Source organism: Salmonella sp. FC25216 (genome assembly GCF_057751355.1).
Map to the genome: position 1 here is coordinate 1 of NZ_JBDGON010000018.1, position 55,795 is coordinate 55,795.

General features: G+C 48.9%; 55 protein-coding genes and 1 pseudogene. 30 read left to right on the forward strand and 26 right to left on the reverse strand.

What is annotated here, in order from left to right; genetic code table 11:
* Positions 1–127: 127 nt before the first annotated feature.
* The 5 genes from AC3G3F_RS22850 to AC3G3F_RS22870 form a co-directional block, all read right to left on the reverse strand.
* Positions 128–682 carry a hypothetical protein gene (locus tag AC3G3F_RS22850; protein ID WP_053510141.1) on the reverse strand — a complete coding sequence of 185 codons (555 nt, stop codon included), beginning with the start codon at positions 680–682 and terminating at the stop codon, positions 128–130.
* Positions 683–722: 40 nt separating this feature from the next.
* Entirely contained in the window at positions 723–1,151 is a 429-nt protein-coding gene (locus AC3G3F_RS22855; RefSeq protein ID WP_023247519.1) for a hypothetical protein, read from the reverse strand.
* Positions 1,136–1,498, reverse strand: a complete 363-nt coding sequence (locus tag AC3G3F_RS22860) for a hypothetical protein (protein WP_053510143.1) — start codon at positions 1,496–1,498, stop codon at positions 1,136–1,138. Before AC3G3F_RS22860 ends, AC3G3F_RS22855 begins: the two co-directional genes overlap by 16 nt.
* Positions 1,499–1,786: 288 nt before the next feature.
* A complete protein-coding gene (locus tag AC3G3F_RS22865; RefSeq protein ID WP_079817592.1) occupies positions 1,787–2,866 on the reverse strand; it encodes an S-adenosylmethionine:tRNA ribosyltransferase-isomerase in 1,080 nt (359 codons plus the stop codon).
* Positions 2,867–3,061: 195 nt separating this feature from the next.
* The gene (locus AC3G3F_RS22870) at positions 3,062–3,550 is read right to left on the reverse strand and encodes a MarR family winged helix-turn-helix transcriptional regulator (RefSeq protein WP_053510146.1); all 489 of its coding nucleotides are present in this window, start codon (positions 3,548–3,550) and stop codon (positions 3,062–3,064) included.
* 44 nt (positions 3,551–3,594) lie between these two features.
* Here AC3G3F_RS22870 and AC3G3F_RS22875 point away from each other — a divergent pair, with 44 nt between their 5' ends.
* The 5 genes from AC3G3F_RS22875 (at position 3,595) to AC3G3F_RS22895 (ending at position 10,422) form a co-directional block, all read left to right on the forward strand.
* Positions 3,595–5,112 (forward strand): FAD-dependent oxidoreductase, encoded by a 1,518-nt coding sequence (locus AC3G3F_RS22875; RefSeq protein ID WP_488395823.1) that lies wholly within the window; start codon positions 3,595–3,597, stop codon positions 5,110–5,112.
* Entirely contained in the window at positions 5,093–6,334 is a 1,242-nt protein-coding gene (locus tag AC3G3F_RS22880) for an MFS transporter (protein WP_488395825.1), read from the forward strand. The genes AC3G3F_RS22875 and AC3G3F_RS22880 overlap by 20 nt, the downstream gene beginning before the upstream one ends.
* A 69-nt stretch (positions 6,335–6,403) precedes the next feature.
* Complete coding sequence (locus tag AC3G3F_RS22885; RefSeq protein WP_488395827.1) at positions 6,404–7,960, forward strand: PhoPQ-activated pathogenicity-related family protein; 1,557 nt, start codon at positions 6,404–6,406, stop codon at positions 7,958–7,960.
* A gap of 175 nt (positions 7,961–8,135) precedes the next feature.
* Positions 8,136–9,425, forward strand: coding sequence for an MFS transporter (locus AC3G3F_RS22890; RefSeq protein WP_023247512.1), 1,290 nt, complete (start codon positions 8,136–8,138; stop codon positions 9,423–9,425).
* The gene (locus AC3G3F_RS22895) at positions 9,397–10,422 is read left to right on the forward strand and encodes a zinc-binding alcohol dehydrogenase family protein (protein ID WP_053510154.1); all 1,026 of its coding nucleotides are present in this window, start codon (positions 9,397–9,399) and stop codon (positions 10,420–10,422) included. Before AC3G3F_RS22890 ends, AC3G3F_RS22895 begins: the two co-directional genes overlap by 29 nt.
* A gap of 59 nt (positions 10,423–10,481) precedes the next feature.
* Here the strand turns inward: AC3G3F_RS22895 and AC3G3F_RS22900 are convergent, their stop codons facing one another.
* The gene (locus tag AC3G3F_RS22900) at positions 10,482–11,153 is read right to left on the reverse strand and encodes a FadR/GntR family transcriptional regulator (protein WP_488395829.1); all 672 of its coding nucleotides are present in this window, start codon (positions 11,151–11,153) and stop codon (positions 10,482–10,484) included.
* Between the two features lie 165 nt (positions 11,154–11,318).
* Positions 11,319–12,410, reverse strand: coding sequence for a choloylglycine hydrolase family protein (locus tag AC3G3F_RS22905; RefSeq protein ID WP_063390433.1), 1,092 nt, complete (start codon positions 12,408–12,410; stop codon positions 11,319–11,321).
* A 427-nt stretch (positions 12,411–12,837) separates the two neighbouring features.
* On the opposite strand from AC3G3F_RS22905, the gene AC3G3F_RS22910 reads away from it, so the two are divergent.
* Genes AC3G3F_RS22910 through hypA form a run of 9 tightly spaced genes read left to right on the forward strand, consistent with a single transcriptional unit; the run spans position 12,838 to position 20,068 of the window.
* Complete coding sequence (locus AC3G3F_RS22910) at positions 12,838–13,941, forward strand: hydrogenase small subunit (protein WP_001194448.1); 1,104 nt, start codon at positions 12,838–12,840, stop codon at positions 13,939–13,941.
* A 2-nt stretch (positions 13,942–13,943) separates the two neighbouring features.
* Complete coding sequence (locus AC3G3F_RS22915; RefSeq protein ID WP_053530075.1) at positions 13,944–15,746, forward strand: nickel-dependent hydrogenase large subunit; 1,803 nt, start codon at positions 13,944–13,946, stop codon at positions 15,744–15,746.
* On the forward strand, positions 15,697–16,440 hold the full coding sequence (gene cybH / locus AC3G3F_RS22920) for a Ni/Fe-hydrogenase, b-type cytochrome subunit (protein ID WP_000924456.1): 744 nt from the start codon (positions 15,697–15,699) through the stop codon (positions 16,438–16,440). The genes AC3G3F_RS22915 and cybH overlap by 50 nt, the downstream gene beginning before the upstream one ends.
* A 5-nt stretch (positions 16,441–16,445) precedes the next feature.
* Positions 16,446–17,054 carry a HyaD/HybD family hydrogenase maturation endopeptidase gene (locus AC3G3F_RS22925; RefSeq protein ID WP_053530074.1) on the forward strand — a complete coding sequence of 203 codons (609 nt, stop codon included), beginning with the start codon at positions 16,446–16,448 and terminating at the stop codon, positions 17,052–17,054.
* On the forward strand, positions 17,054–17,353 hold the full coding sequence (gene hypC, locus AC3G3F_RS22930; protein ID WP_023247507.1) for a HypC/HybG/HupF family hydrogenase formation chaperone: 300 nt from the start codon (positions 17,054–17,056) through the stop codon (positions 17,351–17,353). Before AC3G3F_RS22925 ends, hypC begins: the two co-directional genes overlap by 1 nt.
* Positions 17,350–17,760: a thioredoxin domain-containing protein gene (locus tag AC3G3F_RS22935; protein ID WP_023247506.1), complete on the forward strand. Its 411-nt coding sequence runs from the start codon at positions 17,350–17,352 to the stop codon at positions 17,758–17,760. Before hypC ends, AC3G3F_RS22935 begins: the two co-directional genes overlap by 4 nt.
* 17 nt (positions 17,761–17,777) lie before the next feature.
* On the forward strand, positions 17,778–18,839 hold the full coding sequence (locus tag AC3G3F_RS22940) for a hydrogenase expression/formation C-terminal domain-containing protein (protein WP_053510164.1): 1,062 nt from the start codon (positions 17,778–17,780) through the stop codon (positions 18,837–18,839).
* Positions 18,827–19,714 (forward strand): ATP/GTP-binding protein, encoded by an 888-nt coding sequence (locus tag AC3G3F_RS22945; RefSeq protein ID WP_053530073.1) that lies wholly within the window; start codon positions 18,827–18,829, stop codon positions 19,712–19,714. The genes AC3G3F_RS22940 and AC3G3F_RS22945 overlap by 13 nt, the downstream gene beginning before the upstream one ends.
* Before the next feature lie 12 nt (positions 19,715–19,726).
* A complete protein-coding gene (gene hypA / locus AC3G3F_RS22950; RefSeq protein ID WP_000544772.1) occupies positions 19,727–20,068 on the forward strand; it encodes a hydrogenase maturation nickel metallochaperone HypA in 342 nt (113 codons plus the stop codon).
* A 129-nt stretch (positions 20,069–20,197) separates the two neighbouring features.
* Here the strand turns inward: hypA and ompC are convergent, their stop codons facing one another.
* Positions 20,198–21,316: a porin OmpC gene (gene ompC, locus AC3G3F_RS22955; protein ID WP_023247502.1), complete on the reverse strand. Its 1,119-nt coding sequence runs from the start codon at positions 21,314–21,316 to the stop codon at positions 20,198–20,200.
* Positions 21,317–22,036: 720 nt separating this feature from the next.
* Here ompC and AC3G3F_RS22960 point away from each other — a divergent pair.
* Complete coding sequence (locus tag AC3G3F_RS22960; protein WP_023247501.1) at positions 22,037–22,564, forward strand: YybH family protein; 528 nt, start codon at positions 22,037–22,039, stop codon at positions 22,562–22,564.
* A 55-nt stretch (positions 22,565–22,619) separates the two neighbouring features.
* Here the strand turns inward: AC3G3F_RS22960 and AC3G3F_RS22965 are convergent, their stop codons facing one another.
* From AC3G3F_RS22965 to sad, 5 genes are all read right to left on the reverse strand, one after another.
* Positions 22,620–23,534: a bestrophin family protein gene (locus AC3G3F_RS22965; protein WP_023247500.1), complete on the reverse strand. Its 915-nt coding sequence runs from the start codon at positions 23,532–23,534 to the stop codon at positions 22,620–22,622.
* A 251-nt stretch (positions 23,535–23,785) separates the two neighbouring features.
* Positions 23,786–25,237 carry a tagaturonate reductase gene (locus AC3G3F_RS22970; protein WP_070801212.1) on the reverse strand — a complete coding sequence of 484 codons (1,452 nt, stop codon included), beginning with the start codon at positions 25,235–25,237 and terminating at the stop codon, positions 23,786–23,788.
* Positions 25,238–25,516: 279 nt separating this feature from the next.
* Entirely contained in the window at positions 25,517–25,876 is a 360-nt protein-coding gene (locus tag AC3G3F_RS22975; protein ID WP_063390429.1) for a DUF4186 domain-containing protein, read from the reverse strand.
* On the reverse strand, positions 25,876–26,802 hold the full coding sequence (gene glsB, locus AC3G3F_RS22980) for a glutaminase B (protein WP_023247497.1): 927 nt from the start codon (positions 26,800–26,802) through the stop codon (positions 25,876–25,878). Before glsB ends, AC3G3F_RS22975 begins: the two co-directional genes overlap by 1 nt.
* A 72-nt stretch (positions 26,803–26,874) precedes the next feature.
* Positions 26,875–28,263: a succinate-semialdehyde dehydrogenase gene (sad, locus tag AC3G3F_RS22985; protein WP_053530072.1), complete on the reverse strand. Its 1,389-nt coding sequence runs from the start codon at positions 28,261–28,263 to the stop codon at positions 26,875–26,877.
* Between the two features lie 102 nt (positions 28,264–28,365).
* On the opposite strand from sad, the gene ptrR reads away from it, so the two are divergent.
* Both ptrR and AC3G3F_RS22995 read left to right on the forward strand, forming a co-directional pair.
* Positions 28,366–29,238: a putrescine utilization regulator PtrR gene (ptrR, locus tag AC3G3F_RS22990; protein ID WP_023247495.1), complete on the forward strand. Its 873-nt coding sequence runs from the start codon at positions 28,366–28,368 to the stop codon at positions 29,236–29,238.
* Positions 29,239–29,353: 115 nt separating this feature from the next.
* A complete protein-coding gene (locus AC3G3F_RS22995) occupies positions 29,354–30,544 on the forward strand; it encodes a sugar transporter (RefSeq protein WP_023247494.1) in 1,191 nt (396 codons plus the stop codon).
* Between the two features lie 46 nt (positions 30,545–30,590).
* Here AC3G3F_RS22995 and AC3G3F_RS23000 read toward each other — a convergent pair whose 3' ends face one another.
* Complete coding sequence (locus AC3G3F_RS23000; RefSeq protein ID WP_023247493.1) at positions 30,591–31,256, reverse strand: MarC family NAAT transporter; 666 nt, start codon at positions 31,254–31,256, stop codon at positions 30,591–30,593.
* A 258-nt stretch (positions 31,257–31,514) separates the two neighbouring features.
* Between AC3G3F_RS23000 and marR the strand changes: the two genes are divergently transcribed.
* Genes marR through marB form a run of 3 tightly spaced genes read left to right on the forward strand, consistent with a single transcriptional unit; the run spans position 31,515 to position 32,596 of the window.
* Positions 31,515–31,949, forward strand: a complete 435-nt coding sequence (gene marR / locus AC3G3F_RS23005; RefSeq protein ID WP_023247492.1) for a multiple antibiotic resistance transcriptional regulator MarR — start codon at positions 31,515–31,517, stop codon at positions 31,947–31,949.
* Between the two features lie 19 nt (positions 31,950–31,968).
* Positions 31,969–32,352: an MDR efflux pump AcrAB transcriptional activator MarA gene (gene marA, locus AC3G3F_RS23010; RefSeq protein WP_000091193.1), complete on the forward strand. Its 384-nt coding sequence runs from the start codon at positions 31,969–31,971 to the stop codon at positions 32,350–32,352.
* Between the two features lie 28 nt (positions 32,353–32,380).
* The gene (gene marB / locus AC3G3F_RS23015; RefSeq protein WP_023247491.1) at positions 32,381–32,596 is read left to right on the forward strand and encodes a multiple antibiotic resistance protein MarB; all 216 of its coding nucleotides are present in this window, start codon (positions 32,381–32,383) and stop codon (positions 32,594–32,596) included.
* A gap of 96 nt (positions 32,597–32,692) precedes the next feature.
* Here the strand turns inward: marB and AC3G3F_RS23020 are convergent, their stop codons facing one another.
* The gene (locus AC3G3F_RS23020) at positions 32,693–33,304 is read right to left on the reverse strand and encodes a LuxR family transcriptional regulator (RefSeq protein WP_488395833.1); all 612 of its coding nucleotides are present in this window, start codon (positions 33,302–33,304) and stop codon (positions 32,693–32,695) included.
* A 327-nt stretch (positions 33,305–33,631) separates the two neighbouring features.
* Between AC3G3F_RS23020 and AC3G3F_RS23025 the strand changes: the two genes are divergently transcribed.
* Positions 33,632–37,732: an autotransporter outer membrane beta-barrel domain-containing protein gene (locus tag AC3G3F_RS23025; protein WP_488395835.1), complete on the forward strand. Its 4,101-nt coding sequence runs from the start codon at positions 33,632–33,634 to the stop codon at positions 37,730–37,732.
* Between the two features lie 67 nt (positions 37,733–37,799).
* Here AC3G3F_RS23025 and eamA read toward each other — a convergent pair whose 3' ends face one another.
* Positions 37,800–38,702, reverse strand: coding sequence for an O-acetylserine/cysteine exporter (eamA, locus tag AC3G3F_RS23030; protein ID WP_079817580.1), 903 nt, complete (start codon positions 38,700–38,702; stop codon positions 37,800–37,802).
* 226 nt (positions 38,703–38,928) lie between these two features.
* On the opposite strand from eamA, the gene ydeE reads away from it, so the two are divergent.
* From ydeE to AC3G3F_RS23045, 3 genes are all read left to right on the forward strand, one after another.
* Positions 38,929–40,116 carry an efflux MFS transporter YdeE gene (gene ydeE / locus AC3G3F_RS23035; protein ID WP_023248380.1) on the forward strand — a complete coding sequence of 396 codons (1,188 nt, stop codon included), beginning with the start codon at positions 38,929–38,931 and terminating at the stop codon, positions 40,114–40,116.
* A 248-nt stretch (positions 40,117–40,364) separates the two neighbouring features.
* Positions 40,365–40,460: a protein MgtS gene (gene mgtS / locus AC3G3F_RS23040; RefSeq protein ID WP_000901531.1), complete on the forward strand. Its 96-nt coding sequence runs from the start codon at positions 40,365–40,367 to the stop codon at positions 40,458–40,460.
* Entirely contained in the window at positions 40,460–40,585 is a 126-nt protein-coding gene (locus AC3G3F_RS23045; RefSeq protein WP_418895914.1) for a hypothetical protein, read from the forward strand. Before mgtS ends, AC3G3F_RS23045 begins: the two co-directional genes overlap by 1 nt.
* 224 nt (positions 40,586–40,809) lie before the next feature.
* On the opposite strand, the gene AC3G3F_RS23050 is transcribed toward AC3G3F_RS23045, so the two are convergent.
* On the reverse strand, positions 40,810–41,202 hold the full coding sequence (locus AC3G3F_RS23050; RefSeq protein WP_023248381.1) for a YdeI family stress tolerance OB fold protein: 393 nt from the start codon (positions 41,200–41,202) through the stop codon (positions 40,810–40,812).
* Positions 41,203–41,628: 426 nt separating this feature from the next.
* Between AC3G3F_RS23050 and AC3G3F_RS23055 the strand changes: the two genes are divergently transcribed.
* Complete coding sequence (locus tag AC3G3F_RS23055) at positions 41,629–42,156, forward strand: 2-oxo-tetronate isomerase (RefSeq protein ID WP_053510174.1); 528 nt, start codon at positions 41,629–41,631, stop codon at positions 42,154–42,156.
* 123 nt (positions 42,157–42,279) lie between these two features.
* Here AC3G3F_RS23055 and AC3G3F_RS23060 read toward each other — a convergent pair whose 3' ends face one another.
* Positions 42,280–42,462, reverse strand: a complete 183-nt coding sequence (locus AC3G3F_RS23060; RefSeq protein ID WP_000807641.1) for a con-10 family general stress protein — start codon at positions 42,460–42,462, stop codon at positions 42,280–42,282.
* A gap of 343 nt (positions 42,463–42,805) precedes the next feature.
* The gene (gene dcp, locus AC3G3F_RS23065; protein ID WP_023248383.1) at positions 42,806–44,848 is read right to left on the reverse strand and encodes a peptidyl-dipeptidase Dcp; all 2,043 of its coding nucleotides are present in this window, start codon (positions 44,846–44,848) and stop codon (positions 42,806–42,808) included.
* A 137-nt stretch (positions 44,849–44,985) separates the two neighbouring features.
* On the opposite strand from dcp, the gene ydfG reads away from it, so the two are divergent.
* The 3 genes from ydfG (at position 44,986) to ydfZ (ending at position 46,934) form a co-directional block, all read left to right on the forward strand.
* Entirely contained in the window at positions 44,986–45,732 is a 747-nt protein-coding gene (ydfG, locus tag AC3G3F_RS23070) for a bifunctional NADP-dependent 3-hydroxy acid dehydrogenase/3-hydroxypropionate dehydrogenase YdfG (protein ID WP_023248384.1), read from the forward strand.
* Positions 45,733–45,862: 130 nt separating this feature from the next.
* Positions 45,863–46,549, forward strand: coding sequence for a GntR family transcriptional regulator (locus AC3G3F_RS23075; RefSeq protein ID WP_488395838.1), 687 nt, complete (start codon positions 45,863–45,865; stop codon positions 46,547–46,549).
* 181 nt (positions 46,550–46,730) lie between these two features.
* A complete protein-coding gene (gene ydfZ / locus AC3G3F_RS23080) occupies positions 46,731–46,934 on the forward strand; it encodes a putative selenium delivery protein YdfZ (RefSeq protein ID WP_000989267.1) in 204 nt (67 codons plus the stop codon).
* A 66-nt stretch (positions 46,935–47,000) separates the two neighbouring features.
* Here ydfZ and AC3G3F_RS23085 read toward each other — a convergent pair whose 3' ends face one another.
* The 5 genes from AC3G3F_RS23085 to AC3G3F_RS23105 form a co-directional block, all read right to left on the reverse strand.
* Entirely contained in the window at positions 47,001–48,467 is a 1,467-nt protein-coding gene (locus tag AC3G3F_RS23085) for a mannitol dehydrogenase family protein (protein WP_488395840.1), read from the reverse strand.
* 169 nt (positions 48,468–48,636) lie between these two features.
* Positions 48,637–50,178 (reverse strand): MFS transporter, encoded by a 1,542-nt coding sequence (locus tag AC3G3F_RS23090; protein WP_023248387.1) that lies wholly within the window; start codon positions 50,176–50,178, stop codon positions 48,637–48,639.
* Between the two features lie 26 nt (positions 50,179–50,204).
* Positions 50,205–51,608, reverse strand: coding sequence for a glucuronate isomerase (gene uxaC, locus AC3G3F_RS23095; protein ID WP_023248388.1), 1,404 nt, complete (start codon positions 51,606–51,608; stop codon positions 50,205–50,207).
* 47 nt (positions 51,609–51,655) lie between these two features.
* The gene (gene rspA, locus AC3G3F_RS23100; RefSeq protein WP_023248389.1) at positions 51,656–52,870 is read right to left on the reverse strand and encodes a starvation-sensing protein RspA; all 1,215 of its coding nucleotides are present in this window, start codon (positions 52,868–52,870) and stop codon (positions 51,656–51,658) included.
* A 121-nt stretch (positions 52,871–52,991) separates the two neighbouring features.
* Positions 52,992–53,318, reverse strand: a complete 327-nt coding sequence (locus tag AC3G3F_RS23105; protein WP_000921382.1) for a YnfA family protein — start codon at positions 53,316–53,318, stop codon at positions 52,992–52,994.
* Between the two features lie 155 nt (positions 53,319–53,473).
* Between AC3G3F_RS23105 and AC3G3F_RS23110 the strand changes: the two genes are divergently transcribed.
* On the forward strand, positions 53,474–53,815 hold the full coding sequence (locus tag AC3G3F_RS23110; RefSeq protein ID WP_023248390.1) for a DUF1283 family protein: 342 nt from the start codon (positions 53,474–53,476) through the stop codon (positions 53,813–53,815).
* A gap of 35 nt (positions 53,816–53,850) precedes the next feature.
* On the forward strand, positions 53,851–54,411 hold the full coding sequence (gene speG, locus AC3G3F_RS23115) for a spermidine N1-acetyltransferase (protein ID WP_023248391.1): 561 nt from the start codon (positions 53,851–53,853) through the stop codon (positions 54,409–54,411).
* Positions 54,412–54,451: 40 nt separating this feature from the next.
* Here the strand turns inward: speG and AC3G3F_RS23120 are convergent.
* A pseudogene (locus AC3G3F_RS23120) lies at positions 54,452–54,697 on the reverse strand (YnfC family lipoprotein); the annotation flags it as partial.
* Positions 54,698–54,768: 71 nt separating this feature from the next.
* On the reverse strand, positions 54,769–55,795 hold a 1,027-nt coding region (locus AC3G3F_RS23125), incomplete at its 5' end, for an RHS repeat-associated core domain-containing protein (RefSeq protein WP_488395842.1).

Genomic DNA, 55,795 nt, shown 5'->3' on the forward strand with positions numbered 1-55,795 from the left:
CCGCTAATTTTGAAGCGAACAGCATTAGACGTCGTTCTTCATCATCTCGCCAGAACCTACCGAAGTATGGTGCTGGTTTATTAGCACTGGTTTTGTGGGGATCTCTCAGCCTGTAAGTGGTTAAATATCAATCAACGGAACACCCTTGCTTATCCTCAACCACTTTAGAAAATTGGTTATTTTTCAAAATATAATAGGTCGTCTGACACGGATTAGTTATCGGGATACCATTTTCATCGTGCTCTATTTTTTGAGGGATCGCCTGGCCGGTTAATATCATCAAATAGCTACTTTTCCGAGTATCTATCCTGAAATCTTCACCAACAGGAGTACCGTTATCAGCAACTTGCTGATAAACATTGGTTCCAGCAACAGCAGGAAGCTGCACAACAACCGTCCCTGATAGCTTATCTATAACCCAGCCACACACGCCACCTTGATGATCGAGACATTCATTTCCAGTGCTCTTATCATCAGTATATATACGATAATGCCCAGCGAAATTTACTGGTTTTTTTAATTCACTGTTTGTTATTTTCTTCCAGTAACTGGAGTATTTCTCCTGCTCACTAGAAAGATCTAACCTGGTGGTAAATGGGCCTTTGTTTATATCAGCCGGATAATCTTTAAATTCAGGCATACCTTTAACATGCAACTCCGCTGCATGAACAAAGGGGATCATCAGACAGGCTATTCCACTAAGTAAATAGGGAAAAATTCTGTTAGTTAGCGCCACTTTTCGACGCCCTCAATATATTAATCATTTGATTAGGTGTCAGATGTGCATGATTAAGACCATCACCAGAGTAATAAGAACCTCCTTCTACCTGTGCAATCCGCCCTTTACTAATAGTATTCCCCTTGCGAACTCCAGCAGATGCAAACTCTTTAGCCCAGTCATATATTGCATCTTCAACACTACCATTGCCTTCCAAATAGGCAATAATCGCAGGCCGTTTAACCTTAATTATGTACTCCTCAAAAATCTGATCCTGGGCTGCCTCATCATACAAGGAATTAACGTCAAGCTTGAGCCATTTCACCGCATCTATTAACGTTCCCGGTATGATCTGAAAACGACCAGTGGCAAACATAATATTCGTATGCATTTGATTTTGCATGACTTGCTTAATGGTCATAGATAGTAGCATAAATCCCCCCAGTACCACGGCACGCTGAGGTAATCCCGGTTAATCCGGTAGGCCACCACCTCACCGTCCGCCATGCTGCGCACGGCCTGCTCCCCCGGAAACGGTACCGGGAAATCCACCGCCTCATTCATCGCCTGACCGCTGAGCGCACACCACGGCGTGGTGGTGTCACTGATGTGAATGCCGCCGTGCCACATGCCATTGCGGCCGATAAGCCAGTGCCCGGCGGCCTCGCCCTCCAGATGCGCCAGCATCTCCTCCAGGTTACTGAACTCCCCGCCCCGGTTATTTTTCGGCACCGGCCAGCGAATGACCGGGAGCTGCGGGCCGTTTTCCGGATTCGACATAGAAAATCCTTTTAGTTTGTCTGGTTAAGTATCGGTCCATCATACACCGCAGGCATTTTACCGCCGTTTCCGGAGGGACAAACAAAAGTAAGATTTTGTAAGACGGGGCAATTTAACTCACTGGACTGGCTGCTTTTCCCCTGAGAATAGTCTGTCGTGTGGTACTGAATTCACGGGCCACGGCACCCAGCGCCAGGCAGTGAACACTGCCAGTTGTTTCACCATTTTCCCGTCAGAACCGATCGCATTATGTGTACCGGTTTTAACTATGATGAACATCGATTTTATTCATCCCTGCCCTTCATCCTGTATGATTAACATGCAATCACCAAACATATCGAACTGGCATGACTGGATCTCTTCTGACGCATAGGCCTTCATTAGTAAATCAACTCCAGCAAACTGGCCGGTTAACACCATATGCGTCGTTTTTGGCTGATGTAAGTTCGTTAGCAGACAGTCAACCACTTTCAGTTGGTAGCCTGGATGTATATAAAGCGCTGTCCAACCAGAACTTGCTTTGAGGCAATTGTGCTCCCTCGAATACGCGGATTCCAGACATCGTGTAACGGTAGTTCCTACGGCAAAAATACGTCCGCCATTTTTCTTCGCAGTATTAATGGCATCTGCTGTTGCTTGCGGAACATCGTAGTATTCTTCGTTGATAGTGACATCTTCTACGCATTTTGTTTGTATTTTCCTGTTGGTCAAGATTTCTGTTGATGCAACATGTAAAGTGATGAAGGCTATTAATCCACCTTTATCTTTGATTTTTTGGATAAGGTCCCATGTAAAATGAATGCCAGCAGAAGGTATTTCCAAAGAACCATATTTTTTAGAAAAAACGGAGCGGTAAGCATCTGGATATTTATAAAAAAAGCTGGAGTCCACATACTCATCAAGGCGCTCACCATGACTGACTAAATAGTAAATTAAGGCATCATGATTTTCTACGACGGCCTGGTACTGATTCTCTTCGCTAAACTCCTGCTCTATCACAATAGAAACATTAGTATTATCAACCAAGTAGAGAACATCTCCGCCGTCAAATTTTTCTTTTAAAAGCCCGGAAATAATTACTCTATTCTCTGGTAAGAAACCTTCTAAAATAATTTTAACCAATATATTACATTTTGTTTTGCATATAAACATATGGTTTATTATAGTGCTGTCGTTAAAACAAACCACATCACCTTCTTTGATGTAATCTGTTATTTTGCTAAAGTCTACCTTATGAAATTCATCTTTACTTCGGTTGAGGACAAGCATCTTACACTTTTCCCTGTATGCATCATTGGATATCCAATGAGGTCTGAGTGGAATAGTCATCGTATCGACAATGCGAAAATTATATTTTTCGGTAAGCATATGTTCAACCTTTGAAAAAAACATTAATAGTGCTATTGCGCTGTATATCCATATCCTGCAGTATACGTTAGCCTTTCAGGGAGTGAACATTAACGCTATAAATGTTGTCCTTATATTTACTTTTCTGGCTATTTAATTAATGCGTGGTACTGATATTTACCAGGACGATCAGGCTTGACCGCCCTCTTCTTCTGCTTATTCCTGCGTTGAGACATCATTATCCATTGCATTGGCAAACTTCTGCATTAACCGAACAAAGATATCAAGTTCATCCTGAGACCAGTCTTTAAAAACAGCATTGCCCATTTGCTCTCGCGCCGCATCTATACGCTCTGTCATCGCCTTGCCTGTCGGGGAAATAACGGCCTCGCGTATACGGCGATCGATGACATTATGCTGCCGTATTACCAACCCCAACTTTTCCAGTTTGGCAACCTGTCGGCTTACCGTCGTATAATCACGACCGGCACATTCGGCTAACTCAACCACGCCAATAGGCCCTAATCGTTCGATACTGATAAGGATCGAAAATAGCGCACGATCAAGTTGAATCCCCGCGTCTGCAATTAACTTCTCATCATTACGAGGCCGATTAAGAGCGCTCACAATGCGAATCAACGCACCGTGCAGCGTCTTCATCTGCTCGGAAATATGTGTATCTTGCACATTTTTATTTTCTGACATAGCATGTCTCCTCTTATGTGCATAATACACATATTGGAGAGACGATGACAAGATATACCACGACCGATGTACTGATCTGCGGCGCTGGCGCTACCGGGCTTACTTTAGCCATCGAACTGGCGCGCCACGGTATCTCATTTCGCCTGATTGAGAAAAGAACGACGCCTTTTACCGGCTCCCGCGGTAAAGGTATTCAACCGCGAACGCAAGAAATCTTCGAGGATCTTGGGATACTCAATAAAGTGGTCGCCGCTGGCGGGCGCTATCCCCGATTACGAACCTACCGTCACGACGGAAGCTACGTGGATTCAGATATTGCGCATAATACAAAACCGACCCACGCCGAGCCCTACCATCTGCCATTGATGGTTCCACAGAACGTAACAGAAACGATTATGCGGGAGCAATTAAAGACATTGGGGCATCGGGTGGAATTCGGCTGCGAGTTATTGCATTTTACGCAAACCCCACGAACTGTCACCGCATATGTTGCCGGGCCGACTGGCGAAGAGGTCATCATCGCGCATTATTTGGTAGGCGCAGATGGCGGCGGAAGCTTTGTCAGAAAGAAATTAGGCGTCAGCTTCCCCGGTCGTACGTTGGGAATCCATGCGCTTGTGGCTGACGCTTCGCTTTCCGGTCTAAACCGGGATGTATGGCACCACTTTAATGATGGCGATATGGCGCGGATGATAACGATTTGCCCTCTCGCCGGCACGCAGCTCTTTCAAATCCAGGCGCCGTTGACCCCGGATGACTCGCAGGATTTCTCAGCCGACGCGCTCACGGCTTTTATCACTGAACGAATCAGGCGGACAGATGTTCGCATCCTTTCAATTCCCTGGGTATCGAAGTACCAGATGAATGCGCGTATAGCGGAACATTACCGCGTAGGTAAAGTATTTTTGGCCGGTGATGCCGCTCATGTGCATCCGCCAACGGGTGGGCAAGGGTTAAATACCAGTATCCAGGATGCCTATAACCTGGGATGGAAAATGGCAGCCTCGCTGCGGGGCGCAGGAGAAGAACTTCTCGATAGCTATGAACAGGAACGTCGCCCGGTAGCCGAATCGCTGCTCCACCTTTCTACCCGATTGCTTGAATCTCAAAAACAGGGCAGCATCAAACGAGAACGCGATGTCCAACAACTTGATATCCATTATACCAACTCCCCCTTAGCCCACACGTTACTCGGACGTCAGCATGGGTTACAAGCGGGAGAAAGAGCTCCGGATGCTCCTCTTTTGGGAGCAGGCGGCCAATCATTACGGTTATTTCAGTTACTACAAGGTCCGGACTGGAATCTGTTGGCCTACGAAACCCGCGGAAAGGTAGTCGACGCGCGGCAAGGTCTGCGTATTCATCATATTGGCGAGCAGGACGAGCTCATCGATACCATGGGGCACTTGCGGGAGTCCTATCATCTGGCGCCGGGTGAATGCGTGCTGATCCGACCCGATGGCTATGTCGGTGCATTCTTTCACAGCAACCAGATCAACGATATTGAAAATTACCTCTCTCGTTTTGCCATAGGGATTAAAGATGAATACCACTATCTGTGAGAACACTGACAGTGAAACTATCAAGCCGCTTAACAAGCGGCGGATTTTTCCAGTTTTCCTGATTGTCGGCCTTTACGCCGCCAGTACAGCGGCTGTGATGTCGGTACTGCCTTTTTATATCCGCGAGATGGGCGGTTCGCCGCTTATCATTGGAATCATCATGGCCACTGAAGCTTTTAGCCAATTTTGTGCGGCTCCCCTGATTGGCCACCTTTCCGATCGCGTTGGCCGCAAGCCAATACTGATTGTCACGCTGGCTATTGCGGCGATGAGTTTACTATTACTTGCCAGCGCGCAATGCATCCTGTTTATCCTGCTCGCCCGTACGCTTTTTGGCATTAGCGCCGGGAATTTGTCAGCCGCCGCAGCCTATATTGCCGATCATACGCACGTCAGAAATCGGCGTCAGGCAATCGGCATCCTCGCAGGCTGCATTGGCTTAGGCGGTATTGTCGGCGCGGGAGTTTCAGGATGGCTATCGGCTATCAGTCTGAGCGCGCCAATCTACGCCGCCTTTATACTCGTCCTTGCGTCTGCCCTGGTCGCGTTTTGGGGGCTAAAAGACCATTCCACGACATCACTTACCACAGATAAAATAGCGGCGTGCTCTGCCCGCGTTATTTTAAAGATGCCTGTCCTTCGCGTATTAATCATCGTAATGCTTTGTCATTTCTTCGCCTATGGCATGTACTCTTCACAATTACCTGTTTTTCTTTCTGATACCTTCATCTGGAATGGGGTTCCCTTTGGGCCAAAAGCGTTAAGCTACCTTTTAATGGCAGACGGAGTCATTAATATTTTCGTTCAGCTATTTCTGTTAGGTTGGGTGAGTCAATATTTTTCGGAGCGAAAGCTAATTATTCTAATCTTCACCCTTCTTTGTGCTGGATTTCTCACTGCGGGTATCGCCACGACCGTGCCAGTGCTTATTTTTGCTATCGTTTGCATTAGCATCGCCGATGCGCTGGCCAAACCCACTTATCTTGCCGCCTTGTCCGTCCATGTCTCGCCTGCCCGACAAGGTGTCGTCATCGGAACGGCGCAGGCATTAATCGCAATTGCTGATTTTATATCCCCCGTACTGGGTGGATTTATCCTGGGATATGCCCTGTATAGTGTCTGGATCGGTACGACTATCGCTATCGCCATTATTGGTCTGGCGACAGCAATGACTTATCTTTCAAAAAGTTCACCGCTAATAGTGAAACCAGAAACAGAATAAGGTGACAACGTCACAAATAGCGTCACTCTCTTCTGCAATTATTTATCAAAAGCATTGTACTTATATTGAATGTTTAAGAGGTATTTATGGAAATTACGCTGGTTGACATTTGCCTTTGTAAAGCGCGGGGAAAGCATGAAAAAAAGATATCTCGTTGTTATAGTAGTGCTTTTTATTTCTACAAATGTTTTTACACTACTTCATAACAACATATTATTTTGCCGAAATAGCCCGGAGTGTGATTTGTCTCATGTGCTCCCCGACTACCGTGATCAGATTTCAGGTACACCACTGAAATATACCTTAATTAGTACAGTTCAATTAGCACAAGTGGTGCTCAGACACTATGAGTTATTATCGCAGCACTGGTCGCCAGATGACATGGTAACCCCTGCGCAATGGCGACATAACGTTGATATTTATATCCCTGAAACGGCAAAAGAACGCCATGCCCTGGTGGTTGTAAACAATGGAATTAATTACGAAAAAGGCGTGCAAATCCCTAGCAAAGCCGTTGATTTTACTCAGGAAACACTGGCAAACATTGCCCGTGATACAAATACTATTGTAATATCAGTTAGTGATATACCTAATCAATATTTAACCTTTCAGGGTGACAAAAAACCTCTGAAAGAGGATGAGAGTGTTTCCCGGAGTTGGGCATTATTTATGGAAGCGCCGGAGCAACGTAAGTTAATGCCTTTAAATATTCCTATGGTCGCAGCCCTGTCGCAAGCGATAAGATTAACAAAAAAGGAATTAACGCAATGGAATATACATTCTTTTATCATTACTGGCATTTCAAAACGTGGATGGACCGTCTGGTTGTCAGCTATTGCCGATCCTGATGTTGAAGCAATTGTTCCCTTCGCTATTGATCTACTTGATATTGATGCTTCGCTTGAACATATTTATCAATCATACGGCGGGAACTGGCCAATTACATTCTATCCCTACTATCAGCAAGGCATAGATGAAAAAATAAAATCTCCCCCATTTAGCCAGTTAAGACAAATAATAGATCCTTTAAGATATCTCAACACTATTTATCAGCCCCGCCTTGCAATACCGAAATATATTATTAATGCAAGCGGCGATGATTTTTTCGTACCAGACAACACTCGCTTTTATTATAGTAAACTCCCTGGAGTAAAATCATTACGTATAGTGCCCAATATGAGCCACTATTCAATTAAACAGATTACTGAAGAAAGCCTCGTTCCATTTATTAACAGATTTCAAAGTAAAAAAACATTACCACAGTTGATCGGCCTTATTCATCATCATCTTCTTACGATCTATTTCTCAGAAGAGCCGATAAAAATCGTTCGCTGGACAGCCAATAATTCAAATGCACGTGATTTTCGTTATGCCTGTGGTATCCGCTACCAGCCATTTACGATAGATATTCCTATCAATAATAGAATCACTATTACGCTAAATGAGCCTGAAACTGGTTGGGAAGCTACCTATATCGAAGCAACCTTTGATGATGGTTATGTCGCAACGACCCAGGTTTATATTACGCCCGATGATAAATATCCACAGACAGCGCCGCCATCAGCCAACGCCGCATGTCAAACGTTGCCGGGGCGTGGATTAGGGGAAAACGATCGCCTCGATTAAATCTTCAAATAATTAATTGATTTTAAAGAATTTAATCCCCACGCTTACGATGGATAGAAATCCTATGTGATAAATTTTCGTTACATTGATCACGTTCTAATCACAAGAGAGGTGATTTGAAAATAACCTTAAAATATTGTGGTCAGGCCGCTAGACCACAATAAGAGGATAAATCATGAAAAGAAAAACAATGGGATGGCTTATCGTTTTTCTTCTTTTTATAGTTTACATGCTTAACTATATGGATCGTTCAGCATTGTCGATAACCGCCCCCTTGATTGAAAAGGAGTTAGGATTTAACGCCGCGGAGATGGGGATGATCTTCAGCGCATTTTTTATCGGATACGCCCTGTTTAATTTTATTGGTGGCTGGGCCAGCGACAAAATTGGGCCAAAAACGGTTTTCCTTATCGCAGCGTTACTATGGTCTGTTTTTTGTGGGTTAACCGGTCTGGTCACCGGATTGTGGACAATGCTTATCGTGCGCGTTCTTTTCGGTATGGCTGAAGGACCGGTCAGCGCTGCCGGAAATAAAATCATCAATAACTGGATTTCCCGAAAGGAGTCTGCCACGGCGATCGGAATTTTTAGCGCTGGTTCCCCGCTCGGCGGCGCGGTGTCCGGGCCGATAGTGGGACTGCTGGCGTTATCATTAGGCTGGCGTCCCGCATTTGGCATTATTTTCTTATTTGGCCTGGTATGGGTACTACTGTGGTACTTTATCGTTAGCGACAAGCCAACAATGAGTAAACGCCTGGCGCCGGAAGAACGCATTGATTTTGAAAATCATGAGGACATTATTTTATCTGATGATGGTCGGGCTACGCCTTCGCTCGGCTATTACATGAAACAACCAATGGTATGGGCGACAACGCTGGCTTTTTTCAGCTATAACTATATTCTTTTTTTCTTCCTGACCTGGTTCCCAAGTTATTTGAACCATTCATTACATCTGGATATTAAAGAAATTAGTATTGCCACGGTAATTCCCTGGGTTATCGGCGCCATTGGTATGGTGCTCGGCGGCGTCTGTTCTGATGTAATTTATCGGATTACCGGTAATGCTCTGCTCTCACGTCGACTTATTCTGGGCGTATGTCTGGCAGGTGCGGCGGTATGTGTTGCGGTTTCCGGTACCGTTAGCACTATTGGTAGCGCAATTACGCTCATGTCAGTTTCACTCTTCCTGCTCTATTTAACTGGCCCAATTTATTGGGCAGTTATTCAGGATGTTGTTCATAAAGATAAGGTAGGGAGCGTCGGCGGAGCCATGCATGGTCTGGCTAATATATCCGGCATTATCGGTCCGCTTGTCACAGGTTTTATCGTTCAATTTAGCGGTAAATATGACTATGCGTTCTATCTGGCTGGTGCTATCGCTATCGTTTCAAGCCTGTTGGTCTTCGTATTTGTAAAAAGTAAAGGATTCAAAGCCAATGAAAGTCAAAGCTGTGTTCATCAATAAGCCCGGTGAAGTTGAAACCCTCTGGGTGGATTATCCACATAAGAAAGAGAATGAAGTATTAATTAAAGTTGATGCTGCAGGAATTTGCGGATCGGATATTGGGGCTTTTCGTGGAACGAACCCACTTGTTACTTACCCAAGAATTATCGGGCATGAAGTGACCGGAATTGTTCTTCAGGAAGGCGCAGGAATGCCGGACAATATTAAAAAAGGCGACCGCGTGATTGTTGACCCTTATATTTATTGTGGTCACTGCTACCCTTGCTCTGTTGGCAGAACTAACTGTTGTGAAAATTTAAAAGTCATTGGCGTGCATATCGATGGCGCAATGCAGGAGGTGGTTACTCATCCCGCACATTTAATTCATAAAATACCAGATAATGTGCCTTCTGAAATGGCGCCGCTGGCAGAACCGCTCACTATCGCTCTGCATGCGCTGCATCGGGCAAACGTTAAGGCCGGGGAATATGTTGCTATCATCGGCGCGGGAGCAATTGGTCTTATGGCGGCATTAAGCGCGCGTCATTACAAGGCAACGCCTATTCTGATCGATATTGTGGAAGAACGGTTACGCTATGCGCAAAAGCTTGGCGTTCCCTATGTGCTGAACGCCACTGACGGTCAGGTTATCGACGCTATTAAAGACATCACACACGGCACCATGGCGCAGGTCGTTATAGAAGCCTCCGGCGCAAATAGCGCTATTCGAAATACGCTTGATTTAGCATCGTTTGCTGGTCGCATTTCTTTCACTGGATGGCCAAAGCAGGAAACGTCGCTGCCGACGAACCTGATCACCTATAAAGAACTGGATTTACGCGGTTCCCGCACCAGTGCCGGTGAATTTGACGAGGCATTACGCATGCTATCCGCGCTGGAGATTAATCCGCAAGATGTTGTCAGTAAAGTCGTCAATCTTGATGAGATCCCTGATGCAGTTAAAGAACTTGATCGGTATCCGGAGCGCTACTTAAAGATTAATGCTGTTTTCCATTAATTTTACAGCGAGTTCTACCGCATGGTATGGTCGCCATGCGGTACTATTCACCGACAAATTTAGCCGCCAACAATCTCTCTCACATAGCGTAAATGTTCCAGAGATTCCTGATAGGCGCTGTCAACATCAGACTGGCGCATCGCTTCCACTATCGCTTTATGTTGTTTGTTGAGATTAAGTAAAACATTTCTGTCTCCAGACCGCTCATCAAGCCCGGCATAAGGGATATTAATCCGCTGTTCCCATAACATACGGGACATATCGAACAAGACCCGGTTACGGCTGGCTTCAGAGATCGCCAGATGAAACTCTTTATCCAGCGAGTAAAAGCCGTGGACGTTATTATCGTTAATGGCTTGCTCCATACGATGATAAATCATCTCTATTTGGCTGATGACGTCATCGTTATCGTTTTGCGCTGCTAAGCGCGCGCAATGGCTATCAACCAACTCGCGAGTAGAGAGGATCTCTTCGATGGTATAGTCGCTGGCAGGGTGTTTTTTATCTGAAACGATAACTCCATTCCCGGACTGGATCACGATCCATCCGGAGATCTCCAGTACAATCAGGGCTTCTCGCAAGGAAGCGCGGCTAACGCCAAGCTGTTTTGCCAGTTCGCGTTCTGGCGGTAAAAAACTTCCCGGTGGAAAAATATTATCATTGATCAGCTTAATGATGAGGTTGGCTATCTTCTGATAGAGCCTCTCCTGCCTGACCTCAGGTATAACCATGCGCCCTCCAATCCATATCCAGGGGATTTTGAATGGATTTAGCATACCACCCCGGCGCTGATGATCGTGATAATTAATTACCTCGCACGGCAAAGAGAAGCAACCATCGGTAGTCTCGTATTCCCTTCGCTGAGACTACCGAGGAACCTTACCAGGACGAACGATTTATCCTTTAACGTTGATTTTCTCGAACACGGGCGCAGTCGCATTCTTAAACTGAGAAAGAGACCAGGTTTTATAGTTGATATCATTGTATCCGCGCACCATCATATCGCCGTGCGTTAAGTCAGATAGCGTCGTCCAGACCGTATATTCTGAGACCGGTTTGCGGGTGGCGTTGCCTTCCCCTTCACTCCCCATATAATCAACCGTAATATTTTTCGGACGATCGAAACGGCTCATAATATGCGCAAGGGTATTCATTGCATCGTGGGCGGATGTCGCCTGCGGCGCATATGTGGTGTAATAAACGCCGCGTATAAAGCGGGAAACCGAAGTATCGGATGACGGCAAGTCTGCAATAGCGATCCCGCTGTCAGGTTGCATAACTTTTATCCCGCCCAATGTGCCTGAAGAGCGGTCCACATTGGTTAACTGCGTATAATTATTCAGATTTGTCAGATGCCAGGGAAATGCAGGACCATTTGTCATTACGCGAGTGGGATTGTCATAGACATGAAATTCGCCATTTTCCACTTCAACGACAATGCTTCCCCCTTTCTTGTCATAAAACGCATAATGAAATGGCGATTTCAGATCGCCAAACCGATGCAGTTCCGGTGACCAGAATTTGCCCTCTTTTATCGCCTGTTTTACCTCGCCGACGGTAGCAAAACGGGCCAGCGCCCATTCTCCCAGTGAGGTGACAGGAATTGCCTGTTTATATTCACTCGTGGGCAATGGCGGCAATTGCGCATCCATGATCATGTTTTCACTAAATGACAATCCCGCGCTGTTCATGCCTTCAAGTATGTCCCTGCTATCACCATCAGTGATGGTGGACGTAATGGCCAGTATTGGATACTTCGCCTGATAACTTACTCCCTGGCTGCCATCCGGCGTTTTTTTAACAAACTGCGTTCCCGCTGGATAATATGTTAACCATGATGGTAAATCCTGCATATATTCCAGCGTGCGTCCATGAAAAATATCGCCTTGTTTATCCTGAATGGCAAGGGTTGTGCAGGCCTGTGAAGCCAGGGCGTATGAAAACAGCGCCGGAGCGATAAATAACATTGCTTTACTTTTTTTCATCATGCTCTCCTTGTTTGTAAAATAGATTGGATGAATATATTAAATTAAACCTATCAATGGTTATTCGGTACGTAATTTATTGTGATCTTATTTTACAAAAAATAAATTTAACTGACGGATTGAGGAAGAGTTAAACACAGCGAACTGGCTCGAAAACGGGTTATCCATGCGACTATATTTAAATATTTCCATCGCGTTATAAATAAAAAACGAGGTTTTTTATTGACATTAAGATATACCATCACAACGTTATATCTACTCTACATCGGCAATAACATTAAATTAATTTATGTTTTTGAGGCATGGTAGTAGCACACATGTAATCAGTTGTTACGAATTAGAAACATAATTGCTACTAAATCAAGTTGAGAAAGACAAGATATGCAACATATTATGCCCACACTAACTATAGTGGTTTGGGATAAACGTTATGCAAACACAAGATACATTCTATCAAGTTATGCGTAGACACGGCGTGACAAGGCGTAGCTTCCTCAAGTTTTGCAGCCTTACCGCAACGTCTTTAGGCCTGAGTAGTTCGATGATTCCTCAGATAGCTTACGCCCTGGAGAATAAACCCCGTACGCCAGTGATATGGCTGCATGGTCTTGAATGTACCTGTTGTACCGAGTCTTTCATTCGCTCTGCGCACCCACTGGCAAAAGATGCCATTCTGTCGCTCATTTCCCTGGATTATGACGACACCATTATGGCCGCCGCGGGGCAACAGGCCGAGCAGGCGTTGGCGGATGTGATGCGTGAATACAAAGGAAATTATATCGTTGCCGTGGAAGGTAACGCGCCGCTGAATGAAGATGGGATGTTTTGCATACTGGCGGGCGAGCCGTTCCTGGAAAAGTTAAAACGCGTCAGCGCGGATGCTAAAGCTATTATCGCCTGGGGGTCCTGCGCGTCATGGGGCTGCGTGCAGGCAGCCCGTCCCAACCCAACTAAAGCTACGCCGGTTCACAAATTAATTACCGATAAACCCATTATTAAAGTGCCTGGCTGCCCGCCTATACCTGAAGTGATGTCCGCCGTTATCACCTATATGCTGGCATTTGATCGTATCCCTCCCCTTGATCGTCTTGGACGACCCAAAATGTTTTATGGTCAGCGGATTCATGACAAATGCTATCGACGCGCGCATTTCGATGCCGGTCAGTTTGTGGAAGCGTGGGATGACGAAGGCGCCAGAAAAGGGTATTGCCTGTACAAGATGGGCTGTAAAGGCCCAACTACCTATAACGCCTGTTCAACCGTTCGCTGGAATGATGGCGTTTCTTTTCCTATCCAGTCGGGTCATGGATGCCTCGGATGTTCGGAAGATGGATTCTGGGATTATGGATCGTTTTACAGCCGGGCAACGGGCATTCCGCAAACCGGTATTGAGGCTACCGCCGATAAAATCGGTCTGGGTGTTGCCGGCGTCGCGGGCGCTGCCGCCATCGCTCACGCCACGGTCAGCGCCATAAAACACGCCCGTAATAAAAACAACACGTCATCAGAAAACGCTCCGGAAGAGAAAAAATAATTATGTCATATCCTTATCAGACTCAAGGTTTTACGCTGGACAATAGCGGACGACGAATTGTGGTCGATCCGGTTACTCGCATCGAAGGACATATGCGCTGCGAAGTGAATATCGACAGTAATAATATCATTACTAATGCCGTGTCGACCGGCACCATGTGGCGCGGCCTTGAGGTTATCCTGAAAGGCCGCGATCCGCGAGACGCCTGGGCATTCGTTGAACGCATTTGCGGCGTCTGCACCGGTACACACGCTCTGACCTCAATCCGTGCCGTAGAAAATGCGCTGGGAATCGCGATTCCAGACAACGCAAACTGTATCCGTAATATGATGCAGGCTACGCTACACGTTCACGATCACCTGGTGCATTTTTATCATCTGCACGCGCTGGACTGGGTCGATGTGGTTGCCGCCCTGAAAGCCGACCCGCATCAGACCTCCGCCATCGCGCAAAGCCTTTCCGCATGGCCGCTGTCCTCGCCGGGATATTTCCGCGATTTACAAAATCGTCTGAAACGGTTTATCGAGTCCGGTCAACTTGGCCCTTTCCGTAACGGCTACTGGGGACATCCGGCTATGAAACTTCCGCCGGAAGCCAATTTGCTGGCGGTCGCCCACTATCTTGAAGCGCTCGATTTTCAAAAAGAGATCGTAAAAATTCACACCGTTTTCGGTGGTAAAAACCCGCATCCTAACTGGCTGGTGGGCGGCGTTCCTTGCGCCATTAACCTTGATGAAACGGGCGCGGTCGGCGCAGTGAATATGGAACGTCTGAATCTTGTCAGTTCCATCATCAAAAAAGCTCGCCAGTTCTGCGAACAGGTCTATCTTCCGGACGTCTTGCTGATTGCCAGTTATTACAAAGACTGGGCAAAAATCGGCGGCGGGTTATCGAGCATGAATCTGCTGGCTTATGGCGAGTTTCCGGATAACCCTAACGATTATTCCGCCAGTAATCTCCTGCTTCCGCGTGGGGCTATCATTAATGGTCGTTTCGACGAAATTCATCCTGTCGATTTAACCGCCCCCGATGAAATTCAGGAGTTTGTCACTCACTCCTGGTATACCTATGGTAACGGCAATAATGATAAGGGCCTACATCCGTGGGATGGTCTGACCGAACCGCAACTGGTCATGGGCGAACACTATAAAGGCACAAAAACCTTTATCGAACAAGTGGATGAGTCCGCTAAATATTCATGGATAAAATCGCCGCGCTGGAAGGGACATGCTATGGAGGTAGGTCCGCTGGCGCGTTATCTGATTGGATATCATCAAAATAAACCGGAATTTAAAGAACCCGTAGATCAACTGCTTAGTGTATTAAAGCTGCCTAAAGAGGCGCTCTTTTCTACATTAGGGCGTACTGCCGCGCGTGCGCTGGAATCCGTATGGGCAGGCAATACACTGCAATATTTCTTCGATCGCCTGATGCGTAACCTCAAGTCCGGCGATACGGCGACGGCAAACGTCACGCTCTGGGAACCCGATACCTGGCCTACATCTGCAAAAGGCGTTGGTTTCAGCGAGGCTCCGCGCGGCGCGCTGGGCCACTGGATAAAAATTGAAAATCAGAAAATCGACAGCTATCAGTGTGTGGTACCGACGACCTGGAATGCCGGACCACGTGACGATAAAGGTCAAATTGGCGCGTACGAAGCGGCGTTAATGGGAACTAAACTCGCCGTTCCCGATCAACCATTGGAGATTTTACGTACTCTGCACAGCTTCGATCCCTGCCTGGCCTGCTCCACCCATGTTATTGATAATCATGGAGGGGAGCTGGTCAGGGTTCAGGTACGATGACGACGATTCGGAGGTCTCAATGCATCTCAAAGAAATAACCAGCCAGGGGTACTATATCTATGAAGCGCCGGTACGTTTATGGCACTGGATCACGGCGTTATCCATTGTCGTTCTGGCTGTTACAGGATATTTCATTGGCCGCCCCCTGCCATCGATTCAAGGTGAAGCGACCTTTATGTTTTGGATGGGCTGGATACGACTGATCCATTTTACCACGGCGTATATTTTTACTGTCGCTCTGCTGTTTCGTATTTACTGGGCATGTGTCGGCAATGAGTACGCCAGAGAGATGTTTCTGGTTCCGTTCTGGCGCCGTGCCTGGCGCAAAGGCGTTATCAGCGAAATCCGCTGGTATTTTTTCCTCGAAAAAGAGGCCCATCGTTACTATGGACATAATCCGGTGGCGGGACTGGCGGTAATGTTCTATTTCTGGATGTCCGTACTGATGGTGTGTAGCGGCTTTGCGCTCTATGGCGAAGGGCTTGGAACGGACAGTTGGGCGTATCAATGGTTTGGCTGGATGATTCGCTTGACTGGCAACGATAGCCTCGCGCTGCATTTCTGGCACCGGCTGGGCATGTGGTTCATTATTGCATTCGTCATTGCGCATGTTTATACCGCTATCCGCGAAGACATTATGAGCCGACAAAGCGTGATTTCCGTCATGATAAGCGGCTGGCGCTGGTTCAGGTGATAACAATGGCAGAAGTAACAATCTTAGGGCTTGGCAACCTGCTTTGGGCAGATGAAGGGTTCGGCGTCAGAGCGGCGGAAAAGCTGTTTGAACAGTATGCCGATAACGAGAAAGTTGACGTTGTTGATGGCGGTACGCAGGGGCTGGCGCTGCTTCCCTGGCTACAACAGACCGAAAAACTGTTAATCATGGATGCTATCGATTTTGGTATGGCGCCAGGTTCGCTGGCGATGTTTCGTGATGAACAGGTTCCCGCCTATCTGACGGCGAAAAAACTCAGTTTACATCAGACCAGTTTTTCTGAAGTGCTGGCATTGCTGCAATTAACCGGCTGCCCATTAGCGGAGATTGTTCTGATCGGCGTGCAGCCGGAATGTCTGGATGACTATGGCGGAAGTCTCACGCCGCAGGTAAAGGCGCAACTGATGCCCGCGGTCTATCTCGCACAGCAAGTGCTGGCGCAATGGGGTATCACCGCCTCTTCAGCGGCCTTGACCACTGAAAGACTCAATCATTATAGCCTGTGTATGGAACGCTACGAAGATGAACGGCCAGATGCGCAAAGCGCTTGCCGGGTCGGTGATATTCGGGTGCTACAAAGAGAGAAATCATAATGTGTATTGGCGCTCCTGTGCAGGTTATTTCACCAGGTCAGTGGTTCGCCAAATGCCGCGACCGACACGGCGATCTTATCGACGTTGATATTCGGCTTGTAGCTCCCCCATTAGCTGGCGCATGGCTGCTGACATTTGGCGGCGCAGCACGACGGGAAATGGACGAAGCGGAAGCCATTGAGGTACTGGCAGCGCTGGACTCGCTGGAACAGGCCATGCGCACGCAAAGCGATCCGCTGGCCGGTTTTGCCGATTTATTATCTCGCACGCCTGAATTACCGGAGCATTTGAAAAAATGACTATCTCACCCCAAAAACCTGTTTGTCCTCTGGCGAACAAAGGCTTTCTGATTACCGATGCGCAAACGCTCCCGTCGTTGATTAATGCGCATCCGACTCTTCTGGTTTTGCTGCAAAGCGACCCAAACAAACACCCGGAAGTCGCCGACAGTTGGGTTATTATCCCGGAGATCCTCAAGCAATTTCCGGCGACGTCTTATACCGCGGCATTTGCGGATAGCGAACAGAGTGAACTGATCGCCCGGGAGTATCGCATTCTGAAATATCCGGCACTGCTTTTCTTTCGCCAGCACCGTTTTGTCGGCAGTCTGGCGGGATTATATAGCTGGCAAGAATACTCTCAGCGGGTGGCCGCATTGCTGACCACACCGGGCTATCGTCAGGATATTCCCGTTATCACGCAATAGAATGAAAGGTAACACACGTGAATCATTCCAGAACTATTCCAGTCGTTAATATTGCCGGACCAGGCTCGCAGCCAGAAGAGGAAGACTTTAACTTTCTTCCTATCCCCGCCGGCATTAATCTCCCGCTGACGCCGGTTTTACCGGAACAGGCGCTGCCCGCTGAGCTTCATGTAGCCAGACACGTCCTGACTACGCTTATTGGCGATATGGATACCCCAGTGGCAAGACTCTCATTTCCCCTGATCTATAAGCTGAATGCTTCTGAGCAACAGAATAGCGGTTTGTTGGATCAATTGCTCGGCGAAGGTGAAATATCCGCCCGGGTGCTGTTACCAGATGGAAAAGAACAGCGTATTCAGGAGACGGTTTTTACGGGCGTCTGGCGTATACGTGAATTTAACGCTGACCAGCAACGGGTTGCCGATGAAATTATCATTGGCCCGATCCCTGAGAGCATCTGGCGGACGCATCCGCAACCGCCGATTACGCCAGAATTGCCGCCGCAACCGACGGGATTGATGAATGGCGCCTTTATCGCGCATGAAATAGCCGAACGCGTAAAACAGCCGGTAAAAGAACCGCATATCATTAACTTAACGCTATTACCAGTAAACGATGCCGATCGCGAGTATCTGGATCATTTTTTAGGCGAAGGCTGTAGCGCTATTTTTTCACGCGGATATGGTAAATGCCGGATTGTAAGCACACATTTTCCCGGCGTATGGCGGGTCAATTATTTCAATGATATGAATACGTTACTGCAAGATATGATTGAGATAGCGGATATTCCTGATATCGCCGTCGCAGGTATAGACGATATTGAAGATGCCTGCGCGGGGCTGAAAAATACGCTGGAATGGTTGAAAGAATACCCTGTTACAGAAAATGAGCCAGTGGTGCGCATGGAGTGCAAAGTATGTTGGTGGGTTTACGATCCTGAACTGGGCGATGATGTCTGGCAAATCCCACCTGGCGTGCCCTTCAACCAATTACCTGATTACTGGTGCTGTCCGGTTTGCGAAACCAGTAAATCCGGGTTTATGGTGATCGATGAAGGTAATAATTCGTGCAAAGATTGACCGTCTATTCTCACCCGCTACGGATTATCTGGCAGGAGCCGCCGATCGGTCGTTTGTTACAGGGCGCAACGCCGGTATACGCGAAAACGCTTATTTCACGTTTGTTTACGTTGTGCGCTCAGGCGCACAGCGCGGCGGCGGCTTTACTGCTGTTTCCTGAAGAGGAGCCAGATATGCAGGCCGCACAACAAGAGCTGGCGCGAGAAACGCTCCGGCGCGCGTTGACCGACTGGCTCCCCCTATTTAGCCACCGACAGGCAACCGTTGAAGAATGGGCGTTGTTACGTCGCGGAGACTTATCCCCGCTGGCAAGCACAATCTTTTTCGACGATGATCCTCATATCTGGCTTGCCGCTGGCGTACAGGGCTGGGAAGCATGGTTTTTGCAAGAGCGTTCTGAAGCCGCCCGCTGGCTGGCGGCATTACAGAATATTATTACACCTACACTACCGATGGCGTCGTCCCCGGACCATACGTTAATAACCCATGCTCCCCTGGATGTCTCGCCTCTGGCTATCGAATATCCGCTGCTGTCAGCCTGTTGCCTTAGCGGAAAACCGATTGCGCTGCGTCTGCTGGCCCGCTGCATTACGCTCGCCCGAAGTTTGAGCGCCCTTCCCACCCTGCGCTGGAATCGTTTTGATGATGGCGAGTGGAAAATAGCGGTAGTGGAAACCGCGCGAGGATGGTTAGTTCATCAGGCCAGACTGACGACGTCAGGCAATATTCTTGATTACCGTATTATTTCGCCTACCACTCGTCACGCCCAATCTGACGGAGTCATTGCTCGCGAACTGTCTGCTATTCCTGTCTCATTGTGGTCGCGACAATTACAGGTTATTGATCCTTGTGTCGCCGTAAATATTGTTGAATAAAGGACCTGGCCCATGCATGAATTAGCCCTGGCGCAAAATATTATCGAATTGCTGGAGGAACAGGCAGTAAATCACCAGTTCAGCAAGGTAAAGCAAGTCTGGCTGGAGATTGGCGTCATGGCCTGTGTTGAAGTGCCGGCGCTGCATTTTGGCCTGGATGTCGCTGCTCGTCATACTCTTGCTGACAATGCGCGTTTCCACATTACTATCGCACCGGCGCAAGGTTGGTGTCTGTCCTGTAATCAACCCTTCACCTCGCAAACATCTACACTCTGTTGTCCCTTTTGTCATTCAGGTAAGGTGCAGATAGATGACAGTAGCAGAATGCGTATTCGGGAAATCGAAGTCGAATAGTCAATAAAAAAGGACGCCAGAAGCGTCCTGAAATAATAAAAGAATAAATTAACAATAATAAAGGTTAAGCAGTGACACAGTTTCGGGGAAAGGAGGGTATCCCTAAACTGTCTTAATCAACAAGTTTTATCAGAACTCGTAGACTAAGCCGAGCGCCACGGTGTTGTCTGTATTAGGATTCGATGGGTTGCCATCTTTTAGCAGATTGATTTTATAGTCAACATACGCGGACATATTTTTATTAAAGTAGTAATAGGAACCCACATCAATATATTTCACAAGGTCGAACGATCCGAGACCATTAACATCGTTGGCTCTGGATTGCAGGAACGCCAGTGATGGGCGTAAGCCATTATCAAATTGATATTGCCCTACCATTTCCCAGTTATCTGTTTTATGTGCAAAACCGCCCAATGTATCGCCCATATAGGTCATATCATAAGTACGGGTATAGTTTGCCGCCAGATAAATATTATTGGCATCATACTTCACACCACCAGTCCAGGCTTCAGCGCGGTCGCCATTATCGTATTTATCTTGCGTAATCTGATCAAGCGTGCGTTTGGAACTGGTATAGGCTGCCCCCAGGCTCACCCCCATGCCCAGATCATATGTCGCTGATGCCCCGAAACCATCGCCATTCTGGTACGCGATACTTTTTCTGGCATTATTGCTTAAAGGATCGCCTTCTTTCGACAGGCCGTCATTTTTACCCTGATACTGCAACGCAATATTCAGACCATCAACCAGACCAAAGAAATCATTATTGCGATAAGTCAGAACGCCATTCGCGCGTCCGGTCATAAAATTATCGGAAGCTTCATACGAATCATTACCAAATTCAGGCAGTACGTCAGTCCATGAACCAATGTCGTATAACACGCCATAGTTACGACCATAATCAACAGACCCCATATCGGCAAATGCCAAACCAGCAAAACCGAGACGCGTCCAGCTTTGTGGAGAACCGCTGGAGTCACCATCTTCCGGACGGTTGGCGTTGACCTGATACTCCCACTGTCCAAAACCGGTTAGCTGATCGGTAATTTGGGTCTCACCTTTAATACCCATACGGATATAAGATTGATCGCCATCCGTACTATGATTACTGGAAAAATAATGCAGGCCGTCGACCTTGCCATACAAATCCAGTTTGTTGCCATCCTTGTTATAGATTTCTGCTGCGTTGGCGGCTCCAGCCATCATTACGGCTGCGGCTACCGCAGATAACACCACTACTTTTTTCATTTTATATGCCTTATTTGTCTTATTTTTGGACTTTCCGCAAAACCTGCTCGCGGAACTGTCCAGGACAATATCACTAACAATTACCGTGCGTTAAGTTTCAAAGTGTAATATTAGCTTGCTATGTATTAGTGATAATAAAATGCAAGTTAAGCATCACTACATTAATCGGTGCACTATTTTCTGCTGTAATAACAATGGGTTTGCCAGTAGAGAGCGGGCTTAACGTCCGGGATGGCGAGGCCAGAATGGCGCTGAGCAATCTGCTGACGTTGGTTAAGGTGGAGTCACTATCAGGAGAATTCCACCCTTAGTTTTCTATATAATTTGTTACGTTTACATTTATTTTTAAATTAGCGTTATAAAAAATACCGTACTACTGAAATAGCACTTCATCGCTTTGTATATTTTTACCATAGTTAATTATCACATAGCGCAAACGGTCATTTGTGTATCACTATTCATAAGATGAACTGTTTACCGGCGGTAATAAACACAAAAACAAATCAAGGGACAGCAACAATACTGAAACTCTAAATTTTCATATTTTGAGTCATGCCGTTACAAACAAATACGATATTCTTAATTGCGTCATTCCCTTTTCGGGGTAATTCTGTAGAAGAATATTTTTTATTGTTCGTGAGCAATGTCCCCTTTAGCACAAATGTGAACGTAACAGGAAAAATAAAGCGACTTAAAAACAGACTTTATGGGCTAAATATTATGCAAAAAACGTCACTATTTTTCCCAGCCGCCGCGATAACGTTAACTCTAATGGCGTCATCGGCATCGGCGGCAACGCCAACCGCCGCGCAAAATGAAGCTACGTCGGCCGTTAAACAACAAATTACAGAAGGCATTAACCGTTATCTTTATTCAATAGATAAGGCAGATCCAACGTTGGGTAAGCAGCTTTTTTATGTTTCACCGGAAACCAGTTTTATTCATCCACGCGGCCACGAACGCGGATGGCCCCAGATCGCTGAAAATTTTTATGGTACCACTATGGGTAAAACGTTCAGCAAACGCACGTTAAAACTGGACGCTCCCCCTACTATTCATGTGTATGGCAATGCCGCCGTTGCAGAATTCGACTGGCATTTTACCGCGGTACGCCGTGATAATGGACAAACTCAACATACGACAGGCCGCGAAAGCCAGGTGTGGGCGAAGATACCAAACATAGGATGGCGAATCGTTCATATCCACTACTCTGGTCCGGCCAAAACCGGCGTTGGAGAAGGCTATTAAGCTTTGCTCTTCAGGCTATGGCGCAGATGAACATTCTGCGCCAGTTAAGACGAGCTCAGGTCAGTTGATAGCGCTTATCCGGTATCCGTTTTGCCGGAATATCCCTTTCATCATTCATTTGCAGTAAATCGATTTCTATCGCATTGCATATCGCATCCAGCGGTAAATCATTATTTTCAGTACCGAACGGATCTTCCAGCTCTTCCGCTAACGCATCCAGCGCGATAAACGTATAAGAAATAAGCACCGAAATAAAGGGCGTCATATAGTGCAGATCAACCACCAGTGCAAATGGCAACATAATGCAGAAAAGATAAACCGTACGATGCAAAATTAACGTATAGGCAAAAGGCACCGGTGTGTTGGCGATGCGCTCACAGCCGGCCAACACTGACGACATATCATTTAATCGGTTGTTGAGACTATGAAATAAGATATCGGAAAGTTTTCCGCTGCGGCGACGAATTGCCAGCCACTCTCCCATCAGCAATAAGATACGGTTAGCGGGCGAATGGGAAGCGACAACTTTCTGTAACGCGTCCTGGTCAAGATAGTTCCCCAGAACTTGCGTTTGAGGCTGTCGACGCAATGTCATACGCAAACAGTGGGCAAAAGCGATTTGTAAACGAACAAAACCCTCCATACCACGTTCATCAGGCAAGGTTGTTTTCACCTCTCGCAGTATTGAGCGTGAAGCGATCATCAACTGCCCCCACAAATGTCGGGCTTCGACATAACGCGCATAGCAGGCATTATTGCGAAAACCCAAAAAAATGGCGATAGCAACGCCCAGTATGCTAAACGGCGCAAGGGTAAATTTAATACCCAGCATTGTGTACCAGGGCAGCATGATAATAACGGCGATAGAAAGAAGAAAATTAAGTAGCAGCCGTGAAAAGATTTTAGATAGCACGGAACCATGCCAGACAAATATCAGGCGAATCCAGTGCTGTTGTGGTCTAACGATCATGATTATCTTCAGCAGGTGAAAAGCTCTGTCATTAAACGTGATCCAGATCAAGGTTGCAAGCTTCTGTGATACAGGGATTCTCTGCCCTGTTGAGCATTTATTTGCACGGTGCTGACAGGTATTGAAAAAAACAAATAGTGTGTATGTTGTAACTAAAAATGCTCTTCAGCGCATGAGAAATATGACGGTCAACGGCTTCTATCTGTGGAATATCGCGGTCAATAGGCCCGGCGTCCGCCGGGGCTTTCTGCTTAACAAAGCGGTTTCACTGCGTTACGCATGCCATTTTCGAGGATAGTATCCAGATAGGTTGTAACCTGCTCAACCAAACCAGTGATACACGTCAAATCCTGCCCCCAATGCCCTTTTTCAGCCAGCACGGATTTCACTAACGCCGCGGTGTCGATCGTCTGGTCGCGATGTTGACGCCATAACTGCGCGTAACGTTCGATCCAGAATGCATCATCCTGAATGGGATAGGATTCGCCAGACCGCTCGCCGCGATAAAAAGCAAGTAATGCCGCTAAGGCAAATGTCAGACGCGCAGGTAACTGCCCATTGGCCTGCTGCCCTTCCAGTAACTGCGGCAAAATGCGGGTACGGAATTTCGTCATACCATTCAGGGCGATAGATAATAGTTGATGCTTAATATAAGGATTGCGGAAACGGCCAGTCACTGCGCTGGCGAACGATTCCAGCGCTTCACGAGGCAAATCCAGAACTGGAATAATTTCCTCATAAATTGCTTTTTCGACAAAGGCGCAAATTCCGGCATCGTTCATCGCGTCGCCAACGGTATCAAGGCCAGCCAGATACGCTACCGGAACCAGCGCCGTATGTGCGCCGTTAAGAATTGCCACTTTACGCGCTTTATACGGTTTAATATCGTCAACAATCAGTACGTTTAACGGGTACTTATCCAGACGTAGCTCCTGAGCCAGCGACTGAGGTCCTTGAATCACAAACAGGTAAAAGTGTTCTGCCGTATCCAGAAACGCATCGTGATACCCCAGTTCCGCTTCCAGTCGCGTAGCTTCATCACGCGGATAACCGGTAACAATACGATCCACCAGCGTAGAGCAGAAGACGTTAGCCTGATCCAACCACTGCAAAAATGCAGCCGGTAATGCCCACTCTTCGGCATAACGCACAATTAATTCACGCAGCGCCTCGCCGTTGTAATCAATCAACTCGCAGGGAATGATAATCCAGCCTTTATCCGCCGCCCCGCTAAAATGGTGGTAACGTTCATAAAGCAGTCGGGTTAGCTTAGCCGGATAACTCACCGCTGGCGCATCATCAAATTTATCGCCCGCATGGTAGCTGATGCCCGCTTCGGTCGTATTTGAGAAAACAAAACGGATATCCGGATTATGCGCCAGTTTGAGAAACGCCTCATACTCACCGTAAACGCTAATTTCACGATTAACAGCACGAATAAGCCGCGCGTCACTAACGGCCTCCCCTTTATCATTCAGACCACGAATAATTGTTGTATAAAGGCCATCCTGCGTATTTAAGGAAGGGGGAAAATCGCTTTCTATAGGGCGCACAATAACCACGCCGGCATCAAGATCGGTATGTTCATTAAGCAGATCGACCTGCCAGTCCACAAAAGCGCGTAGAAAGTTTCCTTCGCCAAACTGAATGATGCGTTCAGAATACCGCGCACCGGGGAAATCACGACGGTTTAACGTTTTCACAACGGGTTCCCTTTTAAATTAGTCATACAAGATGATTTATTGGTCCAACAGGTTAGCAAACTTTACGACTCTGAACCCCTGTTTTGATCAAGACGTCGTGACTATTTTTGCCCGATTGGTATATCCAGTGAAATGGCGCCGCTCCGACGTCGATAAGAAAACGGCTTCATAGGAGATATGCCCACGTATAGCCCGCAGGACGAAGAGAAAAAAGAAAGGATAAACCGGGAGAGTATTAAGGTAATTCAATCATGAAGCGTCGACGGCAACAAACGTCTCCTACCGCTGATTCATTTGTATAACCAGCCAGTAATGGATAACGCTGACAATATACTGTTGCTGCGCTTCGCTCAGTGCTTCGCCCTGGGGAATGTGATGCCACTTTGCCAGACATCCGCGACAGCAGGTCGCCGTCGCGTGTTGCGCGATAAACACCGGGTGTCCCCGCATCGGCGTTTGCTTACCATCATTCGCCGGGTGAGCTGACGCCAGTCGTTGGGCGATAAAATCGGCGGCGTGTTTATCAATCACCTCCGCGCCTTTATCCCAGCAATATTGTCTTTCTTTTACCCCGAGACGAAAACGCGAACGAAATGTCGATCGCGCCAGGCGGGCAAAAAGCGGTTCAAGCGCATTCATCAGTATACCGAGCGTCCTAATGTTTGTGTTAATTGTTCAAGCGCGGCAATACCCGCCAGAGAGTTTCCCGCAGGGTCCAGCTCCGGACTCCAGACGGCAATCGCCATTTCATGCGGCACAATGGCGACAATACCGCCACCCACGCCGGACTTAGCGGGCAATCCTACACGCCAGGCAAACTCTCCGGCGTTCTGATACATACCACTGGTCGCCATCAGCGCGTTAATCTGCCGGGCCTGCATAGGTGTAACTACCGGCTCGTCGAGATGAAACGCCTCGCCCTGATTTGCCAGAAAGACAAACGTCCTCGCCAGTTCCATGCAGCTCATTTTCAACGCGCAGTAGTGGAAGTAATTTTGCAACACGGTAGGCACATCATGATGAAAATTACCGAACGATTTCATCAGCCAGGCAATAGCGGCGTTACGGGCGGAATGCTCAAATTCAGAGCGAGCGACCGTAGTGTCATACGTAATATCCGATACGCCGCAAAGCGCGCGCACAACTTCCAGCATCCGCTGACGCGGCGCGCTAAGCCGTCCTTGCAACATGTCGCATACCACCAGCGCGCCCGCATTAATAAATGGATTACGCGGGATACCTTGTTCCATCTCTAACTGAACCAGCGAATTGAACGGCGAGCCGGAAGGATCTTTTCCGACGCGCTGCCAGATCTCCTCTTCTGGATAATGACGCATCGCCACCACCAGACTGAGCACTTTCGAAATAGACTGAATAGAGAAGCGTTCGTGCGCATCGCCCGCCTGATAATGCTGCCCGTCCACGGTACAAATCGCTATTCCCAGCTTTGAACCCTCGACGGACGCTAATGCCGGAATATAGTCAGCGACTTTGCCCTGGCCAATGAGGGGGCGAACGCGCTGTAAAATCGTCTCTAAAATTGCATTATCCATGGCCCTGGCCACAACATGCTCCTTGCTCGCAGGTCTGAAAAGGCCTGCGAGTATAGCAGAGGGCACGACGCGACGTCAGGACGATTAGACACGGTTCTTCCAAACGGTCTGCACATTGCAAAATTCGTGTAAACCAAAGTGCGAAAGCTCGCGACCGAAGCCGCTTTTCTTCACCCCGCCGAATGCCACACGCGCATCGCTGGCGCTGTACCCATTAATGAATACCCCACCGCACTCAAGACGCGCCGCCATCTCCGCGGCCAGCGTATCGTTGGCGGTAAAGATCGTCGCCGACAGGCCAAACTCACTGTCATTCGCCAGCGCGAGGGCGTGCGCCGCATCTTTTGCAACGGTAATGGCGGCAACAGGCCCAAAAAGTTCCTGACGAAATGCAGTCATGTCAGGCGTGACATCAGCCAGAACGGTCGCAGCATAATAGTTGCCTTCCCCGGCGATTTTCTCGCCGCCCAACAGTAGCCGTGCGCCTTCGGCGACAGAAGCCTGCACCTGTTGATGGAGTTCATCACGCAGATCAAAGCGCGCCATCGGTCCCAGGTCATTCTCTTCAACCAGAGGATCACCTATCTTTAATGCCGCGGCAGCCGCCACAAATCGCTCGGTAAACGCCTGTGCAATGCCCTCTTCGACAATAAAACGTTTGGCGGCGGCGCAGACTTGTCCGGTGTTTTGATAGCGTCCTGCAACCGCAGCGTTTACCGCCAGCTCAAGATCGGCATCATTAAGCACAATAAACGGATCCGACCCACCCAGTTCCAGTACGCATTTTTTCAGCGCCGCCCCAGCCTGAGCGCCAATCGCCGCGCCGGCGCGCACGCTGCCTGTCACCGTCACCGCCGCGATTCGCGGATCGTTAATCATCTGACTCACGCCCTCATTATTAGCGTTCACCCATCCATAGACGCCAGCGGGAGTACCGGCTTCCGTCAAGATTCGGTCTATCATCTGCGCGCAACCAGTGACATTGGGTGCATGTTTTAACAAGTAGCTATTCCCCGCCAGCAGTATCGGCACTGCCCCGCGTAACACCTGCCATAAAGGAAAATTCCACGGCATTATCGCCAGAATGACGCCCAGCGGACGGTATTCAATCACCGCCTGCTGATTTTCTACCAGTGTAGGCTCAGGATTCAGCATTGCCGGACCATGTTCCGCATACCAGTCGCATAACGCGGCGGATTTCATCACTTCCGCACGCGCCTGTTTTATGGGTTTACCCATTTCACGCGTAATACATTGCGCCATCTCTTCTGCATGAGCGCGAAGCGCCTGACCAATATCGCGTAATGTTTGCGCCCGTTGCGCTACCGACGTCATTTTCCACTTTTTGCAACCATTCGCCGCCAGATTCAGCGCATATTCAATCTCTTGCGCGTTAGCCCAGGGCCTTGTCGCCAGCGTCTGCCCGGTCGCAGGATTCATGGATAGCGCCTGTGTTGCAGTCATCATGGTCATGTTCTTTCTCTCGTTATCAGGGAAGTCATACCATCATGACGCCCTTTACCCTTTCCGAGAAATGAATAATATTAACCAGAACATTCACGAATTGAGAAAACCATGGACCTGACGCAACTGGAAATGTTTAACGCTGTCGCTCTAACGGGTAGCATTACGCAGGCGGCGGCAAAAGTGCACCGCGTTCCGTCTAACCTGACCACGCGTATCCGCCAGCTTGAAGCCGACCTTGGCGTCTCTCTGTTTATTCGCGAAAACCAGCGTCTCAGGCTGTCGCCAGCCGGACATAACTTTTTACGTTACAGCCAGCAGATCCTGGCGCTGGTCGATGAAGCCCGCATGGTGGTCGCCGGAAAGGAACCGCAAGGACTGTTTTCACTCGGCGCGTTAGAAAGTACTGCCGCCGTACGTATCCCCGCGCTGCTGGCGGGCTATAACCAGCGTTACCCTAAAATTCAGTTCGCGTTAACGACAGGTCCTTCCGGCGCCATGCTGGATGGCGTGCTCGAAGGAAAGCTGAACGCCGCCTTTATTGATGGCCCGCTAATGCATCCGGGGCTGGAAGGTATGCCGGTTTACCAGGAAGAGATGATGATCGTCGCGCCGCACGGCCATCCCGTCGTTTCGCGCGCAAGCGAGGTGAATGGTTGTAACATATATGCTTTTCGCGCCAACTGTTCTTACCGGCGGCATTTCGAAAGCTGGTTTCATGCCGATGGCGCGACCCCCGGTACGATTCACGAAATGGAGTCATATCATGGAATGTTGGCGTGCGTAATCGCCGGCGCAGGTATTGCGCTGATGCCAGCAAGTATGCTCAACAGTATGCCAGGACATCATCAGGTGGAAGCCTGGCCGTTGGCGGAGAAGTGGCGCTGGCTTACCACCTGGCTAATTTGGCGGCGCGGGGCGATGACGCGCCAGCTTGAGGCCTTTATAGAGCTACTTAACGCCCAACTGGCGAGCGTCGACTGAAGACGAAACGGCCTGCGAAGTAAATGAGACGCAGGTCACAAAATGATTGTCTTTTCGCCAGTAAACGTTTTAAGATCGCGGCCTCACCTTCTCGCAACTAACCCGAAATATTTTTATGACTATCAATCCAGTTTCCCGCAAGGTCGCGTGGCTACGGGTAGTTACGCTTGCTATCGCCGCTTTTATTTTCAATACCACGGAATTTGTGCCGGTTGGTTTGCTGTCAGACATTGCCGAAAGCTTTCATATGCAAACCGCGCAGGTCGGCATCATGCTAACCATTTACGCCTGGGTAGTTGCCGTCATGTCGCTACCTTTTATGCTTCTTACCAGTCAAATGGAGCGCCGTAAGCTACTCATTTGTCTGTTTGTTCTGTTTATTGCCAGCCATGTGCTCTCCTTCCTGGCGTGGAGCTTTACCGTGCTGGTCATTAGCCGTATCGGCATCGCTTTCGCCCACGCTATTTTCTGGTCGATAACCGCGTCTTTGGCGATCCGCCTGGCCCCTGCCGGGAAACGCGCGCAGGCATTAAGTCTGATAGCGACCGGAACCGCGTTGGCCATGGTGCTTGGGCTGCCGATAGGTCGCGTTGTTGGTCAGTATTTTGGCTGGCGCACCACCTTTTTTGCCATCGGCATGGGCGCATTAATTACGCTGCTATGTCTGATTAAGCTTCTACCGAAATTGCCGAGCGAACATTCCGGCTCACTAAAAAGTTTACCTTTACTATTCCGACGCCCGGCGCTGATGAGCCTCTATGTACTGACCGTCGTTGTGGTGACTGCGCATTACACGGCTTATAGCTATATTGAACCGTTCGTTCAGAATGTCGCCGGGCTCAGTGCGAATTTTGCTACCGTCCTGTTACTGATCCTGGGCGGCGCCGGAATCATCGGCAGCCTCGTGTTTGGTAAACTGGGTAATCGCCATGCCTCGTCGCTCGTCAGTATCGCTATTGCCCTGCTGGTTGTCTGTCTGCTTCTGTTGCTGCCTGCGGCGGATAGCGAAGCGCATCTGGCCATACTGAGCATTTTCTGGGGAATCGCGATTATGGTGATAGGGCTCGGTATGCAGGTGAAAGTACTGGCGCTGGCCCCGGACGCGACCGATGTCGCAATGGCGCTATTTTCAGGCATCTTTAATATCGGTATTGGCGCTGGCGCGCTGGTAGGAAATCAGGTGAGTTTGCACTGGTCAATGTCGGCCATCGGCTATATTGGCGCCATACCCGCCTGTGCCGCGCTGGTATGGGCTGTGCTCATATTCCGTAAATGGCCAGTGATGCTGGAAGAACAATCGCATTAAGACATTCGTCTGCCGGGAACGCCTTTCCGGCAGACGAAAATGCGCCTTAGTGGTACGTTTTAATAATTTCTACCACGCCGTTGATAATAAATTGTACGCCCATACACACCAGCAGGAATCCCATTAAGCGGGAAATCGCTTCAATCCCCCCTTTACCCACCAGCCGCATGATAGCGCCGGAACTGCGTAAACATCCCCACAGGATCACCGCCACGGCAAGAAAAATAATCGGCGGCGCGACCGTAATGACCCAGTCGGGAAACTCGCCGCCATGACGCACTGTGGAAGCGGAACTGATGATCATTGCAATAGTCCCCGGTCCTGCGGTGCTTGGCATAGCCAGTGGAACAAACGCAATATTGGCCGTCGGTTCGTCCGCCAGCTCCTCCGATTTGCTTTTCGCTTCCGGCGACTCATGCGCCTTCTGCTGCGGGAAAAGCATTCTGAAGCCGATAAACGCTACGATTAACCCACCGGCGATCCGTAGCCCTGGAATCGAAATACCGAAGGTGTTCATGACTAACTGCCCGGCATAGTACGCCACCATCATAATGGCGAAGACATAAACCGAAGCCATGTATGACTGTCGGTTGCGTTCCGCACTATTCATATTGCCCGCAAGGCCAAGAAACAGCGCCACGGTGGTTAGCGGATTGGCTAAAGGGAGCAGTACGACCAGTCCCAATCCAATCGCTTTAAACAAATCCATCATAATACTATCTCTTACCCATCAGCGTTTCATGAACCGGAAGTATAAAGTGAAACTGCCCCGGCGCGCCATTTTGCCAGTGCGTAAGTCAATATCCTCCGTAACCTATAACCTGTAATTATCAATTAGTTACAGGTTATCACAACACATTACCTTGTACGCCTTTTAGCAAATCGTGGCATCGGTTAATTCATTCAGTTGACTTATACTTGCCTGAGAAATAGTATCTGACGAAATTAATTACTTGCCGGGGCAACCATTTTGAAAAGCACCAGTGATCTGTTCAATGAAATCATTCCGCTGGGTCGCTTGATCTACATGGTAAATCAGAAAAAAGATCGCCTGTTAAATGACTACTTATCCCCGCTGGATATCACCGCATCACAGTTTAAAGTGCTTTGCTCGATACGCTGCGCGGGATGTGTTACCCCGGTTGAACTTAAAAAAGTGCTGTCTGTCGATCTCGGCGCATTGACGCGGATGCTCGACCGCCTGCTGTGCAAAGGCTGGATCGAAAGACTGCCGAATCCTAATGACAAACGCGGCGTACTGGTGAAGCTAACGCCGGACGGCGCGGCAATTTGTGAGCAATGTCATCAACGACCAGGGCAAGACCTGCATCAGGAATTAACAAAAAACTTAACGGCGGACGAAGTGGCAACGCTTGAGTATTTGCTCAAGAAAATTCTGCCGTAGACAAAAAAGAGGTATGACGATGTCCAGACGCAACACTGACGCTATTACTATTCATAGCATTTTGGACTGGATCGAGGATAACCTGGAATCGCCGCTCTCACTGGAAAAAGTGTCTGAGCGTTCAGGGTACTCCAAATGGCACCTGCAACGGATGTTTAAAAAAGAGACCGGTCATTCATTAGGCCAATACATCCGCAGCCGTAAAATGACGGAAATTGCGCAAAAATTAAAAGAGAGCAACGAGCCCATCCTCTATCTGGCGGAACGCTATGGCTTTGAGTCACAGCAAACATTGACCAGGACGTTCAAAAACTATTTTGACGTGCCGCCACACAAATACCGGATTACCAATATGCATGGCGAATCACGGTATATGCTGCCGCTGAACCATGGCAACTGCTAGTTTGTTTATGCGCCACGCGAAGGGCACCATGAAAATACTGTTTCCCGTCCTGCCGGGTCTGTTACTTATCGCCTCCGGATATGGCATCGCAGAACAAACACTGTTACCTGTGGCACAAAATAGCTGTGATGTGATGCTTCTGCCCTCCGTGGGCGTTCCGCCAAATGACCTTCACCCCGTGAGCGTGAACAGCGATAAGTCAGATGAATTAGGCGTGCCCTATTATAACGACCAACGCCTTTAACCTATTTGCCCCGTTTAACGGGGCATTTTTTGAGTACCTTCTGGCTATGACGAGTCCGCCGTTATCGCTTCGCGGCGTGGTCTGAAGCCAGTGAGATTAGCATTTATCTTCAATCTTATAATAAAGACCTGCCAGATTATTGACCTGAAATTTCTTGTAGATACTGCGCCGATAGTGGCAAATCGTCTTTTCGCTTAGATCAAGATGCCGCGATATCTCTTTGTTTTTTTTGCCTGTCATAATAAAAGGCAGTACGTTCACCTCTTTTTTCGATAGATTCACCTGTTTTTCAAGGCAATAAATATTGCTGTTTTTAGTAATCACTCTATTATGTTTAGCCTCTCCATAATTCGCGAGGAATCCGCTAATTTTCTTCAGCGCATCCTTACAATCCACGCTAAAATCGGATAACGCATTAATAAGAATGTTATCAATAGTACTCTCATAGCAAGTATCTCGCGTAATGAGAATAATATAGCTATCAGGGTGATGGGTTTTAAATTCAAACAGCGAGCTTAGCAAATGTATATCTGCCTGACCATAATCAACAATAATCGCTTTCACCCTTTGCAGGGTTTGCTTATTTACACATCCAATGTGCTTAGCATAGACGACCTCAGTAAATGAACAGTACTCCCTCCGGATATCATCAACGATATAACCAAATCCTTTTTTAAAGTATTCACATGTGGTGATGACAATAATCACTATTCCTTACCTTTATCATGGTTTATTTCATAATTCTGACGCATAAATTAAATTCAGAGCAATTCAGAAAAACGCTGCAATGATAAGAAAGTTCTTATCACATTTGTCTCATTTTGTGCGAAAGCGCACAATTTAGAATTTCATTAAAAATATATCCCTATAATAACAAGTCATTAGCCAGTGAGTAAGACTTTTCTTAACTCGCGTTAAGCCTTCCTATATCGCTAAAACAGGCGCTCTGATACATCTCAAAACGTAACAAGAAGTAAACACTCATTATTAATTGAAAACATTGCGGTCACTTATCGCATTCGGAAGGATACTATTATGGAAAATAATCTCCGCCCGTCACACATAGCAACATGTATAAGCCTGATACTGGGAAGCGGTCTGGCATTATACGTGCCTCCCACTTTCTCTGCTTGTGGTGAATACAACCAGGTCGGCACCTGCGGTTTAGCCGAATTTACCATGACTTCCCCTATAACGCCTTTACCTACCGCCTGGTATTTTGTGCAACCCACTCAGGAAGCCGCCATCAATACTCTTGCTAAAGCGCAGAATATTTATTTTGGCGGAGGCAGCGCTATCCGTAAAACGAGCGACAATCAAAGTCTGCTGGTCGATGGCGCGAATTTAAGCGGCTATTATATCAATGCCAGTAAAGAAGGTTCCGCAACTATCGCTCTGGTTAATCATGCGACCGTCGACTGGCTGGAGGCTGGTGGAAGTAAAACCAATATTCATGTGCTCGTTGATAATTCAACGCTTAACGGCGCAAATGCCGAAACCGATTATGACCGTACGGAAAAAAAACCAAACTACAGTAAAAATTATGCCAAAGGTATGGCAGTTTATCTTTCCTATACCGATGGCGGCGATCATCTCGTTGATATAGTCAATAACAGTACGCTAAACGGCAGTGTGATCACCGGAGGCGCAGGCATTCATCAAATCGCCTTGACCGACAGTGAAATTAAAAAAGGGAATATCCTGATCTCCGGGGCAAATAATGATAACGCGATTATTTTAAAAAATGCTCTGGTAGATACCCGCGATGCCATCAGTAAAACGGCAAGCGCGATCTCAATCACCAGCACTAATCATAAAAATCACACAAATACCGTCACGCTGGAAGAAAACAGTCGTCTGATTGGCGCATTAAATATGGACAGTTCAGGCGGGCATAACAGCGTTGACCTGCGAGACGGGAGCCATATTTCCGCCACAACCACGGCTAACGCCATTAATATTACCAGCGGCTTAACCACTCAACTGGCGCTTGATCGTGCGACTATTGACGGCGATACCCTGCTGACCGCCAGCAATACTATCGCAACGACCATGGCGGACAGTCAGTTGAACGGCGATGTTGTACTGAAAAAAGCCGCCAGTGCGAGCCTGGTCATGACCGGTTCAGGACTGTCTGGTTCGATTGACGCCAGCGCGGTCAGCGGCGACGTTAGCGTGTATCTGGATAATAGCGACATCACTGGCGATGTGATTTTAAATAACGGTACTGTCACGCGCGCTGATGTCTATCTGGACAATACCGTCATCGGTGGGCATCTGTACGGAAGCGACAACAGTACTCTGACTCTGGGTGAAAGTCTTCATCAATTTCAGGGCGATAAATTTAGCCACTTCAGCAACCTTAATGTAAGCGGTACAACATCACTCAGCGGCGGCTTCAATGACGATAACGTCGGCGCCCGTTTACAGATAAATGATGGCACGCTCATCACCCCGGTCAACCTTTCTCAAGGGCAGTTGGTATTTAATCAGGCGAGACTTATCGCTGATACGCTGGCGCTGCGTGAATCCGCGTCTCTGGCGCTGACTAATCACAGTCTGTTAGAGACCCACTCCGCGCAACTCTTCCAGCATGACGATGAGGCAGCCGCACTATTTACGCAGACCGGCGCTCGCCTGACGCTGAATAACAGCACGCTGGCGTTAACCGATGAGACTTATGAGCTGGAATATCTGAAATCGATCAACACGCTGCTTGGCGATCAAACCGGTAGCCGACTGGTGATGATGGGTACACTGCTTGATAACAATATTGCCACCGGTACCGCCACGCTCGACGATGCGGCAACCACGGGCGCCGTTCTGGCGAAAGTGGAAGTGACGGCGGATAAAAACCAGTTAAGGATCGGCAGCGCTACCCCCGCATCTGATGACGAGCAGGCCGTTGAGAACAGCTTCGGCGCAGCGAAATTATCTTTAGGCGGCGTTGGCAACGCGGTGGTTTCCATCGTTGGCGGTAAGGCATTAACGCTCACCGGCGCTTCCGGTACACAGCTTATCGATATGGCCGGGCAGCCTGACGCCAGCGTAACGGTCAATGTGGAAAACGGCGCGCTAAACCTCGGCGCGATTGTGGTCGGCGATACGGTGAACGTTTTACAAGGGGCCGTCAACGTTGGCGAAACTGGCGCGCTGAATATTGTCGCCGGCGATCATACCATCGAGGATGAAAGCGGTTCAGGCGTTACCAGCGCAGGTCAGATTACTATCCTGCATAACGCGGCTTTACATACCAACGTCACGCTTGCAGGCCGCGGGGAGTTATCGGTTAACGGCACGCTGCAGGCTAACACTCTGAACGCCCATTCCGATACGCTAATCACAGTAGGTAATGCAGAAAACGCCGGGCTATTACGCGCAGATAACGTTGATTTACAGGGTGCCAGGATGTTTATCGATCCGCAGTGGCAAGCAAATCCTGCTCTAAAGGACACATCCCGGGTGGCACTGAACGGTGAGACCGTGAATGGACGCCTCACGGTAGGACAAAATGCGCTGCTGGTACTTGGCGATAAGGATACCTACACGGCTGAGACTGATTTTGCCGACAGCGGATTACGCTGGTCGCCTGACGGCATCACGGCAGCGTTGGCCATCGAACGCGCCCAGTACCTGAACCCGACACAAGGCGGTCTGCGCGTTGACGGCGCGTTACACAGCGGCGCCGGTGACTATGACGCGACGTTCAACCAGGCCGAATTTGGCGAACGCTCTCTGCTGATGGTCAATCGCGACAGCACGTCAGGCGGTAATGCGGCTTTAACCGCCTCCAGCGGCACGTTAAAAGTGGCAGATACGGCGATGCTGTATGTTAAAGACGCCGTCGCTAACCAGACTTACACTATTGCTAAAGGGTTTAGTGATGTCGAACTGGCGGGCTCGGGCTGGCAAAATGAACGCCTCATCCTGAATAAACTGCTGAATGGCACGACGATGGAGCACGACGGCTCGGTCATCGTGTCAACCCTCGCTAAAAAAGCGGAAGACATCCTGCCTGGCGTCGTGCCTGTACATATGCTGGATCAGATGATTAACAGTGGAGCCAACTCGCTGACCAGTCCCTGGGCGGGCATACGTTTCTTGTCCCAGGCGGTCGATGATCCGCAGGCCAGCGTCCATGAAGTGGTCAAAACCGTAAATAGCGCAGCGCAGCTCGCCATCACTGGCGGCGTACAGGCCAGTACGCTGGCAGCCGGTCTGGCAGCGTCACAAGCAATTCAAGACAGAACGTCATTAGCAAACCGCACGTTGCAACGGGAGGATGCCGTTTGGGTTCAGGCTTTATATGGCAACCAACGGGCGCGTGATTTCTCCGCCGGAAATATGGATTACGGCTATGACAGCGATTATTACGGCCTGATGCTTGGCGCCGACGCCACGCTGGAAAGTGACAGCGGGAAATGGCGTACCGGCGCGGCCCTCCATGCCGGACACGGTAACGCGGACTCCCGGGGAGATTTTAACTCAACGCATAACGCCATGGATTTCTGGGGCATTTCTCTTTATCAGAACTGGAGTAACGGACGCGTCAACGTGACGGGCGATATCGGGTATAACGTCAGCAGTAATGATATCGAACAAAAAATTCCTGGTTGGATGAATGCGGGCAGTACGCTGAAAGGCTCGCCAGACTCGCAGCTTATCACCGCAGGCATCACCGGTGAGTACCTGATCAGTACGCAAGCGATAGATATTCTCCCCCACGCGGGCGTGCGTTATAACCAGTTAAAAACGAAAGGTTTTACCACCAAAAATACACATCGGGAGGCGGTATTTACTACCCAGGAAGAGACGCTGGATATCTGGCAGTTCCCGGTCGGCGTCAAACTGAATAAGACGTTTGATCTGGATGCCGGATGGGGATTATCAACGCAGGCGGATTTCGCCGTCATTACCAACACCAGCGATACGCAATCCGCGACGAAAGTCAGCGCCGTCGGCATTAACGCCAGCGATGGAATTAGCGCCAACTTCATTGATAAGACCACATTTGCAGGGCAGATCGGTGTAAAATTACAGAAAGGCGACATGCGCTGGGGACTGGGCTATAGCGTCAATACTTCCAGTCATAATACCGATCAGATGATTAACGCCATCTGGCAGCTTAGTTTCTGATAGCCAACCGCAATAAGCCCGATGACGCCAGTGCATCGGGCTTTTGTATCAATATGATGCCAATACCTCATCCCCTGACGCACGCAGTACGGCGCACACGAAATCCAAACACATTGATATAGAGTCCAGCCATAATCAGTACTGCGCCCGCAAGTTGCATCCCGGTCAATGTTTCCCCGAGTAACACCGCGGCGCTCGCCAGCCCGACTACCGGCACCAGCAATGATAACGGAGCCACGCGCCAGGTCTCATAGCGTCCCAGTAACGCGCCCCAGATGCCGTAGCCAAGGATAGTGGCGACAAAAGCCAGGTAAAGCAGCGACAATATCGTCGTCATATCAATGGTGATAAGGCTTTGCGTAATGTGATCCGCCCCTTCCAGTAGCAGCGACGACAGCAGGAACGGCAGGATCGGGATCAGCGCGCTCCAGACCACCAGCGACATCACCGCCGGACGCGGGCTATGTTGCATAATTTTTTTATTAAAAATATTGCCGCAGGCCCAGCTAAATGCCGCCGCCAGAGTCAGCATAAATCCCGACATCGCTATATGCTGTCCGTTCAGACTGGCTTCAATCAATACCAGTACGCCAATAATCGCCAGGGTAATCCCCGCCAACTGCTTACGTTGGAACCGCTCGCCAAAAACAAACGCCCCCAATGCCATGGTAAAAAAGGCCTGCGCCTGTAATACCAACGACGCCAGTCCTGCGGGCATACCAAACTTAATCGCGCAAAAGAGAAAGGCGAACTGCCCAAAGCTTATCGTCAGCCCATAGCCCAGCAACAGCGCAAGCGGGACTTTAGGCCGGGCAACAAAGAAAATTGCCGGAAACGCCACCAATAAAAACCGTAATCCTGCCAGCAATAATGGCGGCATATGGTGCAGACCTACTTTGATGACAACAAAATTTAGCCCCCATGCGACAACCACCAGTAACGCCAAAAACCCGTCTTTTCGCGACATCATCGGCCTCTGTCATTATTAAAATTTTGTAAAGAGGTAAGTTATCGAAAATCAGTGCACCATAACAGAACTTTTCTTTTTACCACGAGCAGGGCATTGAACAACACACGGTGGGCAAAATCCTGCGCTATGGTATGTTAAGACTGTACTGTAGCGCATAGACATCATGCTTTTGCGGGCACGGAGATTAAAACGCCCCGAAACGTAACCTCCATTTCAGGCAGGAAAAATGAATTCAGGATTGAGACGTTCAACGCTGGCTTTACTCGCCTCATCGCTGTTATTGACGATTGGACGCGGCGCCACACTCCCCTTTATGACCATCTATCTTAACCGCCAGTACGGTTTGGGCGTGGATCTGATTGGTTACGCGTTGACCAGCGCGTTAACAATCGGCGTCGTCTTTAGTCTTGGATTTGGGATTCTGGCGGATAAGTTTGATAAAAAGCGCTACATGCTACTTGCGATCATCGCCTTCGCCTGCGGATTTATCGTCATCCCAATGGTGCATAATGTCGTACTGGTTGTCCTGCTTTTTGCGCTCATTAACTGTGCCTATTCGGTTTTTTCTACCGTCCTGAAAGCCTGGTTCGCCGATAACCTCACCGCCACGACAAAAACGCGGATTTTTTCGCTCAACTATACCGTACTCAATATCGGCTGGACGATTGGCCCACCGCTCGGCACGCTGCTGGTCATGCAAAGCATCAATTTACCCTTCTGGCTTGCCGCCATCTGTTCCGCATTCCCGCTGGTTTTTATTCAGGTATGGGTTACACGATCGGTTGCCGCCAGCGAGGGAAAAAACGCCGCAATCTGGTCTCCCTCCGTTCTGCTGCGCGACAAAGCATTATTGTGGTTTACGTTTTCGGCATTTCTGGCCTCCTTTGTAGGAGGCGCATTTGCGTCCTGTATTTCACAGTACGTTATGGTCGTTGCCGATAGTGGTTTCGCGGAAAAAGTGGTAGCCGTCGTCCTGCCGGTTAATGCGGTTATTGTGGTCAGTTTGCAATACGCCGTGGGCCGCCGACTTACCGCCGTCAATATTCGACCGATGATGACGACAGGCACCGTCTTTTTTATCGCCGGGCTCATCGGATTTATTTTTTCAGGCGACAATCTGCTTTTTTGGGGGCTTTCAGCGGCGATATTCACGATTGGCGAAATTATTTATGCCCCTGGCGAATATATGTTGATTGACAACATTGCACCTGCCGGCATGAAAGCCAGCTATTTTTCAGCGCAATCGCTGGGCTGGCTGGGTGCGGCAGTAAACCCGCTGGCCAGCGGCGTGATCCTGACGACGCTTCCCGCCTGGTCGCTTTTCGTTGTCCTGATCATCGCGATTGTATTCGCCTGGGCGCTGATGTTAAAAGGAATGCGGATTACCCCTACGCAACAGGCTATCGCCTGTTAATTATCTGCAACCGATGATGTGCGCAGTTTCTGGCGCACCTGGTTACCCCTATATATTGCAGGCTAATTATCTGCTATTAATGCAGTAATTCAGGAATATTCCTGGGCGCTGACGAAAATATTCTAATACTTTACCCTTCCAGTAAAATAAATAAGTAATTCAGACTTTGTTTAAGTATAAATTAGTACTATAGTCACTACGAGGTTTTTTTAGAAAAGAGGATGCACGCAAAAATAAGGAGAAACGAGATGTTAGGCAGTATCAACCTTTTTATCGTTGTATTAGGAATTATTTTATTTTCCGGATTTCTGGCCGCCTGGTTCAGTCACAAATGGGATGATTAATGAACGGAGATAATCCCTCACAGAGCCGGCCCCTTGCTGCATCGCTGCACAAGGGGCCGATTTTGTCTGGATTTCGGGCAAAAAAAAACCGCCGGTTCACCAGCGGTAAATGCTTGCATGGATAGATTTGTGTTTTGTTTATACGCTACCGGGCAAATTCTTGCGAGGATAACGGATCGCTAATGACTGTAGCACCGTCAATATCAATGAAGGTTAAACAATACGTAACCAGGCCTGAATAAGACATTATGAAACCTTTTGTCCCCCCTGGCGCATTTTACAAGGCCCATCGTATCAGGCCAGCCGCGTCCCCTGCATAACTGACCTGGAGATTGCCGGTTAGCGCGCGTTACTTTTGCAGCCGGTTCACGCGAACAAGCGATTCCTTCGCTTTCTTGTCCAGACTACCGTTTATGTTGATCATTTGATCCGGCTGAACTTCCCGCCCATCAAATACAGCGGAAGGGATTATCACGTTAATCTCGCCGGATTTATCGCGGAACACATAGCGATCATCGCCTTTATGATCAATAAGGTTGCCGCGCAGCGAAACGGTCGCGCCATCATGCAGGGTTTTTGCCTGTTCGATGGTCATTTTTTCTGCATCGTCCGTACCGCGATAACCATCCTCAATAGCATGAGGCGGCGGCGGTGCCACGTCTTTTTTTAATCCCCCTTGATCATCCGCTAGCGCATAAGGCATTATCAGAAAACTTAAAAATGCAGCCACCTGTAGTTTCATGCTCTCTCCTTAATAACGTCCATTTGACGTATTAAGTCTGGTCGCTATTTTTAATTTTTACAAACATGAATTTACCAGCAGAATATTAAGTAACAAAATCAACCCACCCGGGTTAATACACAACAAATATCAACGCGGGTTAACGCTAAAACGCAACGGCGAAATATAGAGTTGGCCACATAGCTGGGGTAGTATACTTCAATGTCTGGATGACAATTCAGAATAATCGGCTTTATTTTTTGAAGATAATGATTTTACGCATACTCAATGACATTTATCACCGTAGAAAAGTAAGCATGTTATGGAGAGGCTGGTTTGCTGGTGACTGGATAAAATAATCACTCGCTGACAATGTCACAAAGTAAATATGCCATACTTGAGAAGAACGAACAGGTTTCTTTTGTCTCTGTAACGGAAAAATAAACGATGAGATTAGATCAGCACGATATTGCCCCCCTTGATGAAGCCGAATCCGTCGATAGCCTGACAAAAAAACTCGGTGATTTACTGGTTAACCAAAAACTCCGTCTGACCACTGCAGAATCCTGCACCGGCGGGAAACTGGCTTCAGCATTGTGCGCAGCGGAAGATACGCCCTCTTTTTACGGTGTAGGTTATGTCACTTTTACTGATGAAGCCAAAGCAAAAATCTTACGCGTACAACGCCGCAGTCTTGCCGAACATACCGCCGTCAGCGAAGCGGTCGTCATTGAAATGGCTCAGGGAGCTAAAGATCAGGCTGAGGTCGATATCAGTATGGCGATCAGTGGCTATGGCGGTCCGGAAGGCGGCGAAGATGGCACTCCGGCGGGAACCGTTTGGTTTGCCTGGAACATTAACAACATAACCTTTACAAGCCGACAACATTTTAGCGGAGATTGTCAGGAAGTATTAGAAAAATGTGTACGATTTGCCCTCGCTGAATTGCTCTTTCTGTTAACAAAGAAAGCATAAAGAATAATTGCACCTGACCGGCCAGAATAACTCACGGTCAGAATAAATAAAAAAATGCGAGCCTTAGGCCCGCATTGTCTACGCAATATTTCAGAATATATTTACAAGATATCAGGAGTAAAATTAATTGTCGGATTTACGTCCGCCACTGTGGCTATTCTGCCCACCTTTTTTACCCGCTTCAGATGCACGCTGTGGATCGTTTTTAAAGTTCCCACCACTATGCTGGCCGCCTTTACGACCTGCTTCTGAGGCTTTCTCTTTATCTTCTGCAAAGTTACCGGAACCGCCGCGATGTTCTGCCATAATATAATCCTCATGATGATGTTGCGTTTTAAATATGATATGTCTTCTCATATCATGTGATACAGTTCTAAATTTAGTCGCCCTGCGCGCAGTGTCAAACTCATTTCTGCATTATTTACATAATACCACCGCTTGCCGGAAAATATATTTTTAAAAATGTTAATAGCGAAGCGGTAATAAATCTTTGGCAATCAATCCACCACGGAAAAATAAGTAGAAAAATCCGAATGCACGTCCTCTTTATATTCAGACAATTTGCCCCCATAAATTTAATTGGCTGTCGTCAGGAGTGCAGGATTCATTTTCAGGCGGTTGTTCGACAATGCCGAACAACCGTATCAGCTTAGTGATCAAGTCCGCGATATTGCAACATGGGATCAATATGCGGCTCATGTCCACGCCAGGCTGAATAAAGCGTTTCTAAATCAGTACTATTCCCCCGGGAAAGGATGTCATCACGAAAACGCTGCCCGTTTTCACGCGTCAGGCCGCCCTGCTCTACAAACCATTGATAACCGTCATCCGCTAACATTTGCGTCCACAGATAGGCGTAGTATCCCGCTGCGTATCCGCCGCCGAAGATATGGGCAAAGTAACTGCTGCGATAGCGGGGCGGCACTGCCGGTAAATCAAGATGCTCAGCGGTCAGCGCCTGCTGCTCGAAATCAGCGACAGACTGCTCCGCTACGCTCTCCTCCAGCATATGCCAGTGCATATCCAGCAATGCGGCGCCGAGCAATTCAGTCATATCGTAACCTTTATTAAATAAACTCGCCTTGCGCATTCTTTCCTGTAAATCAGCAGGCATTTTTTCACCGCTGTCGACATGACGCGCATAACGTTCGAATACACGCGGATGACTCGCCCAATGCTCATTAATCTGGGAGGGAAACTCGACAAAGTCACGGGGCGTGTTAGTCCCTGAAAGCGTGGCATAACGCTGCACGGCAAACAAACCGTGTAACGTATGACCAAACTCATGGAAGAGCGTAATAACGTCGTCCCAAAGCAGTAATGCAGGCTGCCCATCGACAGGTTTCTGATAGTTACATACATTGTATATAACAGGCCGGGTTTCGTTGAGGGTGGATTGCTCTACAAAATTCCCCATCCACGCGCCGCCACTTTTCGAGTCCCGCGCGAAGAAGTCGCCATAAAATAACGCCATACCGACGCCATCGGAATCGAAAATCTCCCACACCCGAACATCAGGATGGTACACCGGAATGTCAAAACGCTCGACGAAGGTGATGCCGAATAGCTGGTTGGCGGTCCAGAAAACCCCCTCTTGCAACACCGTATTTAAGGCAAAATAGGGCTTCAGTTGCGCTTCATCCAATGCATATTTTTCCCGCCGCACCTGTTCGGCATAGAACATCCAGTCCCAGGCCTGAACGGTGTAACCGCCCTGCTCATCATCAATGACGTGCTGAATTTCCGCCTGTTCATTGAACACACGCTGACGCGCTGGCGGCACAATACCACGCATAAAGTTCAGCGCGGCTTGCGGAGTTTTCGCCATCTGATCGGCGATTTTCCATGCGGCATAATTGGGGAACCCCAGCAGTGTAGCCTGACAGCGACGAATCTCTACCAGACGCTGAACGATCGCGCGGGTGTCGTGGGCATCCCCTTTTTCCGCCCGAGTCCATGACGCTGTGAATAAATTTTCGCGGGTCTGGCGATCGCGCAGCGCAGCAAGCGCAGGCTGTTGCGTCGTATTAAGGAGCGGAATGAACCAGCGATTCTCGAGGCCTTTTTCACGCGCCGCATCGGCAGCGACGGCAATATCTTCCGGGCTTAATCCTTCCAGGCAATACGCATCATCTACCGCCAGCCCGCCCGCTTTACTTGCCGCCAGCAGGCGCTGATTAAACTGGCTCATTAAGGTCGCGGATTCGGTATTCAATACTTTCAGTCGCGCTTTATCCTCTTCGGCAAGCTGCGCGCCTGCCAACACAAAACGCTGGTGGATAACGTCGACCAGCCGTAGCGATTCATCATCCAACCCCAGTGAATGACGCTGCTGCCAGACGGCATCCACGCGAGCGAATAACGCGCTATTCAGATAAATATCGTTGGAGAGCGCCGCCAGTTCGGCAGAAAACGCCTCATCTAACCGCTGGAGTTCATCGTTAGTGTGCGCGGCGGTCATCGCGAAAAAAACGCTGGTGACGCGTGACAGTAGCGCCCCGCTTTGCTCCAGCGCCAGAAGCGTATTCGTAAAGTCAGGGGCCGCCGGATGATTGACGATGGCCGCGATTTCCACGCGTTTTTGTCGCACGCCCTCATCAAAAGCAGGACGATAATGGCAATCTTTGATCCGATCAAAACGCGGCGCCTGATAGGGCAACATACTCTGGTCTAAAAAAGGATTCGTCGACATTCTTCACTCCTGAAAATAGGTTGATCATAAGAGTAAGCTTCCCCTATGCTGACCGCAATCGTGTTAACCAGGATTACCCTTTCATAAACGCCGCGTGCTATGGTAATACAACACAAAAAGCGTTGAGGAACAGTGTGATGATCGTTTTAGTAACTGGAGCAACCGCAGGGTTTGGCGAGTGCATTGCACGCCGTTTTGTTGAAAATGGACATAAAGTCATTGCCACGGGACGTCGTCATGAACGCCTGCAAGCGCTAAAAGATGAGCTTGGCGATAACGTATTGACCGCCCAACTGGACGTGCGCAACCGCGCGGCCATTGAAGAGATGATGGCCTCTCTGCCCGCGCAGTGGCGCGATATTGATGTGCTGGTCAATAACGCCGGCCTGGCGCTGGGTCTTGAACCGGCGCATAAGGCCAGCGTGGAAGACTGGGAAACTATGATCGATACCAATAATAAAGGCTTAATTTATATGACCCGCGCCGTGCTGCCGGGAATGGTCGAGCGTAACCGCGGTCATATCATTAACATCGGTTCGACCGCCGGTAGTTGGCCTTATGCCGGTGGCAACGTCTATGGCGCGACGAAAGCCTTTGTGCGTCAGTTTAGCCTGAATTTGCGCACGGACTTACACGGTACGGCGGTTCGCGTGACCGACATTGAACCGGGTCTGGTTGGCGGTACCGAGTTTTCCAGCGTGCGTTTCAAAGGCGACGATGAAAAAGCGGGTAAAACCTACGAAAATACCACCGCGCTCACGCCGGAAGATATTACCGAAGCGGTATGGTGGGTGGCCACACTCCCCGCGCATGTGAATATTAATACCGTTGAAATGATGCCCGTTACCCAATCCTTCGCAGGACTCAGCGTCCACCGTAGCTAAGGAGTTATACCCGGTCTACAGGCCGGGTAATCCATGGCAAACGTATCTGCAACCAGAAACATGATCGGTATGGACCACAACGGAAAAGTGATAGAGTATCCGGGTCAACCGCCTAAAAAAGTAAGAATGAATGACCGTTGAAACGCAGCTTACCCCTACACAGCCTGTCAACCAGCAAATTTACCGTATTCTTCGACGTGATATCGTGCATTGTCTGATCCCGCCTGGCACGCCGCTATCAGAAAAAGAGGTCTCAACCCGTTTTAACGTTTCGCGTCAGCCGGTACGCGAGGCTTTTATAAAGCTGGCGGAGAATGGGTTGATTCAGATCCGCCCTCAGCGCGGTAGTTATGTGAATAAGATTTCGCTTTCTCAGGTACAGAATGGCTGCTTTGTACGGCAAGCTATCGAATGCGCGGTGGTCCGCCGTGCGGCGTCGATGATCACCGACAGCCAGTGCTATCAACTGGCGCAAAACCTGCACCTGCAACACATTGCCATCGAGCACAAACAGATTGATGATTTTTTCCAGCTTGATGACGATTTCCACCAAAAGCTGGCGCAGATCGCCGATTGCCAGTTAGCGTGGGATACCATTGAAAATATCAAAGCCACGATTGACCGGGTTCGCTATATGAGTCTGGATCATGTTTCTCCGCCGGAGATGTTGTTGCGCCAGCACCATGATATTTTCTCCGCGCTGGAAAAACGCGACGGCAATGCGGTTGAGAGCGCAATGACTCTGCATTTGCAGGAAATTAGCGAATCCGTCCAGCTTATCCGTCAGGAAAACAGCGCCTGGTTTAGCGAAGACTAACCCCCCTTTAACTTCGGGGTGAGACACCTTCTCCGCTCTCTCACCCTGCACATTCCTGCTTAAAAAGCCGTGAGCTTGATCAAAAACAAAAAAAATCCGCAACGATAAGCGTATTTATATGTCGCCCGTCATGTGGGGAAACCCACGGGCTTTGGCAGTAAGTTTGAAAGGAGAAAACACCATGATGACATACGATCGTAACCGTAACGCAATCACTACCGGTAGCCGGGTCATGATAAGCGGCACGGGCCATACCGGGATTATCAAAGCCATTGAGAGCGAAGGTCTGGATGCTGGACAAATTCGCCGCGGCAAAACGGTGATTGTCGAAGGCTGTGAAGGTAAATTCGCGCCAGTCGAACTGATTCGTCTTGGCATGAACTGATACCACTGGCCGCTAAGATCCGCCCCGGCTTTCCCGGTAGCATAATGCTACCGGGTACCTGTTGCGCTATTTCAACCGTTCGGCATATTTCGCCACGCTCGCTTTCGCTCCATATGTCAGTAACCTGTCATAGGCTTCTTGCACTTTTTGCGTAAACCGCGCCGCCTGCGGTAAATCGTTGCCGAAAATTTCTGCCATTCCCAGCAGCGCCTCAACACGACTTGCGCCTTCTTCACTGTTTGCCACGGCACGCTGAATAACCGGCAATAGCGGATCGCTGACGTCGATCGCCTTGCCCTGCTCATCCACGCCGCCAACGTAACGCATCCACCCCGCCACGCCCAGCGCCAGCAAATCAAAATCGCTATGATTAGCAAGATGCCAGCGAACGGAGTCCAGCATACGCTGCGGAAGTTTCTGGCTGCCATCCATCGCTATCTGCCAGGTACGATGACGCAGCGCCGGATTACGGTAACGCGCAATCAACTGATCGGCATAACGCTGTAAATCTACCCCCTGGACTTTCAGCGTTGGCACCTGCTCGCGTAACATTAACGCCTGCGCGGTCAAACGATAGTTATCGTCAGCCATACAATCATTAATATGCAGATAGCCGGCAAGATACCCCAGATAAGCCAGGAAAGAATGACTGCCGTTAAGCATTCGCAGTTTCATCTCTTCAAACGGAATCACGTCGGCGACCAGCGTCGCGCCCGCACTCTCCCATCGCGGACGACCGGCCATAAACGTATCTTCTATCACCCACTGACGAAACGGTTCGCAGGCAACGCCCGCCGGATCGCGCACACCGGTCAAATGCGCCATTTTATCCAGCGTCTCCGGCGTGACCGCAGGGACAATCCGGTCAACCATCGTTGACGGAAATGTCACATTTTGCTCGATCCATATCGCCAGTTCCTCATCCACCGCCCTGGCGTAAGCCGTCACCACATGACGCGTCACTTGCCCGTTTTCCGGCATGTTATCGCAGGACATCACGGTAAATGCCGGTAAGCCTGCAGCTTTACGACGCGCTAACGCTTCGACAATAATACCCGGCGCCGTTACCGGTTGATGCGGATTTCGCAGGTCGGCGGCAATCATGGGATGCTCCAGCAGAAGCTGGCCCGTGGCTGGCGAATGACAATACCCTTTCTCGGTAATGGTCAAAGACACAATCGCTATCTGCGGTTCACACATCGCCGCCAGCACACGTTCCAGGCCATCAACCTGTACATGCAACGCCGCTTTGACGACGCCCACCACACGCGCCGTCCAGGCATCAGCCGACATCTCCGCCACGGTATAGAGGTTATCCTGCTGCTTTAGATCGGCAATCTGCTGTTCGCCGCCAATAAGGTTAACCTCATAATAGCCCCAGTCGCTATGATGCTCCGCGGCCAGAATATCTGTATAAACGCCCTGATGCGCGCGATGAAACGCACCAAAACCGAGATGGACAATGCGCGGCACCAATGTGCTGCGATCGTAGGTCGGGAGAGTTGCCTTAGCGGTTAATAGTTTATTCTGCATCTTTTGACTCACTGTAGAGAATGGTGATTGCCATACCTGATTAACGAGTTCAACACGAAAGATTCTGATTTGCATTAATATATGCAAAATTGGTGTGACATTATTTTCAGGCTGTGTAACAGCATAAACAAAAGTCGGCGACCGTTGTTTATGCCGTCACGTCAGGTTGTTAGTTCACTTGTGCCGGTCGATAAAGCCTGGATTCCGCTTTTTGCGGTTCATTCCACAGATTTTCATAAGCGTAACCGGTCAGGTCTTCCACCACACGGCGCGTCTCCGGGGTGACGTCCTGTTTTGAACCGTGCGCTTTCAGACGATCGACCTCGTCGACAAAAACCTTGTGAGTACGCTTGTTGAGGTGAAATGTTACCGCCTGCCACAGTGCAATCAGCAGCAGCCCAGCAGTACCAACAAACAGCAGGATTGCGATGGTGTTTACGGCGCTCTCCGGCTGGATCTGGCTCCCCTTCACAAATCCGCCTTCCTGCAACATAACGCCCACGATAAAGGTTGCAATCGCCACCGTCGTTTTGCGTGAGAAAGTCATCACCGCCGCGAACAGCCCTTCACGACGCTGGCGGGTGATCATTTCATCAATGTCCGGAATGAACGGGAACACATTCCACGGCGTGAACTCCAGAACACAACGCCCCACCTGGTACAGCGCAGCCAGTACCAGCAGAATGGTGACGTTATTGTCGGTCGGGAAGTGGTAAACCATAAACAATCCGGCCAGACACAATATCATCAGGGTATAAGCAAATACATACAGACGCGACGGACCAAATTTAATGATCGCGACACCGGCTAACAGCGTGACCGGCAGGCCGACAATGCTCATCGACAGCAGGGTTCCTGAAAGCGAAGACGGCACGTTCAGGCAGTAAACACAAAAGAAAACGAAAACGGTGTTATAAACATCTTTCGCGGTAAAGGAGAACAGATAAATCGCCAGATGTTTACGGAACGCGCGCACCTTCAGAGTGGAGTAGTACTCTTTAAACAGTTTCCCGGTCGCCACAACCTTCGCCATAAAGGACGTGGGTTGACGAGTGTTTTCCAGCTCGACGAGCATCTCCGGCGTCAGTTCGCGCTCCCAAGTCACCTTCCAGGAAATAAACACGCAGAACATAAACAGCACTGCAAAGACGACGCCATTAATAAAGTACGCATGCGGATCGTGTTCACCAAAATAGCTGATTAACAGGCCCGGAATAAAGGTCGCCAGGAAAGTCCCGGATGCCGACAGGAACATACGACAGGTTGATAATTTAGTACGAGAGTTAAAGTCCTTAGTCATTTCTGACGGCAGCGTTTCCCATGGAATGAGCACCATCGCGGCAATCACTTCGAAAGCCAGATAGACAGCCAGATAGAACCAGAAGCTCATGCCTGTGACCCACAGCAGGATATACACCAGCATCAGCGGCGCACCGGCTAATAAGAAGAAGCGGCGGCGACCAAAGCGTTTGCCCAACGGGTTTTTATAGAAATGGTCAGTAAAGCTGCCCATAAACAGGCTGACGACCGCATCCACAATACGGGCGATGGCGACAATGGATGCTGCTTCGACTGGTGACAAACCGACGAAGGTGGTGTAAAAGAATAAAAGCCAGGCACCAATGACGGTAAACGCGCCGCCCCCCATGATATCTGTTAAGCCATAGCCAATACTGACCGGAATGGTTATTTTTTTATTAGTACGAGACATGTTCTACCCTCATTTAAGGAAGGACGTTAGAATCTGAAATAATTAACTGCATTATCGTGACATATATTTTTAACCATCCGTGTCAAGATCCGCTTATTATCAGGGATTTCACCACGCTCAACCCAGCCACCAATCAAATTACAAAGGATGCGGCGGAAATAATCATGACGCGGATAAGAAACCAGGCTGCGTGAATCCGTCAGCATACCGACGAAGTGCATTAATAACCCCTGATCGGCCAGACTATTTAACTGCTTTTCCATACCACGGCGAGTATCGTTAAACCACCAACCGGAACCAAACTGCATAGGCGACTTCACGCCGTCCTCGCCGGACTGGAAATTAGCAATTGTCGTGGCGACAATGTCGTTATAACTACCATTCAGGTTATAGAGGATGGTTTTAGGCAACCCGTTGTTCTGCAGCATCGCATCCAGCAAACGGTTAAGGCCCGCCGCCAGATTGTTCTGGTCGGTGATGGAATCAAAGCCGGTATTGATTCCCAACTGTTCACACATTTTTCTGTTATTGTTGCGGAGCGCGCCGAAGTGAATTTGCATTGCCCAGCCGCGTTTTTTGTACTCCCGCCCCAGCATGACAAACATGGCGCTGTTAAGCTGTGCCGTCTCGCCGTCGGTGAGCTCGCCACCGCGTCGCTTCTGAGCAAACAGCGATGCAACAGTCAGCGCATCGGCAGGTTGATACTCAACGGCTACCGGGCCGTGGTCGGAGATACGGCAGCCTACTTCGTGGAAGAAATCAATACGTTCGGCCATCGCGGCGGTAAAGTCGGCGTAGGTATGAATATCACGCCCCGTCACCTGCGCCAGCCTATCAATAAAGGTAGCAAGCACCTGTCCTTCGGCAAAAATATCGTCAGGGCGAAAGGTCGGCAGCACCCGTGTGGTAAAGGTCGGGCCCTGTTGCAGCAGGCGATGATATTCCAGCGTATCCAGCGGCGCATCGGTAGTACAAATGACTTCAACGTTGGAGCGCGTAATCAGGCTACGGGGTTTAAAATCTTCTCCACCAATAAGCTGATTACAATGATTCATTATCTCTTGCCAGTTATCACTGTCCAGCATTTCGTTACAGGAGAAATATTTATTTAATTCTAAATGTGTCCAGTGATAAAGCGGATTACCAAATGCCGCTTCAACCGTTTCAGCATAAGCTTTAAATTTCTCTTCTGGCGTAGCGTCTCCGGTAATATAGCGCTCGGCAATACCGTTCGCGCGCATAGCGCGCCATTTATAGTGATCGCCCGCTAGCCATAATTGGGTGATATTATCGAATTTTTTATTTTCGTAAATTTCTTTTGCGTCAAGATGACAGTGATAGTCGATGATCGGTAATTTTGCGGCAACTTCTTTATATAACCGAACACCGACTTCACTATCGATCATGAAACGATCGGTAATGAAGTCCATATTATTTCTCTCGTTAATATAAAATTTATTTCAGGTCGATGATATAATTACCAGCTCCATAACGTGCCGTCTTCCAGGCGGGCCACCGGCAAACAGGCTGGATCGTAGGGATATTTCTCCGCCAGTTTTTCATCGAACTCAATACCCAACCCTGGCTTGTCGCCCGGATGCATATAGCCCCCTTCGAACGTCCAGTTATGCGGGAAGACCTCCAGCATCGGCTCGGAGTAGCCCATAAACTCCTGTACGCCGAAGTTGGGCACCCACAAATCAAAATGTAATGCAGCGGCCATGCAAACCGGCGACAGATCGGACGGCCCGTGCGAACCGGTACGCACCTGATAGAGCGAGGCGAAATCGGCGATACGGCGCATCCCGGTAATGCCACCGGCATGGGTAATCGTGGTGCGGATATAGTCAATTAATTGCTCTTCAATGAGCTGTTTGCAATCCCAGATACTGTTAAAGACTTCGCCTACGGCAATCGGCGTGACCGTATGCTGGCGGATCAGGCGGAAGCACGCCTGGTTTTCAGCCGGCGTCGGATCTTCCATCCAGAACAAACGATAGTCTTCAATACGTTTGCCAAAGCGGGCAGCCTCAATGGGTGTCAGCCGATGGTGCATATCGTGCAGAAGATGTTCATTAAAACCAAACGTATTACGCACGGCGTCAAACAGCTTTGGCGTAAAATCGAGATACTTTTCCGTTGACCACAGTTGCTCTTCCGGCCATTGCCCTTTTGTCGCAGGCTCATAAGCCAGCCCCTTGCTTTTCGCCATACCGTAGGTAGTTTTCATCCCCGGAACGCCGCACTGCACGCGGATAGCTTTAAATCCCAGCTCTTTATGACGCGCATAATCTTCCAGCACATCATCGATGGTGTGGCCTGTAGTATGGCAATACACCATAACGCCTTCACGAGAGGCGCCGCCAAGCAACTGGTACAGCGGCATATTGGCGGCTTTGGCTTTAATATCCCATAGCGCCATGTCCACGGCGGAGATGGCTGACATGGTGACAGGCCCGCGACGCCAGTACGCGCCTTTGTAGAAGAATTGCCAGATATCTTCGATGCGGTGAGCATCCCGTCCAATCAGTTGCGGGCACAGGTGATCGGTAAGGTACGAGGCCACCGAGAGCTCGCGTCCGTTCAGGGTGGCATCCCCCAGACCGGTGATCCCGTCTTCTGTGGTTATCTTTAAAGTGACGAAGTTACGTCCAGGACACGTAACAAAGACTTCAGCCCCTACAATCTTCATTTTTATTCCTTACATCGCATTATGGGATGCAGAAAATTTACCCAACTGAGCTACTACCATACAAGTATGTTTATCAAAAAAGCGATACCAGATCACAAAATGTTCTGGTCGCACGGCAACGTTAAGTACGTCCCCATCCGACGACGATAATCAGCATGCCGCACAGCGCGATCAGCGCGCCGCACCAGTCATAAACCGTGAGCCGGACGCCATCGACAACGCGTAGCCAAAGGAGCGCAGTACAGACATATACCCCACCGTAAGCCGCATAAACCCGCCCACTCGCAGCCGGATGCAAGGTCAAAAGCCAGACAAATAACGCGAGTGATGCCGCGGCGGGCAGAAGCCACCACACGCTGGCGCCGCGCTTAATCCATAGCCAGGGAAGAAAACACCCTATGATTTCACAGAGCGCGGTGACAAAGAAAAGCAGCGTCGTCTTTAGCATGAGATTCATTTGATTACGAAAAGATAAGTGATAATACGACAGAATATCGCTACACGGTTATCCCGTCATTCTTGTGTATATGCCAGGCATAAGGATTGGTGTAGAATTTAAAGGTGTTTTACCGCTTTTTTCCCCTCTTATGAAAGGATATTGTGATGAACAATACGCTGAGCAAACGCCTGTGCCTGACGGCAATGCTTACGCTGGCTGCCGTTGTGTATACCACTTCCGCATTCGCTGAAACCAGTAAACTGGTGATTGAATCGGGAGATAGCGCACAAAGTCGTCAGGAAGCGGCGATGGAAAAGGAACAATGGAACGACACTCGCAGTCTGCGTCAGAAAGTGAATACCCGCGCAGAAAAAGAGTGGGACAAAGCCGATGCCGCCTTTGATAGCCGCGATAAATGCGAGCAGAGCGCCAACATCAACGCCTATTGGGAACCCAATACTCTGCGGTGTCTGGATCGTCGTACAGGTCGCGTTATTACGCCCTGATGCAGGATAACGAAAAAGAAGTGTAAGGATACAGTATGACAAGCGACTACAACGTTAGACTGCGCCCGCTTGAGCGGGAAGATTTACGATTTGTCCACCAGCTTGATAACAATGCCAGCGTCATGCGGTACTGGTTTGAAGAGCCGTATGAGGCTTTTGTCGAACTGTCGGATCTCTATGACAAACACATCCACGATCAAAGCGAGCGGCGCTTTGTCGTCGAATGCGACGGCAAAAACGCCGGGCTGGTGGAATTGGTTGAAATTAACCATGTACATCGTCGGGCTGAATTTCAGATTATTATTTCGCCGGAGTACCAGGGGAAAGGTCTGGCGTCACGCGCGGCCAAACTGGCGATGGATTACGGATTTACCGTACTCAATCTCTATAAATTGTATTTGATCGTCGATAAAGAGAATGAAAAGGCTATTCACATCTACCGTAAACTCGGGTTTAGAGTAGAGGGTGAGCTGATACATGAGTTCTTTATTAACGGCGAATACCGTAACACCATCCGCATGTGTATCTTCCAGCAGCAGTATCTGGATGAACATAAAACGTCCGGTACTACGCTCCTGAAACCCACCGCGCAATAAACGCGGCGCGGTAGTCACGGAGAGTCGCACAACACCCAGTTTAATAGTAATCGATACGGTTTTTAATTGTGTGATGGTGGGACACTGTCGGCTTAACGCTCTCATCGACGATAACAAGCCGGCAGTCAACGGGATTAGCGTTGGCATCATATTCGCTGCTCTGTCTGACGTTGCCGGCCTGCCGATCATCCACCCAGCTTACTGCCGTATAATCCAGCTTTTTACGGGGGGCCGCGGAGGGTTTTGCCGTCACAGATAGCGTTTTATATGAGACAAAAGCACTCGGTGAGACAGAAAAACTGTCTCACCGGGTTGCCTGCTTTGGGTTTACCTTAATAAGGCATAAAGTCGTTATGATTAATGCATGTTTCGCCGTTTATCAAGAAGTTCAGCGTGTCGGGGAGTTGCAACCATTCCTTTCCCTCTATCAACAAAATCCTGGGACCAGTGTTCAGGAAGAGGGGTGTTTGTAGATTTATAAAAATTAAACAGTTCCTTACTATTGTCAAAAACAGTCCATTCGCCCTGATGTACCATTGCCACAGGGAATGGCCCCGGACGAGCTACCACTCCCAGATAACCATTATCCTTTACAACTTTATCGTGCTCATGTTCCCACATATAGGGAACAAAGTTTACCTGAGGACCATGGCGAATAACGTTCATCGCTGTATACTCAAAGGGTCTGGAAGGATCGACTTTCGCAATACCTTTATTAATTAAATCCTTTACTCCTCTTTCCTCATTACTTTCCGCCATGGGGACATGCCCTTTCCCATGAGAGAATTTAATAATATCGTGCATGTCATAATCACCGGTATAGGGCGTGATGATTTTAAATTTTATCCATGCATTAACAAGTTCATTAGCAAAAGTATTTTCCAGGCTGACTGGATAAGCCAAATCCTCACCACCCAGTCTGTTGTGTGCATAAATTCCCCGTACGCCAGATGCATCCCACTGACCTACTCGGCCAACGAAACCGCTACGTTTTGCCTGACCAAGAATAGATTCAGCGTTATCACTATAGATAGCCTTTAGTGAACCAGGTTTAATAGTCTTCTCAAGAATATTATGGCCTTTTGCTGCCGCACCTTCACCGAGTGCTGAAATAGTATAAATGCCCGCCTCCCTTACGCTCATTGAAAGATTTTCCTCTAAAGAAATTCGTTCAAAGACAGGCATATGCAAAGGGTGAACAAATGCTTCGCCCACTAATTTTCGGGCTTCCTGACCAGTACTGATCAACCCATTGCTGTCAATCAACGTGACGGGATTATTCCGTACCATCCTGAACAGGTTCAGCCCGTCCGCCGTCCCCGCCGGGTCTGCGCCCAGCCAGCGTCCCGCCCACGGCTGGTAATAACGGTATCCGTAGTAATAC

Coding starts and splice junctions, on each gene's coding strand:
- AC3G3F_RS23045 (WP_418895914.1), top strand. CDS start 40,460: ATGAACGGAGATAATCCCTCACAGAGCCGGCCCCTTGCTGCATCGCTG.
- rspA (WP_023248389.1), bottom strand. CDS start 52,870: ATGAAGATTGTAGGGGCTGAAGTCTTTGTTACGTGTCCTGGACGTAAC.
- AC3G3F_RS22995 (WP_023247494.1), top strand. CDS start 29,354: ATGACTATCAATCCAGTTTCCCGCAAGGTCGCGTGGCTACGGGTAGTT.
- AC3G3F_RS22870 (WP_053510146.1), bottom strand. CDS start 3,550: ATGTCAGAAAATAAAAATGTGCAAGATACACATATTTCCGAGCAGATG.
- AC3G3F_RS22860 (WP_053510143.1), bottom strand. CDS start 1,498: ATGTCGAATCCGGAAAACGGCCCGCAGCTCCCGGTCATTCGCTGGCCG.
- AC3G3F_RS22855 (WP_023247519.1), bottom strand. CDS start 1,151: ATGCTACTATCTATGACCATTAAGCAAGTCATGCAAAATCAAATGCAT.
- AC3G3F_RS23055 (WP_053510174.1), top strand. CDS start 41,629: ATGAGATTAGATCAGCACGATATTGCCCCCCTTGATGAAGCCGAATCC.
- sad (WP_053530072.1), bottom strand. CDS start 28,263: ATGACCATGATGACTGCAACACAGGCGCTATCCATGAATCCTGCGACC.
- ptrR (WP_023247495.1), top strand. CDS start 28,366: ATGGACCTGACGCAACTGGAAATGTTTAACGCTGTCGCTCTAACGGGT.
- cybH (WP_000924456.1), top strand. CDS start 15,697: ATGTTATTGATAATCATGGAGGGGAGCTGGTCAGGGTTCAGGTACGAT.
- mgtS (WP_000901531.1), top strand. CDS start 40,365: ATGTTAGGCAGTATCAACCTTTTTATCGTTGTATTAGGAATTATTTTA.
- AC3G3F_RS22880 (WP_488395825.1), top strand. CDS start 5,093: ATGAATACCACTATCTGTGAGAACACTGACAGTGAAACTATCAAGCCG.
- AC3G3F_RS22885 (WP_488395827.1), top strand. CDS start 6,404: ATGTTTAAGAGGTATTTATGGAAATTACGCTGGTTGACATTTGCCTTT.
- hypA (WP_000544772.1), top strand. CDS start 19,727: ATGCATGAATTAGCCCTGGCGCAAAATATTATCGAATTGCTGGAGGAA.
- ydfG (WP_023248384.1), top strand. CDS start 44,986: ATGATCGTTTTAGTAACTGGAGCAACCGCAGGGTTTGGCGAGTGCATT.
- AC3G3F_RS22890 (WP_023247512.1), top strand. CDS start 8,136: ATGAAAAGAAAAACAATGGGATGGCTTATCGTTTTTCTTCTTTTTATA.
- AC3G3F_RS22875 (WP_488395823.1), top strand. CDS start 3,595: ATGACAAGATATACCACGACCGATGTACTGATCTGCGGCGCTGGCGCT.
- uxaC (WP_023248388.1), bottom strand. CDS start 51,608: ATGGACTTCATTACCGATCGTTTCATGATCGATAGTGAAGTCGGTGTT.
- AC3G3F_RS23000 (WP_023247493.1), bottom strand. CDS start 31,256: ATGATGGATTTGTTTAAAGCGATTGGATTGGGACTGGTCGTACTGCTC.
- hypC (WP_023247507.1), top strand. CDS start 17,054: ATGTGTATTGGCGCTCCTGTGCAGGTTATTTCACCAGGTCAGTGGTTC.
- AC3G3F_RS23090 (WP_023248387.1), bottom strand. CDS start 50,178: ATGTCTCGTACTAATAAAAAAATAACCATTCCGGTCAGTATTGGCTAT.
- AC3G3F_RS22850 (WP_053510141.1), bottom strand. CDS start 682: ATGATCCCCTTTGTTCATGCAGCGGAGTTGCATGTTAAAGGTATGCCT.
- AC3G3F_RS23050 (WP_023248381.1), bottom strand. CDS start 41,202: ATGAAACTACAGGTGGCTGCATTTTTAAGTTTTCTGATAATGCCTTAT.
- AC3G3F_RS23025 (WP_488395835.1), top strand. CDS start 33,632: ATGGAAAATAATCTCCGCCCGTCACACATAGCAACATGTATAAGCCTG.
- AC3G3F_RS23105 (WP_000921382.1), bottom strand. CDS start 53,318: ATGCTAAAGACGACGCTGCTTTTCTTTGTCACCGCGCTCTGTGAAATC.
- dcp (WP_023248383.1), bottom strand. CDS start 44,848: ATGTCGACGAATCCTTTTTTAGACCAGAGTATGTTGCCCTATCAGGCG.
- AC3G3F_RS22965 (WP_023247500.1), bottom strand. CDS start 23,534: ATGATCGTTAGACCACAACAGCACTGGATTCGCCTGATATTTGTCTGG.
- ydfZ (WP_000989267.1), top strand. CDS start 46,731: ATGATGACATACGATCGTAACCGTAACGCAATCACTACCGGTAGCCGG.
- AC3G3F_RS23085 (WP_488395840.1), bottom strand. CDS start 48,467: ATGCAGAATAAACTATTAACCGCTAAGGCAACTCTCCCGACCTACGAT.
- AC3G3F_RS22960 (WP_023247501.1), top strand. CDS start 22,037: ATGCAAAAAACGTCACTATTTTTCCCAGCCGCCGCGATAACGTTAACT.
- AC3G3F_RS22925 (WP_053530074.1), top strand. CDS start 16,446: ATGGCAGAAGTAACAATCTTAGGGCTTGGCAACCTGCTTTGGGCAGAT.
- AC3G3F_RS22900 (WP_488395829.1), bottom strand. CDS start 11,153: ATGGTTATACCTGAGGTCAGGCAGGAGAGGCTCTATCAGAAGATAGCC.
- AC3G3F_RS22865 (WP_079817592.1), bottom strand. CDS start 2,866: ATGCTTACCGAAAAATATAATTTTCGCATTGTCGATACGATGACTATT.
- AC3G3F_RS22935 (WP_023247506.1), top strand. CDS start 17,350: ATGACTATCTCACCCCAAAAACCTGTTTGTCCTCTGGCGAACAAAGGC.
- AC3G3F_RS22895 (WP_053510154.1), top strand. CDS start 9,397: ATGAAAGTCAAAGCTGTGTTCATCAATAAGCCCGGTGAAGTTGAAACC.
- AC3G3F_RS22975 (WP_063390429.1), bottom strand. CDS start 25,876: ATGAATGCGCTTGAACCGCTTTTTGCCCGCCTGGCGCGATCGACATTT.
- AC3G3F_RS22910 (WP_001194448.1), top strand. CDS start 12,838: ATGCAAACACAAGATACATTCTATCAAGTTATGCGTAGACACGGCGTG.
- AC3G3F_RS23075 (WP_488395838.1), top strand. CDS start 45,863: ATGACCGTTGAAACGCAGCTTACCCCTACACAGCCTGTCAACCAGCAA.
- ydeE (WP_023248380.1), top strand. CDS start 38,929: ATGAATTCAGGATTGAGACGTTCAACGCTGGCTTTACTCGCCTCATCG.
- speG (WP_023248391.1), top strand. CDS start 53,851: ATGACAAGCGACTACAACGTTAGACTGCGCCCGCTTGAGCGGGAAGAT.
- AC3G3F_RS23110 (WP_023248390.1), top strand. CDS start 53,474: ATGAACAATACGCTGAGCAAACGCCTGTGCCTGACGGCAATGCTTACG.
- AC3G3F_RS22915 (WP_053530075.1), top strand. CDS start 13,944: ATGTCATATCCTTATCAGACTCAAGGTTTTACGCTGGACAATAGCGGA.
- eamA (WP_079817580.1), bottom strand. CDS start 38,702: ATGATGTCGCGAAAAGACGGGTTTTTGGCGTTACTGGTGGTTGTCGCA.
- ompC (WP_023247502.1), bottom strand. CDS start 21,316: ATGAAAAAAGTAGTGGTGTTATCTGCGGTAGCCGCAGCCGTAATGATG.
- AC3G3F_RS22905 (WP_063390433.1), bottom strand. CDS start 12,410: ATGATGAAAAAAAGTAAAGCAATGTTATTTATCGCTCCGGCGCTGTTT.
- marA (WP_000091193.1), top strand. CDS start 31,969: ATGTCCAGACGCAACACTGACGCTATTACTATTCATAGCATTTTGGAC.
- marB (WP_023247491.1), top strand. CDS start 32,381: ATGAAAATACTGTTTCCCGTCCTGCCGGGTCTGTTACTTATCGCCTCC.
- AC3G3F_RS23060 (WP_000807641.1), bottom strand. CDS start 42,462: ATGGCAGAACATCGCGGCGGTTCCGGTAACTTTGCAGAAGATAAAGAG.